The organism is Acinetobacter pullicarnis, assembly GCF_006352475.1.
Taxonomy (GTDB): Bacteria; Pseudomonadota; Gammaproteobacteria; order Pseudomonadales; family Moraxellaceae; genus Acinetobacter; species Acinetobacter pullicarnis.
This window is the reverse complement of the sequence record NZ_VCMZ01000001.1, coordinates 3,747,826-3,805,496: the sequence shown is the minus strand read 5'-3', so window position 1 is coordinate 3,805,496 and position 57,671 is coordinate 3,747,826. Positions and strand designations below refer to the sequence as shown.

Sequence of the window (57,671 nt, the reverse complement as noted above, 5' to 3'; positions counted from 1 at the left end):
TTTGAAAAGCGATTTATTAAGCTCTTAAAATAGGTATAAAAAATTATCTTTCTTTTCTGATTTTGGCAAGCGAATAAAATATCAATTTTCATGAAAAAAAATTATAACCATCAAAAGCATAACGACTTCAACTTGCGTTCAATTTTACCAATAGGATAATTAGTGTGCTTATCCATATTTATATAATAAAAATGTAAACTTAGTATTCTGTAATGGCTTTAAATTCTGAGCAGAGGAGTTGCCTTTTGAGACGGATAATTTCGCTTAATAAAAATTATATTTGATGTGTTTATTATTTTTGCTGCAATTAATGTCTTTGCTTTTATTGGAATAAAAATATGACCTGCTTCATTGCAGCGGGTTAAACAAGAAAAAGAAAAGTAAATGTAATGCTCTAAATGCTTGTTTGCGACTCTAAAATCTTTAGCGGCCTGAGTTTTCTAAATGAATGCAGTGAAAATCGGATTAAAGTGCATTCAAGCAATAGATTGGTGACGGCATCTGCTTTTTAAACATTATTTTATGCAAAATTGATGGATTGATTGTGATTGGCGTTATTGCAAACTTCATCATATTTCTTTTTTTAATTGAATGAATCATCTGGTTTTAATCTGACATTTGACTGAGATAAATATATTGCCTCACTGAAGTTAATGTGATGAATCTGCTGTTATTTCTGTAATTTGTGATGGCGCAAGGGCTGTAGTTGAGGGTAATTTTTTACGTCAAATTAATGATGATGCTTAAAAATGGAATAGATATTTTATGGTGCTTTTTTTTAGAGTAGAGCCCTATTATAAAACAGAGTTACTGCATTATGGATACGCTATTTAGATTGATCACGATGAAATGGCACATCAGTGTTATGAATATTAGCCATCGAAAGCCAACAACAATAAATCATAAGTTCATGAATAATAGTTATTTTTTATTTTGATAAATCATTTTCGAGTAAATGGCATAGCAATTGCTATCCAGAGTATGAGTTTCAATGATTGATCACAACCAACAAGCGGCTGTCTAAGGGGATTGACTTTAATGAAAAAGAATATTTGTATCAGTGCGGTTTTGGTGACCATATCGAGTATCTGTATGGCAGAAGACAATAAACAACTTCCTTTTCCAGGGACAGTAACGGGCAATGTCGGGGTACTTTCAAGCTATGATTTACGTGGGATGACCAATAGTCCTGAAAATGATAAAGCGACTGTTCAAGCGGGCTTAGAATATAGTCATCCAACGGGTTTTTATCTCGGTTATTGGGGTTCTACTTTAGGCTACTCGCTCAAAGACTATGATACTGCAACGAAGAAATATACGGGTAGTAATTCATTTGAAAATGATTTTAGTATTGGCTATCGCGGTAAAATCAACGAAGACCTAGGCTATACCGTGGGAGGAACTTATTATTACTATGCTCAGTCGGATGCAAAATCAGATTTCTTTGAAACGTTGCTTGGTGTCAATTATAAACGTCTGGCTTTGACTGCTCAGACGGCAACCAAAAATAGCAGTACCACCAATAAGGGGGATACTTATCTTTTAGCAGCATATAGCCATCCTTTACCGAGTGAATTTACAGCGAATGTTGCGGTAGGTGCTTATTATTATGACAAGGATAAAAATCTAACCACCACTGAAGATTTTACTTTCCGTCATTTAAACTTAGGCCTCAGCCACCCACTTGGTACAACGGGTGCCAATATGAGTCTAGACTTTATTGTGGGAGGCTATGACCGTGAAGATAAGAAGCAAAAGAATAAGGTCGTGGCTGGCTTAAAATATACTTTTTAAGCCTAAAGCTAGCTTTTAGGTTTAAGCCTCAGATGAGACTTAAGGATCACGATACAATAATAAAAACAGCCAAAACTAAAATAAAGATCAGCACTCAGCGACCAGAAAAATGGGTCGCTTTTTTATGTCATTTTAGTTCCTTCATTTTTCTCCTTTAAGCGGAAAATACAAGGGATTATCAAAGAAGTCTATTGTGAAGGGGGTCATCTCAAGTCATGCCGACGGTAAGACAAAGCCTCGGTGAGATGTTTGCTTTCAATTTGGATGGCTTGGGATAAATCGGCAATGCTACGAGCAACACGAATAATCCGGTGATAGGCGCGTGCAGAAAGGTTCAGGCGTTGTTGAGCATTCTCTAATATTTGAGTTGATTGAACATCGAGGTTGGCATGTTCTTCGAGTTGCTTCGGACTCAGCGCATGATTGAGATGGCCTTGCCGGTTGATTTGTATATGGTAGGCCTGAATCACACGTTGCCGCACCGTATTTGAATCTTCAACGGCAGTCTTGTCTTGGAGTTCTTGAGATTTAAGTGGTGGCACATCGATATGTAAATCGATGCGGTCTAACAGGGGGCCAGAGATACGATTTTGATAGCGTTTAATGGCTTCGGCCGAGCATTGGCAACGACTGTCTTGATCGAAAGCATAACCACAAGGACAGGGATTCATTGCCGCAATCAGTTGAAAATCAGAAGGGAAGGTGATCTGCCTTGAAGCGCGTGAAATGACAATGTGTTTAGACTCTAGGGGCTGTCTGAGGACTTCAAGTACTTTACGGTCAAATTCGGGAAGTTCATCTAAAAATAAAACCCCCAAATGCGCCAACGTGATTTCGCCCGGTTTGGGTTGCGAGCCACTGTCATTTACAGTAATAGATAAGAGTGGCATGATAAGAAAACAACAGGTTGCCACTCTAAAATTACATAAATAGATTAGAGTAATGACAGTAATAAGCAAGAGTGGCTTGCAAATTTACACAAATAGGCACGAGTGGCTGTAAGAGGCATTCTATGAAAAGAATCAGTGATGAATATTCCCCAGTTAGGAAATCTCAAACTGTATATGGGAGTATTTCAGTAAATTACGCTTTTAGAGGGGAAAAGACGATTTGGTGTGAATCTACTCTTGAGCGTGATTTTTTGATTAAGCAAGAGTTCAATAGCAATGTCATAGACATCGTAAGCCAGCCTATTACTATCCCATATATAACAGAGTTGGGTAATGAATCCACTTATACCCCTGATTTCCTCGTACAGTTTTCCAGTGCAAATTGTGGTGATTTTGAGGAAATCCCCTGTCCACTGCTAATAGAAATAAAACCTAAAAAGAAACTTATAGAGGATTGGGATAAATTAAAGCCCAAATTTAAGGCAGCTCATGCTTTTGCTAAAGAAAAAGGTTGGAAATTCAATATTATAAATGAATCAAGGTTATATGATCAGTATTGGGAAAATATTAATTTTTTGAAAAGATTTAGGCGTTCTCATGTGGATGTATGTGATGAACAAACTTTACTTGAGACTTTAGATGGTCTTGGTCAATCAACTATTAATCAGTTACCTGCACATATTTTTAAGGATAAAACCAATGTTCTTAGAGGTATTCATCAAGTATGGGCATTGGTCGCAAAACGAAAAATCATGTGTGATTTATATTGCCCCTTAACCGCAGAGACGGTGATTTGGGTAAATCAAGATGATGTGCTTACAAGGAGATTTTAAATGGTTCAGACTGATACCGTAAGTATTGACCGAAGTCGGATCATACTCAAACCAAATGTAATCGTTAAGTATGAAGGGCAACCGTATAAGATTGCTAATGTTCTGAATGCTAACGATATCGTGATTTCTAGTTTAGATTCTGTACGTTTTTTACAAGTAAGTGCAGATTCGCTACAAGTATTTGAAGCTGAAAATAACCAAACTAAAGATATAAATAAAGGTGATTGGGATATTACGCATGAAGCATGGAAAATTGCTTTACATCGTTATGAAATTATCAAGCCGTTAATTAAGTATTCAACAACTGAATTAGTCGAGCAACGAGCAAGTGAATATGAGATTAACCGTTCTACTTTATGGAAATGGTTAAAAGATTTTAGAGAAAATAACTCTATCTTAGTCTTAGTTCCTAAAAAGAGAGGTTGGACGACCAAGAAGTCTAGGTTGTCTCCCCAAATTATGAAGATTATTAACCAAGGTATTCAAGAGGAATATCTTAATGCCAGAAAGCCTAGTATTGCAAAGACTATAGATTTTATTAAAGCAGAATGTTCTCGTCTTAAACTAGAAGCACCCCATGACAACTCAATTCGTAGAAAAATAGAAGCCTTAAATGATTATATGGTGATTAAGGCTCGTCATGGTTCTAAAGCAGCACAAGATAAGTATGCATCTGCTGCTGGTGAGTTTCCTAATGCTGATTATCCCTTGGCATATGTACAGGTAGACCATACTCCACTAGACATTGAAATTGTTGATGATGAATTTCGAGAGGCAATTGGACGACCATTTCTAACATTAGCTATTGATGTAAATACTCGAATGGTGGTCGGTTATTACTTGTCTTTAGAAGCTCCCAGTGCAACATCTGTTGCCATGTGTATTGCTTCCAGTATTTTGTCAAAAAAACGGAAGCTTATTGAATTGGATATAGACGCTGATTGGCAAGTTGAAGGTCTTATGGATTCTGTACATACAGATAATGGTCCTGACTTTAGAACTAACCATATCAGTCGAGCTTGCTTGAAATATGGGATTCATTGGGAGTTTCGTCCGATTGGTGGGGCAAGGTTTGGTGGACATATCGAACGTTTAATTGGTGTGGTTAACCTTGAAATGCACATCTTGGATGGTACAACTTTCTCAAATATCCAAGAACGTGGAACCTATAATTCAGCAGGTCATGCCTGTATGACACTGAAAGAACTAGAATATTATATTGTTTATTGGATCACTAAAGTTTATCACCAAAAGAAACACTCCAAACTTGGTATGTCACCTTTACAGAAGTGGCAAGATGGTGTTTGGGGAACAAAAACTACTCTTGGAACGGGTTTAAAAGAACGAGTTTCGGATGAAGACACATTATTTATTGATTTCCTTCCCGAATTTGAATCAACAATTCAACGTGTAGGTGTACAGAAAGACAATCTATTTTATTTTGCTGATTGTTTACGACAGTGGGTTAATTGTGTTGATCCCGAAGATGTAAATAAAAAGAGAAAAAAGAAATTTTTGTTTAAACGTGATCCAAGGGATATTTCTCTTATTTGGTTTTATGAACCTCTGTCCAATACATATTTTAAAGTACCTACTGCTAAACGAGAAATGCCACCAATAAGCTTATTTGAATACAAACAAGTGCAGAAATATCTTCGTGGTGAACAACATGATAATCAAAATCAGGATGAAATTTATCAGGCAATTCTTCATTTACGTGAGCAATTGAAACAATCCCGTAGTTTGACTAGGAAGCAACGGAGAACAAATCAACGTAAAAAGGAAAATGCAAAAGCAACACATCATTTGTCTGTAAAAAATGAACCTGAAAACTCATGTGTTGTCGAAAACAGGGTTCAACCTACTAATGATTTATGGAGTATTCCATTGACTGCATTTGAGGATTTAAGGGGATAATAATGCAAAAATATGAACATCTTGCAGATGATGTACTTGAAGTCATGTCTCTAAGTGATAGTGATCGTATCAATACTTTATTTTCTGACCGTTGGATTGGTTATAAAAAAGCAGTCACTATTTTGGATACTTTAACTGATCTGTTGAATCGCCCTAGGAAGCTTCGCCCAGAATGTTTATTGATTGTGGGCGATTCTAATATGGGTAAAACGACCATTATCCACGAATTCACAAAGCAGCATTACACCAAAACAGTGAATGACATAGATATGGAGCTGCTGTCTGTAAAAAAACCTGTTTTAACCATATTAGCCCCTGCCAAAGCGAATGTAAAAGAACTCTATATCAATATATTGAATCATTTCTTTGTTCCATTTCGTCCTACTGATCCCGAAGCAAAATTACGGAATCAGGCTGTCCATCTAATGCGGAAGTATGAAACAAAAATGTTGATTATTGATGAAATTCATAATTGTTTAACAGGTTCGACCAAACTTCTTTCCGAAGTGATGAATACCTTAAAGAATCTCAGTAATGATCTAAGTCTGAATATCGTTGGCGTTGGTACTCGTGAAGCAGTTACGATCCTACATACCGATGCTCAATATGCAAGCCGTTTTGATGTAGCAATGTTGCCTAAATGGGAACTGAATCAGGATTTTCTAAGACTATTATTAAGTTATGTACGGTTGTTGCCTTTAAAGAAACGTTCTGATCTAGCATCTCAAAGACTTGCCACCCTTATATTTGAAATTTCAGGTGGGAATTTTGGTGACTTAAACAGATTGTTGGTTGAGTGTGCTAAAGAGGCAATTGTACAAGGTAATGAGGAAATTACCGAAGAAATTGTTCATAAATTTAAATGGCTTAAGCCAACCGAGGGTATGAGGAATATTAGAAATATAAATCTTAACGTGGTTTAGGTATTCTGCTTTTCATAGGAAAATAGCCATGCACCAAGTAGAACAACGTTGGTATATTCGTACCCCTATTCAAGAGGGTGAAGTATTTTCTTCTTGGCTCATACGTTCTGCTTTGGATTTAGGCTGCTCACCATTAACTTTGGTGAATCTTTTATGGGAAAAATGGAGAGGATTAACCATAGATATTGATCGTGGATTAAATGAAGAAAAATTAGATATATTGTTAAATCATTGTTTTGTAGAACAACATGAAGTTCAGAAGACTATGTTAAGCAGCTATTTCCCTGCTTTGATTCCAATAAACTATAACAAAAATCAGCGTATTCCTTGGATATTGGCTCTAGGTATTCGGAATCGTTCAAATGTGTCAGGTCGTCAAATTTGTACGCAATGTCTAAGTTCTACCCATACACCACCATATTTGCGTATCAAGTGGCGTATGGGGTGGCATAGTGGCTGTGATATTCATAAAACCATATTAATAGATCATTGCCTTCAATGTGGAATCACACTACAACCTACAAAAATTGATATAGAACATGGTTCATTAGCGATTTGTACTTCATGCTATGCTGATTTAAGTACATTCATTCAACGTCCAGTCGAAGCGGATGCATTAAGATTTCAGCATCAAGCTGATCAGGTCTTGGAATTACAGCTTGGGCAATATAACCAAAAGGAAATTTCTTCGATAGAGTGGTTCGAGATTGCTCGTACATGGTTGAGTTTTATTCGATCCCCTCTGAATATGAAAAGTCCTAACCTTTTGCAAATGTTTGAAAGTTTTAATATTGATTTAAATATAGATTATCCTATCACGCCTGTAGCCTTTGAATTTCTGTCTGTTCAGGAACGTGAAAAATTATTGTCAATTTTAAATAAAATCATGGCATTGCCTTGTGACCTGATTGTTGAGCGTTCTTTGGAGTATCATGTAAGTCGTTCTTATTTTTGGGATAAAAGAAAAAAACTGCCTAAGCAGCTTCAACTAATGAAAGATAAAATGTTGAAGCCAAGTAAGATTATTTTGCCTAAAAGTAATGCCATCATAATGAGTAAACCCAAATCCAAAAAAAGTGTACAACGGAAGTGGTTAAGGCTATTGAGAAAGCTACAGAAAGGGGGAACAAGTGACTTTAGCTCAATTGCCCCATGAACAATGCTGTAGTGGCTGTGACAGGGCTGATATAGATAAATTCAAAAAAAGATATAAGGGCGATAAGTATTGTTCAACTTGTTATGCCCGAATTTTTAAAAAAAGAGCTTGTCCAAAATGTGGTGAATATGCTCGATTGCCAAAAAATGATGATCAGGCAATTTGTAATGAGTGTATCAAAAAACAACCTTGTATTCGCTGTAATCAAACCAATAAGCCGATAGGGACACTCACCGAATATGGTGTAGTTTGTAATAGCTGTTCTGTTTATTTTCGCCCAATTGAGCGTTGTGAGAGGTGTGATACACCATCACAAAAATTGACGCATATTTCACGATTTGGTGATGATTTAAGGGTATGTCCAAAATGTTCTACTAGAGATTATGAAACATGCCCCTCTTGTCATAAATATCGCTTATTAGAGCAAGATGATACAGGGACTAAGATTTGTAAAAAATGTAGGAATAACGCCAAAAAGAAATGCAAACAGTGTGATGTCATGATACCAGCAGGCTGTCCTGATCTATGTGATAACTGTTACTGGCATAAGAATTTATGGGAGAAAGCTAGACGAAATATTAAAGTATTCCAATCCCCACGTTTAAAGGTTCAATATGAGCAATATTTACTTTGGTTAGAAGATAAAGTGGGTGCAAATAAAGCAGCCCTATATGTCAATAAACATACCCATTTTTTTATAAAAACCGAAGAATTATGGACTGACGCAATTCCTACAGCAGAACAGTTATTGGCTGTTTTAAGAACCAGTGGACTTAGAAAATTTGAGTTGGTTACATATTGGCTAGATGAAGTCCATCATATTAAGGCTGTATTAGCGGATAAAGATTTTTGCTCTCAACGGGATCAGATCGAAAAATTGATTTTAAGCCTTCCTCAGTCCTCTACAGCTTATGATGTTGTTATGTCCTATAAAAGTGAACTTGATATAAAAATGAAAAATGGAAAGACCAGTATCCGTTCAATAAAACTGGCAATAAAGCCTGCGGTTGCTCTTATGCACTATGTTTGTGCATCGGGAGCTACATTACCTAACTTAGACCATGTAAAAGCCTATCTTATCGACTTTTCTGGTCAGGCTGCTGCACTAACAGGGTTCATTAATTTTTTAAATAAAAAATTTGATACATCTATAGATTATGTGGCTTTTAAAAAATCAAAAAACTTTAATGAGAAACGAAAGCAAAAAGTAGAGAAAGAAATAATTGAGTTGATAGATAAGCCTTTGGATAAAAAAGAAGATGTATTGAGTTGGGTTAAAAATGGCTTAAGGTATTTTCATAATTTACCTTATGTGGAGTCTCTAAAGGTCAAATTTGAGATGATTACAGAAACTGATGATGGATATACTATTTCATTGCAGAATCATTCTTATTGGTTGCCAAAAACACACGAGATTTAAAAAGATAGCTTTTGATGTGTGCTGATAAAAGTGGAGACTTTAACTTGGTAAACTACACATACTCATCAGGAGTTTTCCATAAGTCTAGAAAAATAGCTATTGTGATATTCTTATCACATGTTTACTTTAAGCAAAGTACTTATCACACCACTTATTAAAAATTAGATGCCAATCTGAAATGACAAAATTGTCATTTCATGGTCAGTATTATGTCTAGATATCCAAATCATAATATGGCTTTAATAAGCATGGATATATAGTTATGGTTAAATTAATTCAAATAATCTCAATTAGTATTGGTATCGTATTTTCAGGATTTAGTTATGCCGATGGAGGATTAATATTTTTAGAAAAAAATATAAAAGAAAATCAGGAAATGATTAAAAATAAATCTACTAATTGCACATGTAAATGATTAAAACCCTACATCAGTAGGGTTTTTTATTAATTAAAGTTGCTAAATGCTCTCTATAATATTCAAGATGCATCAGTGAAAAATAATATAAATGTATTTTTAGCAATGGTAGGTCTTGATAAAGAAAAGCATTTATCAACTTCTTTATTGCATTTTTTGAATGTGAGGGCTTAAAAGCCATGCCTGTCAAAATTTTCATTCATAAACCATTGAAATATTAAAAAATTAATATTAAGCCAAAAAAAAGCAAAAGCCAGAATTTGAATCTTCCAGAATATCCTTTGAGTTTTTTAATTGGTATGAATGGAGCTGTATATAATAAAATTTATTTTTACTTTCTAGGGGGTTTAATGGCACTATGCTTTTGAAATTAATATAGGTAATTTGATACTGTTGTATTTGATTGAGAGAGAATTTATGTTGCATCTGTAGACCTATTTACTCTGAATTAGAATCATTACATTTTAAACGTCAGAGAAAGACATTTACTGTACATGAAAATGACAATTTAGTTCGATTGATTTATAGTGGGGAATATGATTTCAAAAATAATATATTGTTGTTCAATCCGAACAGAAATTGAGGCGTGGTGCATTTTAAAAATTGAGCGAGTGATAGCAAGCCCAAGACCTGTTCCATCTATTATTCTTTGTCTAGCAAAGTCAAGTCTATAAAATCTATCAAAAAAACGTTCAAGTTCATCCTGTGATAAATTTTGCATGTCTGGGGATATTTCATTTTTTATAAGAACATAGCACTCTTCGGTCTCTTGGATGAGTTCTATACATAAAGTTGAGTTTGGTTCTCCGTATTTAAGTGCATTTGAAATTAAGTTACTAAATGCTCTTCTGATAATTGTAGGATCTACTAGCGCTTTTCCATGACCTGTTTGTTTCATTTCAATTGTTTTTTCGGAAGCAAAAGCATCATAGAATTCCAAAAGCTTTGCTATTTCTTTTTCTAGAGAAATAACTTTAAGATTTTTGAGATTTATGCCATTTTCTGCCTTAGCTAAAAACAACATATCAGAAACCATTTTTGCTAATCGCTCATATTCCTCTAAATTAGAGAAAAGAACTTCACGATACTCATCACTATTACGTTGCTTAGTTAAACTTACCTGAGTTTGCATCATTAAATTATTGATAGGCGTACGTATCTCATGTGCCAGATCACTGGAAAAGCTAGACAATTTCTCTATAGAAATCTCAAGTCGTAATAACATGTCGTTAAAAGATTTTGCTAAAGGAATTAACTCATTGGGTATATTTACTAATTCTATTCGTTCGGATAGGTTTTTTGCGGAAATATTTTTGACAATAATTGCCATTTTTCGAAGAGGCTTCAATCCACTCCATGTTGCTAACCAGCCGAAAAGCAGTAAAGCAAATGTGCCAATCACTCCAATGAGCAGTAATTGTTGTTTAAAAAAATGTAAAAACCTAAAGTTTTCACTCACTTCCATTGCTAAAATAATATGAATATTTTGAGGTGTTCCATCAATGTTTAATATTCGTTTAACGATAATTCCTTGATATATTTTGTTGTTGTCATACCAATTTACTAGTGGTGAGTCAGATGTTTGAACAAAGTTTTGTATATCTAATTTATGATGCTGAGTTTGGTAGATGGTTTGCTTTGATTGAGATTGGATTTGAACAATAAGATTATCATGCCCAATTAATACACTATTAAGATCATTTTGAAAACTTTTTGGCTTGTTTGACAATAGCGAGTCAATCAGTTGGAGTTTTCCCTCAATTTGTTTCTTATTTTGTTCAGAGAAGTGAGAAATTACATGTTGGTGAATGACAACCCCCATGATGATGAGCACTAGAATTGTAAAAACAATTGAAAGAATACTAATTCTAAAACTGATTGAAGTAAAAAACTTAAGTGACATTTTTAACTCTAATACAAGACATAGCCCATTCCTCTAATGTTTTGAATGAGTTTTCTACTGAAATCTTGATCAATTTTACTTCGTAAACGACGAATTGCAACTTCAACAACATTAGTATCACTATCGAAATTCATGTCCCAAATTAAAGAGGCAATAAGTGATTTTGGTAAAACTTCGCCTTGGCGACGCATAAATAATTCTAAGAGAGCGAACTCTTTTGCTGTTAAGTCAATTCGTTTCCCTGAGCGTATTACTCTGCGTTTCATTAAATCTAAATGTAAGTCAGCGATAACCAAAAAAGTAGCTTCTTCTTTTAGTGTTCCTCTTCTAAGTAAAGTTTTAATACGGGCAAGAAGTTCAGCAAAGGCAAAAGGTTTAATGAGATAATCATCTGCACCCAATTCTAAACCCTTAACACGGTCTTCTATTTGATCTCGTGCTGTTAAAAAGAGTATTGGTAATGTGGCATTAGACTTACGTAACTCAACGAGAATTTTCCAACCATCTAGTTTCGGAAGCATGACATCTAATATAATAAGCTCATAATTTTCTGTCATGGCATGATGTAATCCTGACACACCATCTTCAACCCAATCAGTCATGTAGCCAGCTTCTGTTAATCCTTTTTGCAAATATCCACCTGTTTTTTTTTCATCTTCCACAAGAAGAATACGCATAATCTTAATACCTCGATTTGACGAATTCTCATTTTACCTTCAAATGAAATGAAGATGAGATAAATGACAAAATTGTAATTTTTAAGACCGTAATATGTTGACTTTACCGATTTAGAATTTTATTTATTTGAGTCGATACTTAGTCATGCCTTCAATAAACTTTGCTTTAAGATATATTTTTGTATTAGCTACACTATTAATTTCAGTACCTTCATTTTCCCAAGATATTGTACAGGAAGAAAATATAAGCAAAAATGATACATCTTCTTTCAATGTGCAAAATAAAGAAAATATAGAGCATGCGATGACATTAAAACAATCTGAAGAACAGATGATGCAAGAAAATGTAAAATTGAGTGATGCTAAAATTGATTATTATCATAGATTTATTGTTGAAATGATGGACGAGTTCGAAAGACAGGCGTTTTAAATAATCTTTTTTTATTTAAATTGTTGAATTATTTATTGATTATTTTTAAGTTGGTTGGATTGGGTAGAAGGAAATTTACATTCCAAGCTCAATCTATTATGCTTCTATTACTCTCAAGAGTGTTTTTGATTTATGGCAACCAATAAGTTCACACAACTTATGCTCGTATTTGTCCTGTTTTTGTTTACGATAACAACGACGGGGATTTATACGTGGACGCCAGTAATAGCAAAAAATATAGATCATCATCACGAAGTTAGTATCTCTGTTGAATCAGAAGACTCAAGCCAGTGGTCTTTAGTTCATCATGAAGATGATCAAAAAGCTTCAGTAAATGATAATAAAAACCATAATTGGAAAAGTTATGATGAAGCTCCATTTCATCATTCAGTTAAACCGATACAAGCTGATGATCATGTATCTATAGATCCGATATTTATTCTCAGTTTTGCCTTCCCTTTAATCCTATTATTTCTAAGTTTATTTGAAAGACCAATTCGATCTTTTGAGCTCAGGAAAAAAGTTCTCTATCTTTGTAACTCTTATACTTTTACGAAAGATCTTATTGTTCTAAGAAATTGATTTAACTATACAAAAAATATTTTTCATTTTTTTGTATAGGTATAGTCATGTCTAAAAAATATCAGGTATTACTCACCTGCGGATTGATAGCATCAACATCACATTTGTTTGCAGAAACAAAATATGCAGAGCTACAACAACAGGTAATTTCAAATGATTTACTTTTAAAGAGTTTGCAACAATCGCAGCAAGCTTATGAAGTGAATCAGAAATTTGCAGGACGATTGAACAATCCAGCTTTTAATGTTGAATTGGATAATCTCGGCAACTCAAAACTCAAAGATCTTGATGGACCAACAACCTTACTTGGTCTTTCTCAAGATATCCCTTTGAACAATAAACTTGCTTTACGCAAGCAGTTGGCTGTGTTCAAAGGTAATAACAATCAGTTTGAAATCATCAAAAGACAGGCAGAGCTTAAAGCAGATTTGCGTGTATGTATGGCAAATTGGTATGTTGCTTCACAGCGTTCTGAAATTTTTGACGCTGAAAGTAAACTAAGTTCAAGGCAAGCAAATGTCTTAAATGAAAGGCTCAAATATGGCCGAGTCATTCAATCTGAAGTGAAATTGAGTTCAGCACTTTCCTCTGAGTCTAAATTACGTTATCAAAATGAGCAGAAAAGGATTAATTTTCAAAAAAATCTATGTTCAAAATTTGCTTCTGTTCTTCCAAATAAGGCTATTGAAATTCCTTTGTCCTTTAATTTTTCTGACAGGATTAGTTTAATTGAGCAGGAAGCAACGCTTAAAAAACAACTTACACAAACTCAACTTGAACTGGCAAAAAAGGAAGCACTGCCAGACATTACTGTAGGTGTTGGTGTCAGAAATTATCAGGAAACCAACGACAAAGTATTTTTAGTTTCCACATCAATTCCGCTTTCAATCTTTAATCGGAATCAAGGCAATATTGCATTGGCACAAGCTGAGCAGTCCAATGCTGAGACACGTTCAGAACTGATCAATCGTAATTCAAAAATTGAACTGGAAAATAAAAACATTGAAGTTTCAAGTTTAATTGATGCGATTAAACAGTATGACCAAGTGCTATTACCAGCAACTAAAGAAAGTTTGCGAATTGCTGAAATGGGCTATCAGGCAGGGAAAATTTCTCTATTGGAATTTAATAGTATTAAGCAAATTTGGTTAGACAAACATCTTGCCCGTTTCGATCTTTGGTTGGCTTTGCAAAATCAGATTGCAGAAGTTGAACGCAACTATGTCACGCATTTGGATCAGGAATAAGGGCTAAGAATATGAATAAACCAACTAATACTTTAATCGCTACAGGCATTATTGCTTTACTTGTTGTTCTCTGTGCTTTGGCTTGGTACAAAACAGGGAATAAATCATCATCTTCCTCTGAAAATGCAGAACAAGTTGAAGATAACGTTGCTGTTGCTGGTGATGAAAAAGGACCTCATGGTGGACGCTTATACCGTGATGGTGATTTTGCAGCTGAAGTTAAAATTTTTGAAGAAGGTGTTGAGCCACATCTACGTGTTTATGGATATTTCAAGGATAAGCCACTTAAACCAAGTGAAATAAATGCCAATATTTATATTAAGCGATTAGATGCAGAACAGACGATTACTTTTAAGCCAGAAAGTGATTATCTGATTGGTAACGAAGTACTGTACGAACCTCACTCATTTTTGATGGTCATCAATGTTGATTATCAAGGTAAAAAGCATAGTTGGAAATGGGACACCAAAGAAGGTCGAGTCACCATGCCTGATAGCAGTATCAAAAGTAGTGGTTTAGAGCTTCTTAAAGTTGAACCCATGATGTTTGAAAATGCACTTGAGTTAAAAGGAGAACTCAAATTTCCTGATAATTTTGAAAGCTTTATCACACCAAAAGCAAATGGTACTTTAATTAGAACTTATCGGACAATTGGAGATAAAGTTAGTCAAGGTGATTTATTGGCAACAGTTCAAAGCCAAGACCTAATCCGTTTAAATGCTGAGCGTTCTATTGCGATGGATAATTTGCAATTTACACGTAAAAAGGTGGAACAAGAGCGTGCATTATTCCAAAAGCGTGTTTCACCAGAAGTGGATTATATCAACGCTAAGCGTGAATTTGATGATGCTCAGACCCGTGCCAATGAATTAAATAATTTAATTAGCTCTTATGGTGGTTCAGGCAATGGAACGATTGAGGTTAGAGCAGCAATGTCTGGTACAGTTTTACAGGTATTGGGTGCTGTTGGTTCCAATGTCACCCCATCTTCACCACTATTTAAAATCGCCAATACTTCACAGTTACTTGCAGTTGTTAATGTACCAGCGGATAAGCTGAATGCGATTAATTTAAATGGCAAAGTTACGGTTAAATCGCAAGCTCAATCTGAAACTGGAGAGGCTTTAGGAAAGATCAAATATGTGAGTGATGTGATAGATCCTAAAACACGTACAGCACAAGTTTTTATTGAAATTGCGAACCAATTTAAATGGCGTTCAGGTCAGTTAATTACAGCGAATATCTTTGAAAATCAAAGTATGAAAGCTATGGTCGTTCGTGAGGATGCTTTACAGAATTTCCGTGATTGGGATGTGGTATTTATTCGTGTTGGTAATGATTTTGAAGCGCGACCTTTAGAGTTAGGTGACAAATATAATGGCTTTGTTGAAGTTAAATCAGGCTTACAAGCAGGCCAGATTTATGCAGCAGGTAATTCTTATTTATTGAAAGCAGAGCTAGGTAAATCTGGCGCTACTCATGACCATTAAGGAGTAGCGACTATGTTTGACCAAATTGTAAAGCTTTCGATTAAGAATCGTTGGTTAGTGCTGATTATTTTCTTATTTGTTGGTGCTTTTGGAGCGTATAACTACTTTAAACTACCAATTGATGCTGTTCCTGACATCACCAATGTACAGGTTCAAATTAACAGTGAAGCACAGGGCTTATCTCCTATGGAGATGGAGTCACAAGTGACCTATCCAATTGAAACAGCTTTAGCAGGTATTCCTAATCTTGAATATACACGCTCAGTGTCAAGATACGGTTTATCTCAGGTTACTGCAATTTTCAAAGAAGGAACGGACATTTATTTTGCTCGTCAAATTGTAAATGAGAAGCTTCAAGGTGTTACGCCTACGCTACCAAGTGGCATATCGACTTCAATGGGACCTGTATCTACGGGTCTTGGAGAAATCTTTATGTATACCGTTGAAAATGCAAAAAACAATCCTAATCCATTGTCTCCAACAGAACTTCGAACCTTACAGGACTGGGTCATTAAGCCACAGCTTCGTAATGTAGAAGGTGTCAATGAAATTAATACGATTGGAGGCTATTTAAAGCAATTTGTTGTTCAGCCTGATTATGCTTATTTGCGTAGTATTGGATTAGATCAGAAAGATATTCTAAATGCTATTTCAAAAAACAGTATGAATAAAGGCTCTGGCTATATTGAGAAAAATGGTGAGCAGTATTTGATTCGCTCAGACTCTCAGATCAGTTCAATTGAGCAAATTCAAAATATTCCGATTACAACCAGCAGTGGCTATATTCTCAGACTGAAAGATGTTGCCAAAATCTCTATTGGTCATGAACTTCGTACAGGTGCTGCTACCAAAGACGGTAAGGAAATCGTATTAGGTACGGCATTCATGCTGATTGGTGAAAACTCACGAAATGTTGCACACGCAGTTGATCAGAAACTTCAACAGGTACAGAAGTCTTTACCTGAAGGTGTGGAAGCAAAAGCAGTCTATAACCGTACTACATTGGTTGATGCAACTATTCAGACGGTGAAGAAGAATTTACTTGAAGGTGCAATACTGGTCATTGTTGTACTTTTCCTGTTCCTTGGTCATTTTCGTGCTGCGCTCATTACAGCAATGGTTATTCCATTGTCGATGTTAATGACGATTACAGGCATGGTAAATCAGCGAATCAGTGCCAACCTGATGAGTCTGGGTGCTCTCGACTTCGGTATTATTGTTGATGGCGCTGTAGTTATTGTGGAAGCATCACTTGCTAAACTGGCAATCAAGCAAAAAGAGTTTGGTCGGATTCTAACCCGACAGGAACGCTTTACTACCGTATTTGAGGCAACCAAAGAATCCCGTAAAGCCATTCTCTATGGTCAATTAATCATTATTCTGGTGTATCTGCCTGTAATGACACTGACGGGGGTTGAAGGGAAAATGTTTACACCAATGGCAGCGACTGTCGTTATGGCTTTGGTTGCTGCGATGATTCTTTCTATTACCTTCGTCCCTGCGATGGTTGCATTAGTGACTACAGGTGAAGTTAAGGAAGAAGAATCTAAAATTGTACATTTTATCAAAAAAATCTACAGCCCCGTTTTGGACTGGTCTTTGAGTCATCGCTATAAGCTGATTGCTTTTGTCGCAGTTTTCTTCGTATTCAGTGCAAGTCTTTCTACACGTTTGGGTTCAGAATTTATCCCTTCATTAGATGAAGGTGATGTTGCATTACATGCACTTCGAATTCCTGGAACTTCATTGACTCAGGCAATTGAAATGCAATACACACTTGAAAAAGAGATTGTAAAAATCCCTGAAGTTCAGACGATGTTTGCCAAAGTTGGTACAGCAGAAATCGCAACTGACCCTGTACCACCAAACGTGGCAGATAACTTTGTCATGCTTAAACCACGTAGCCAATGGCCGAATCCTGATAAGGAAAAATCTGCTGTTGTTGCAGAAATTGAACGTGTAGCTAAAGGCGTTTATGGCAATAACTATGAATTTACTCAGCCAATTCAAATGCGATTTAACGAGCTGATTTCAGGTGTCCGTACAGATGTTGCCGTGAAGATCTATGGTGATGATTTAGAACAGTTGCTTAAATCTGCCAATGAAGCATCCAAAATTCTTGAAAGTATTAATGGAACTGCGGATTTAAAGGTGGAACAAATTTCAGGTCTACCGATGGTCTCAGTAGAACTAAAGAAAGACATGATCGCCAATTATGGTCTGGACGCAGAGGATGTTCAGGAACAGGTTTCAAGTTTGATTACAGGTCAAACTGCGGGCAAAGTTTTTGAAGGTGATCGTAAGTTTGACATAGTGGTACGGATGGATCAGAACTCAGTAACGAATCTTGAAAAGCTTTATCAAGTTCCTGTAAATCTGCCAAATGGCTCCAGTGTTTTACTCTCTGAATTGATTGAATTGAAAAATGTTCAGGGGCCGAATCAGATTTCCCGTGAAAATGGCAAGCGAAGAATTGTGATTACAGCCAATGTCCGTGGTACAGATATTGGTAGTTATATTGCTGAAGCACAATCAAAACTCAATGCTGACTTTAAATTACCCGATGGCTATTGGTTAACATGGGGCGGTACTTTCGAGCAAATGGAATCTGCTGCCAATCGTTTAATGGTTGTTGTTCCTATCGCTTTAATACTTATTTTTGCCATGATTTATATGGCATTAGGAAATATCAGAAACAGCGTTCTGGTCTTCACAGGTGTTCCGTTTGCATTAACTGGTGGTGTGATTGCTTTAGCTTTACGTGATATTCCATTTTCAATCTCTGCTGCGGTTGGATTTATTGCTCTGTCTGGCGTTGCTGTCCTGAATGGTCTTGTGCTTGTTTCAGCAATTCAACGGTTAAGGGAACAAGGTGAAGGATTACTTGAAGCTGTTAAACATGGTGCAATGGAACGACTCAGACCTGTATTAATTACAGCTTTGGTCGCATCGCTAGGCTTTATTCCAATGGCACTGAATGTCGGAATTGGTTCTGAAGTTCAACGACCTATTGCGACAGTGGTCATTGGTGGGATTATCTCCTCAACCTTACTGACCTTGATTATTCTTCCGACACTTTACGTCTGGTTTAACCAGCGTCAGAGAAAACAGATCAATCCTGTGTCTTCTACTCAGATTGAAAGTCAGGGTTGAAAAAATAATATGTTCAGTATAGTGCAACTGAAAAAAATGAACATCTTAATGCTTTGTTTTATGAGTATTTTGAGTGTTGCACTATGCCTGCATTTTAACGAACACGCATCAGCAGTAAATCAAACTGAGCAGCACATTGTTATTGATGCTGCCCATACGCATCATCATGAAGTCAGTCAGTCCCATACACATCAGGAAAACCTGTATGAGCATGTCGTTGGCTATGTGTCTTTAAAATATCAGGCTTTAGCATTCTTCAGTTTGTTTAGATTTTTCCTTGATCGAATCAATCTATACGCATTGTTAATGGCAAGCAGAATATTCAAACCTCCAAAAAAACAGGCAATTCCCCGCTGTTTATTTAATTTTGGAGTTTGATATATATGCAATTTATAGGTTCACAATATGTGAAATTTAAAGCGTACTTACTGCTATTACTGGCATTAGGTATGACTTTAATCAGTCCTGCACTTTTTGCACATGGCGTTGCTGAAGGTGACAAGGGCTATATACAGGAAATTTATGGTGTTCACGTTATCCCCTTTATTTATTTAGGGGCTAAACACATGATCACAGGTTATGACCATCTGCTGTTTCTGGTCGGTATCATTTTCTTTCTGTATCGCCTAAAAGATATTGGATTGTATGTCAGTCTGTTTGCAATTGGACATTCAGTCACGATGTTGATTGGAGTGTATTACAACATTTCCATGAATGCGTACATCATTGACGCAATTATTGGTTTTTCAATCGTTTATAAAGCTCTTGATAATCTTGGTGCATTCCAGCGCTGGTTTGGAGTGCAACCGAATACAAAAGTGGCAACTTTGATATTTGGCTTAATACATGGTTTTGGTCTGGCAGTAAAAATCCAAGAATATGAGGTTCCCAAAGATGGGCTTCTGGCAAATTTGATTTCATTCAATATTGGTGTGGAGCTTGGTCAGTTTATGGCGTTATGCATCATCTTATTGTTGATGACATATTGGAGAAAAACTTCATTTTTCTTCAAAACTGCATATCAGAGCAATGTCTTTCTAATGTTCCTTGGCTTTTTACTTGTTGGCTTTCAACTGACAGGTTTCATCATCAATCAATAAGGGCTTAAACCATGTATAACGAAAAAATTCCACAAGATGTTGAATTACCATCAACAAAGAAACTTGTTCAATCGACCATCATCGCAGCGGTAAGTGCTGTCGTGGTTCTGGTTACAGTTGTTATGCCAGCTGAATATGCCATAGATCCAACAGGTATTGGAAAAGCTATTGGATTGGTGGAAATGGGCGAAATCAAGAAGTCTTTGGCTGAGGAATCGGAACAAGGATTAGGCGAAAATACGGGTGGTTTTGCTGAAGATTTTGATCTTTCCAATGAGGATGAAAGTGTATCAAAAGCAACTCAAAGCCTTAGTCAGAACAATGAAAGTACAGCAGTTGTAAATAATGAACCCACTAACATGATGCCTGGTATTACAAAAGAATCCATTTCAATTGAGTTAAAGCCTGGACAATCCACTGAGGTGAAACTGGCAATGCCTAAAGATGCCAGTGTGAATTTTGAATGGAGAAGTTCGGCTGGTGGTCTGAATTATGACACGCATGGAGATAAGGTTGGAGCACCTAAAGATTTTTATCATGGCTATGGTAAAGGTCGTAATGAAACTGAGCAATCAGGAACTTTAAAGGCAGCATTTGATGGTAAGCATGGATGGTTCTGGCGGAACCGTAACAAAGAAACGGTCACAGTAACGCTGAATGTCGAAGGGCAGTTCAGTGAAATGAAACGAGTATTTTAAGCCATATCAAGCTTCTTAAGGGGGCATTACCCCTTAAGAAGCTTAAATATCATTATTAAAGTTATTGAGAGTCCTAAAATGTCAAATATATTCAAAGTTACATCATATAAAAAAGCTGTATTTGTACCTGTTATTGCACTGTTAGCTTTAGGTGCAACAGTTACTGCTGAAGCCGAGACAAATACATCTGCTGCGCAACCTGCTAAAGCATCTGTCGTGAAAAAAACAGTTTCTATCAGCTTAAAGCCAGGTCAGGCAACTGAAATAAAGCTTAAAATGAACAAAGGAGCAGCTGTCAAATATGAATGGAAAGCTACCCAAGGTTTAATTTTTGATACGCATGGTGATCCCGTGAATGCTCCAAAAGATTTTTATCATGGCTATGGTAAAGGTCGAAATGAAACTCAGCAATCAGGTACTTTAACGGCAGCATTTGATGGTAAACACGGATGGTTCTGGCGAAACCGTAACAAAGAATCTGTCACTGTGACTTTAACTGTTGAAGGACAATTCAGTGAAATGAAGCGGGTTTTTTAAGTTTTAATCAATCTCCCTGGATTAACCTCTAGGGAGATTTGGATTGGCATAAATGTTAGGTTCTGAATAAGGAGTTCCTAAAATGCTTGAAGTTTTAAAAAATACAACATATAGGCATTTGTTCTTAGCCCAAGTGATTGCACTTATTGGTACAGGACTGATTACGATTGCATTGGCTTTACAGGCGTACGATATTGCTAGAGATCAAGCAGCCCAGGTTTTGGGCATTGCCTTAGCCATTAAGATGATTGCCTATATTGGCGTTGCACCAATTGCATCTGCTTTTGCAGAACGTTTACCACGTAAAAAAGTACTAGTTACCCTGGATATTATTCGGGCTTGTACAGCATTGTGTCTACCTTTCGTGACACAAATTTGGCAAATTTATGTGCTTATATTTATTTTGCAATCAGCTTCAGCGGCATTTACGCCAACTTTTCAAGCGATGATTCCTGATGTACTGCCAGATGAAAAAGAATATACCAATGCTTTGTCATTATCTCGCTTAGCTTATGATTTAGAAAATATTATTAGCCCAATGCTGGCTGCATTTTTACTGACCTACATCAGTTATCACAATTTATTCTTGGGGACAGTTTTAGGATTTATAGGTTCGGCACTATTTGTCGTGAGTGCCAAACTCCCAATGGCTAAAGCTCCTGAATTTAAAGGTGTGTATTATCGTATAAAACAAGGGGCAAAGATTTATTTTAATACACCCCGTCTTAAAGCATTACTGGCTTTAAACCTAGCAATTGCTTCTGCGAGTGCAGTGGTTATTGTGAATACAGTGGTATTAGTACAGTACACATTTAAATTAACAGAGCATTCTACAACAATAGCTTTTGGTTTGTTTGGCTTGGGTTCAATGCTTTCAGCCTTCATATTGCCCAAAATTTTAGATCAATTTGCAGACCGAAAAGTCATGTTGTCAGGTACGGCTGTTTTGGTGGTTGGCTTATTTATGGGCTATTTCATTGGCAGCTTTAATAACTTATTGGTACTATGGTTTATTTTGGGAATTGGTTATTCAGTATCTCAAACACCTACTGGGCGTTTAATTCGCAAATCCGCATCAAGCGAGAATAGAACCTCATTATTTGCTGCACAATTTGCTTTTTCACATGCTTGTTGGTTAATCACTTATCCATTGGTAGGCTGGTTGAGTACTAACTTTGGAACTTTGTTCACATTTGTGCCTATGGCAGTAATTGCTTTAGTAGCAATGGCTTTTGCTTATGCCATTTGGCCGAAACAAGATGATTCAGTATTGGCACATTCACATGATGATTTACCTGCTGATCATGAGCATTTGGTCAATCATCACCATAATGGCAAACATGCACATGAATATGTGATTGATGAATATCATCAGGATTGGCCGAAATAACAAGTATTCTTGAGTAAAGATGGCTGCTCAAATTTAACCTGACAATACTTGGAGTGATTTCATCCTATCTTCATAGTTATCAATTTTTCAATGATTTATTTGAAAAATATGAGCCAAAGTTAAGTTTGGCTCATATTTAAGTTCTAGTTTATATTGCAAGAATCATTTTAATAATTAATAAGTTAAATTATTTGTTTAATGCCTTAAAAAGATTCTTGAATTTATTCTTCCATTCATCGGGAGTTGCCCATGAATGTTTGAGCGAAATAATCTGTTTAGTAAAATGTTCACAATGGGCAGTCCATTTTTTAATCCCTTTTGCACTTTCAAGTTCTATACATATTTTCTTTATCTGTTCCCCTGTTAATCTGTAAGGAGTAATGATAAGGAAAGCACAGAAAGCTTCATGGTTTTTATTTTTATGTATATCAATTAAATAGCAGTGATCAACTCTATCTCTGAGTTCTAGTTTTAGAAATAATAGTTGTCTTCCCAGCTTCTCATCAATCCAAGAGGGGTGATTGGGATCAGGAACAAGTTCCTTGATTTGCAACAGGTTGAAGCCTTCTATTCCATCACCAAACTCATTAATAGCATAGACTTTTTGCAATGGAGAATCATTCTCTAACGCCAATGCTTGAAGTGATTCAATAATATACTGAATATCAAAACGTTCATCTCTTGTAGGTGGTTTATCTGTAGTTTCTGACTTTTTGATATTTGATTTTTCATTTCCATGCGGTTCATCAGATGATGTCTCAACATCTTCTGATTTATCTGTATAGGGTTGAATATAGGAATCAACTTCCACTGGATCGGTAGTAGGTTCATTAAATGAATATTTCAAGATACCATTAGTGTTTCCTGATTCTACATCAGACCTTTTACGATATTCACCATTTACTCTTGATGGCGGTTTTTGGGTATTGATATGTTCGTTCTTATTTTTGCTCTTTTCCCGAGGAATTGGATTCTTTTCATTGTCTTTGGGAACAGTGTTAATGTGGTCTTGATTTACATCAATGGTATGGTCATCAATTGGATCAACTCTTTTGAATCGAGTGATAAAGAACCGTGTTTTATTATCATCTAGCCAAAGCCCTTCTACCTCAACTGATAGTCTGGTTGGATGGGGAGGAAATGCGATTGGGTATCTTGTACCATTTTTACCATACTGAAGAGGATCAAAATCAGTAATTTCCATGCTGTGTTGAAGTCGCTCAACTATATTTTGAACATGTTCATTTAAAGCAAGATTTGCAAGGAAGATGATGGCGATTTCACCTAAGTCTTCATACGGTTTTCTAATCCTAATTCTGTATTCAGTTTGATCTTCTACAGTTTCAGTTGTATAGGATTCAAGATAACGATTAATAATATTTTGAATTGATGAGGATAATACCATTCCTCTAATATCTTTACGGTTCACAAATAAACTATGTAGAATATGAACTGCGGAAGTAATTACCTGAATATTATTATTAGATACCATTAAGCAGTGATTAACTTGTCGATAAGTTTCAGAGGAATAATGAGTAAAAGGGTATCCTTGAAGAATAAAGTCATTCCCTTTAGGTAACATAAGATGCTTTAAAGGCATGTAATATTCGTCAGTATTTGGCACTTTATATGTGGGTTTGATATTTTTGGGTTTATGGCTTGTAAAATCAAATGTAAAATTTTTGGTAATTAACTTTCCATAAAATTTATAAACATTATCTTGTAAAATATTACCTTCCCAAATACTACCAATTTGAACAGTATCAATTTCTAGAAAAGGTACGAGAAATGTTGAGCATCTTTGTACGTTTATCCACTTATCATTATCTTGAAGTTCAATTAATAGAACTTCTATAAGAGGATTGGTTGAGTCACTGCTTTCATTTCTAAGAAATCCACCATATCTATAGACAGTTCTGCGAATGCCATCATTTGGGAAACAATCAATAGTTGTGACTTTAACATTTTTATTTGAAGACATATTTCTTAGTGGATTTAATGAAATTCATATATAAATAGTATAGTTTTTACTCTCACTCTAGTTTATTTGTGTAAACTCTGATTTATTTGTGGAACTGACAGCCACCCCCAACCAAGGCAATCGCCGATGCCGTATGGTGTGGTGCTCGAAAGGGCCGTTGCCCAAATGCATGTTGGGTATTGCTAATTGAATAAATGCTTGCAACCTCAAGATGTTCTTGTGCAGTTAAGGGCGGCAGTATACTGGGAAGCCGCGAGGCCAACAGGGTTTTTCCTGTACCAGGAGGGCCTCTAAACAAAATGGAGTGTCCGCCTGCAGCTGCAATTTCTAAGGCGCGACGTGGGCGCAATTGTCCTTTTACATCGGCTAAATCAAGTTTGTATTGATCATCTTGATTGAATTGGGTACGTGGTGTGACATCAATGCATTGTGATTTTAAGAAGTGCTCACAGACCTGTTTTAAATGTTGAGCAGCATAGATCTCAATGTTAGCGAGTTGCGCGGCTTCTGCTGCATTTTGATGCGAAAGCATCAGCTTATGTTTGGCCGTCTGGCAGGCCATCGCGATGCTGAGGGTACCAGTGACGGGTCTTAACTGCCCATCTAATGCAAGTTCTCCAATGAATTCATAATCATCGGTGATATTTTCAGGAATCTGTCCTGAGGCAATTAAAATACCCAGCGCAATTGGAAGATCTAAACGTGAACCATCTTTGGGCAAATCGGCAGGTGCAAGATTAATGGTCAGGCGTTTTGACGGAAACTGAAAACCACTATTGATGATCGCAGAACGAACACGATCCTTACTTTCGCGGACGGCAGCTTCTGCCAAACCAACAATGGTGAGAGAGGGGAGGCCTTGACTGACGTGGACCTCAACCTCAATCAAAGAAGCATGCAGCCCCAAGAGACCACGCGTATAGATCTTGGCAAAAGACATTTATTATTTTCCATTTTGATTTGTTTTCTGATTTGTCTTTTCGGTATTTTTGTCTATTGATGCACTTATAGCGTGCAAAAATAATTACGACTGCTGTGTCAATGTGTTTTCAAGTGCGGCCAATTGTGCTTGAAGTTGGCTTAAACGCAGATTGGCATTGTCTAAGGCAACTTTTTGTCTTTGCATTTCTTCTTGGGAGACGAGGTCCATTTTGCTGACCGCTTCATTGAGTAATGCACGTAGATTGTGCTCTAAGTCTTTTTGAGGTTGCTCAACTTGCTCTAGAATGGCGTGTATTAGGGTTTCAATCATCGTAGATCCGTTCCAGTGTCATCAGATTTGAGAAGTGTAGCATCGCATTTCGCTAGACCCTAGTGTTAACTGACCAAGATAGAATGATCCGATTGCAAAATAAATAAATTCCTGTCCGTTCAACGGTATTTTTTTCCAGCTTAGACTATAAGTGGGAGGGTAAAATAGGTTATAAAAGGCAACACATACTGGAACTGCTTAACACCCCCAACCGTTAAGAAAGTTTTGGCATGAAATTTGAACATAAAACCTTACTGGTGAGAAAAGCCGAAGGAATACAACATGAAACTTGTTACTGCAATTGTTAAACCATTTAAATTAGATGACGTCCGTGAAGCACTTTCTGAAATTGGTGTTCAAGGGATTACTGTGACTGAGGTTAAAGGTTTTGGTCGTCAAAAAGGCCATACTGAACTGTATCGTGGTGCAGAGTATGTCGTTGATTTCTTACCTAAAGTTAAAATTGAAATCGCTATTAGTGACGATCTGGTTGATTCAGTCATTGAATCAATTACACGTGTGGCGAGCACAGGGAAAATTGGAGATGGCAAGATTTTTGTCACCAACCTTGAGCAAGTGATTCGTATCCGTACCGGTGAAACAGGTCCAGATGCTGTGTAATTTGGCATAAGTTTTGCTCGTTATGCGCATTAAGGCATAACTGAAAAAAATTAGGTTGGGGAAATACACATGAGAAAAATGCTGCTCGCGTTTGGTTTATCTAGCGTTATTTTAGGAAGTTCAGCCGCTTGGGCTGAAGATAAGATCGTCGAACCCGCTACAATAACAAATCCCGCTCCTGCAGAGACCGTAGATTCAGAGAAGGCGCAAGCACCTCAAGTGAATGCCAATGCTGAAACAGTACCGTCCGCGCAAATCGCAACAGTGGCTACGCCAGAAGCCATTACAACATCGCCTGCTCCGGTTGAGGCTGTCAAAGAAGTGACCTTAAATAGTGGTGATACGGCTTGGGTATTGGTTTCTACCGCCTTGGTTTTATTGATGACTATTCCGGGGCTTGCCTTATTTTATGGCGGCATGGTGCGTAAAAAAAATGTACTGAGCACCATGACACATAGCTTGGTTGCTGCAGGCATCGTCAGTATTGTTTGGGTGGTATTAGGCTACTCTCTAGCCTTTAGTTCAACAGGCAATGCCTTTATTGGTGGACTCGACAAAGTCATGCTCAATGGAATTGGGCTTGATGGACTGAGTGGCACTATTCCAGAAATTTTATTTGTTATTTTTCAAATGACCTTTGCCATTATTACCGTTGCGATCATCAGCGGCTCCATTGCTGAGCGTATGAAATTTAGTGCATTTGTGGTCTTTATCAGCCTATGGGTCGTCATTGTTTATGCGCCAATTGCCCATTGGGTCTGGGGCGGTGGTTGGTTAATGAGTGATGGTGCGCTTGATTTTGCTGGTGGCACGGTCGTTCACATCAACTCAGGTGTCGCAGGTTTGGTTGCTGCTTATATGCTGGGCAAGCGTATGGGGCTTGGCAAAGAGTCCATGGCACCGCACAATTTAACCTTGACTGTTTTAGGCGCAAGTTTAGTCTGGGTCGGTTGGTTTGGTTTTAATGGTGGATCTGCGCTCGGTGCAAATGGTGCAGCGGCTTATGCATTGGTCACAACACAAGTCGCAGCGGCAGTGGCAAGTATTGCTTGGCTGATTGCTGAAAAAATTGTCCGTGGTAAAGCCTCAGTACTTGGCGGTGCTTCTGGTGCAATTGCTGGTCTGGTGGTGATTACGCCAGCAGCTGGATATGTCACTGTAAGCGGTGCTTTGGTGATGGGTGTACTCGGAGGTCTGGTCTGTTTCTGGGGAACAACCGTATTAAAACGCTTCCTTAAGGTCGATGACTCTTTGGATGCATTTGGTCTACATGCGGTGGGTGGTATTTTAGGTGCGATTTTAACTGCGGTATTTGCCAGTGAATTCATTATGGGCGACAAAGTCCCAGCCAATGTATTACATCAATTGTGGGTACAACTCGAAGGTGTACTTGCGACCATTGCTTATTCTGCAATAACGACTTTCATCCTATTAAAAATAATTGATCTTACCATTGGTCTTCGTGTCAGTGCTGATGATGAACGAATTGGACTCGATCTTAGTCAACATGGTGAGCGTATTGAGTAATTCCAAGATGCTGATCAAATCAAACACGATTAAGATGTCGATAACGGATCAGCAATAATTCTCTCAATGTACTATATATGGTATAAAACAGCTCAAAAGAGCTGTTTTTTTGCTATATATTGCGTTAAAGCTAAACATGATTCTGTTTTTTTGCTAAACTACGCGCCTTATTCTATAGATTCTGTCTCGCTGATATGCATTGTCCATTTTGTAATGTTGCTGATAGTAAAGTGATCGATTCACGGCTGGCCGCTGCAGGCAGTCAGATTCGTCGACGTCGTGAATGTTTAAGCTGTGGTGAGCGCTTTACCACGTTTGAAAGCTATGAAATGGTCATGCCGCGTGTCATAAAATCGAATGGTAAAAACGAACCTTTTGATGAAGAAAAATTACGTCGTTCATTACGACATGCGTTACAGAAACGACCGATCACGCAAGAACAAATTGAGAGTGTTCTGAGCGATATCCAATTACAAATTAGACGATTGGGTGAGCGTGATGTGAAATCACGCTTGATTGGTGAGATCGTTATGAAATCGTTGTTTGCCATGGATCATGTGGCTTATGTTCGATTTGCCTCCGTTTATCAAGATTTTCAAGATGTTGAAGCATTTCGACGTCAAATTGAACAAATGCCACCCCGTGATTAAGTTGCAGTAAATCATCAGCTCGTATTGTATGAACACAAATGTTAGTCACAAGAACGCGTTATCAGTGCTTGTCATCAGAGGAAACTATGTCTGAGTTACGTCAAGACCCCGAAAGCCAAACCCCTCAACAACAGCAGCATGATCAAGATCAAAAGTGGATGCAAGTCGCGATTGACTTAGCGCGACGTGGACAATATTCAACTAAACCCAATCCCAATGTGGGTTGTGTCATCGTAAAAGATGATGTGCTGCTGGGTGAAGGATTTCATCCGCAAGCAGGACAACCGCATGCAGAAGTATTTGCATTACGTCAAGCAGCAGCACAAGCCAAAGGGGCAACCGCCTATGTGACCTTGGAACCCTGCGCACATTTTGGGCGTACACCGCCATGTGCTTTGGGCTTGGTGGATGCAGGCGTTGCACGTGTTGTGGTTGCATGTCGTGATCCCAACCCACTGGTGGCGGGTAAAGGCATTCAGATTTTAGGTGAGGCCGGTATTCAGGTTGAGCAAGGTCTGTATGAACAACAAGCTGAACAATTAAATTTAGGTTTTCTAAAGGCAATGGCCACAGGCCAGCCTTATGTCCGCCTTAAGATTGCGTCTAGCTTAGATGGCCGCACAGCGATGGCATCAGGAGAATCAAAATGGATTACTGGTGCAACGGCTCGACTTGATGTGCAACATTGGCGGGCGATTTCTGCGGCTGTGATTACTGGTATTGATACGATACTCACCGATGATTGTTTGTTGAATGTACGTGAACTCGCGCAAGGTGAACTCGCCAATGTTGTACAACCCAAAAGAATTATTTTAGATCGGCAAGGGCGTTTACCCTTGAGCGCAAAAATCTTACAACAGCCTGAAACCATTATGGTGATGGGGCCTTTTCGCCAAGATCTGGCCGATTTAGGTGTGATACAATTGGCCGTTTGTTCATTGGCTGCATTGCTCGAAGATTTATGTCAAAGATTCCAGTTTTATGACATATTGGTCGAGGCGGGAGCCACGCTCTCCACTGCTTTTTTGCAACAAAAGTTGGTCGATGAAATGATTAGTTATGTTGCACCAACTTTTTTAGGTCAATCTGCACGCGCGATGTTTGCTGCAGACTTCAATCAAATGGCAGAACAATTTCGTTTTAAGCTTGAGGATGTCACCCAATTGGGTGATGACCTGCGTTTACGCCTAATCCCTTCGCAAGAGTCAGTATGAGTTCAGAGTCTCAGGTTTATCATAAGCGTCGTCACGCTGCACGGACGACAGATGAATATCTTTTTCATCAGTTGGTGCCCTATTTAGGCAATAAGCGTCGGCTATTGCATCTGATTTTAGAAGCATTGGAGCATACCGGAACCTTGGCGACCACAGCTAAGCGTGCGCCAATCTTTGCCGATTTTTTTGCGGGAAGTGGTGTGGTATCACGCTTGGCACGACAACATGGCTATCGTGTGATTGCCAATGATTGGGAACCTTATAGCCATGCCTTAAACCATGCGATTTTGGCATCGACCACTGCACCCGCCTTTAAGGAACTTGGCGGTTATCAAAAAGCCATCGATTATTTAAATCGCTTACCTGAAGTTAAAGGCTGGGTCACCCATAACTTGTGCCCACGCAATGATGATGTTTATGATCCAAGTCGTGACCGATTGTTCTTTAAACGTCGTAACGGTATGCGTATTGATGCGATTCGCCAGCAAATTGCGACGTGGCAAGCACAAGGGGCAATTGATGATGTCGAGATGAGTGCATTATTGGCTCCGTTGTTGTATTCCGCCAGTTTTGTCAGTAATACCAGTGGTGTATTTAAAAGCTTTCATCAGGGATGGGGCGGTAAAACCCAAACGGCATTGGAACGCATTGAATCACAATTGCTGCTTACGCCAAGTCTTTTTTGTGATGTAGCAGATCCAAAACAAAAACAACCGATGGCAGAAATGTGGTGTGTAGATGCACAGCATTTGGCCAATCAAATGAGTGGTTTTGAAGTCGATGTCGCCTATTTAGACCCGCCTTATAATCAACACGCATATAGCAGTAATTATCACGTACTTAATTCGTTGACTCTGTGGGATCAAGCAGACTTACCAACACCAGATACCAAAGGTTTTAAAAGCGGGATTGATCGTGCATGGCGCAAAGAGCGTCCGAGTTCATATAACTCATCCAAGCATGCGCAGGAAGCCTATGAGACCTTACTTTCAACGATTAATGCGCGTTATATCTTGACCAGCTATTCGACTGATGGAAATATTGAAGCTAAAGATATTCTGAAAGCCAATTTACAGCGCGGCAAAGTCACCTTGGTCACCCAAGATGTGCCCCGTTATCGTGTCAGTAAACAACGGCAGTCTGAGCGCGCACGTGTATTGGAGTTTATTGTGATTACCGATACACATGCCAAAGCTGGACCGCCATTAAGACAGTTATTGGGCCAGCTCTATCATTTTGCTGAATTGGGTGGGGTGGATACCTCAGGTGTGAGTACCCAATTGGCGTTGTGGTAAAACAACATACAATTCGAGATTGAGTATATGTTCACAGGTATTATTGAAAGCACGGGTCAAGTGGAAAGTCTACAAAGTATTGGCGGAGATCTACGTATCCGAGTACAGACCGCACTTGATTTGTCTGATGTCCATTTAGGCGATTCAATTGCAACCAATGGTATTTGCTTAACGGTCGTGGATTGGGGCAGCAATTGGTATGCTGCGGATGTCTCGAAAGAAAGTTTAAACCGGTCGACTTTGGCCAGTTGGCGTGTTGGGCAGACCGTTAACGTTGAGAAAGCCATGCTGCCAACTACCCGCTTTGGTGGGCATATTGTAAGTGGTCATGTCGATACCGTTGGTGAAATTACTTTGCTGCGCCAGGATGCGCGTTCAGTGTATTTTGAAGTGACCGCCCCTGCACATGTTGCCAAGTATTTGGCTGAAAAAGGTTCAGTCACAATTGATGGAATTAGTCTAACAATTAACTATTTAAGTGGTAGTATACTCAGTCTTAATGTCATTCCGCACACTGCTGAACGGACCAATATTGTCACATGGAAAGTGGGCACTAAAGTCAACATTGAGGTCGATGTATTGGCACGTTATATTGAACGTTTATTGCTCGGTGATCGTGCTGCTGAGCCAGAAGTCAAATCAGGACTAAGTATGGAATTTTTAGCTGAAAATGGCTTCTTAAAGTAAAAAAACGTAGAATAGAAACAGCCTCACCTAAAATGAGGCTGTTTTTATTATGGCTTGAGACTAGAAAGCGATGAAACAATTTGAAATAAGGTTGTGGCAATGATGGACTTTTTGCTGCACATTGAACAAATGTTACCGACTCTTCTCGAAAATTATGGGCTATGGATTTATGCCATTTTATTTTTGATTATTTTCGCTGAAACTGGTTCCGTATTTATGTTTTTTTTGCCAGGTGACAGTTTACTGATTGCCGTCGGCGCTTTATGTTCAACTGCTGATAATGTGCATTTACACTATATGGGCATTTTACTGATTATTGCATCTACGCTTGGCTATATTGTGAATTATCAGACAGGCAAGGCCTTAGGCATTAAATATTTTAATAATCGCTCCAAGTGGTTTAAACCCGAATATATAGAAAAGACTTATTGTTATTTTGCAAAACATGGTGGAAAAACCATTTTAGTTGCGCGTTTTATTCCTTTTGTACGTTCTTTTGCACCGTTTGCTGCAGGATCAAGCCACATGAAATATAGCAGTTTTATGCTGTATAACATCGTGGGTGGCTGGATTTGGATTAGCCTACTGTTGGGCGTGGGATTTGGTCTTGGTAATTTAATTGCTGTTGTGTTTAAAGCATTTTAAGATCCGCCATATTTTATGGCAGAAACAGAGCGTCGTAGAGCAGGTGGCATAGTTCTGGTCTAGACTTTTGCTGTACAAAATAAAAAAGCCCAATAGATTAGGCTTTTAGGCGAGATACGATGTCTGTTAGTGCTTGGTAATAGTCAAGCTAGTACGTTCAAACCAGCTGCTGAGCGGATTTGGGCTGTCGACAGAAAAAAGTCCTTTTTCTGACTCGCGGTGAAGGAAAACGGAAATTGATTGAAAATCTGAACGACTTAATAGCAGGTCTTGAACAGAGATAGTCCATCTTTCACCAGAATCAAGGGTCGAAATCCGGTTTGAGATTTGATTCAAAGCAGTCATTTTAAGTTCCTGATTATTAATTTTTAACTTGATCCATCGACGTCATCTGATGCAACAATCAAGTCAGCAACTATAATGTGACATTTTGATTTCAGTTTCGTGACAATCGCAAGTCTACATAAAAATAAGTTATTCATTTTTAGGTAAGCTTTCAATTTTTGTCATGATGAACTGGATTTCTTCTTGCATCGCTGTGAGCAGTTTCTCTTTAAAGGCTTGTGCACTTTGTTCGATTAAACTTTCTGCTTCTAATTCGAGTCTGAGTCGAATGTTTTCAAATTCAGTTGATGTGCTTTGCGTCATAGTGGTCGTGACAGTGGCGATTGGATTCGGCTGATAACGGGCACTATAAGCAATTGATTCTTGGTCAATAGTTTGGCGTAATGCATGCAGTGCAAGGGTTTGGTTTTCGAATTGCTGCCGTTCATCTTGCTGAAGTTGTTCCGCATAGGCATGTTGGGCTGCGCGCTTTTCTAGCAATGCTTGCTCTAAAGCAAGTTGCTTACGTAATCGTGCGGCTTCAATCAGTTCTGTTTTGAGATCTGCATAGGCTTGCTCAACACTGAGTTGTGCAACTTGCATGGCACGTTGATCATGATTGAGCCATTGTTGAATGTCAGTGGCTGGTTTGAGTAAATCACAAATACGGCCTAAGTCATCCAATAACGTTTCGCGCACAGCTTCAGGTGCATTGAGCCAACGCTTTTTAAAATCTTGACCGACATTTAATGTCACAATGCATCTCCCGTAAATGCGCGTATCGATGATGGGCTTAGAGCTTAAAGGTTTGAGGCTTTAGTCCTTGTTGACGATATTTTTTAAACTTTTCTCGTCCAATAACTTTGGCAGCTTCGTGATTCTCAATAATTTCAATAATGTGGCTAAACTGATTATTCAATTCAAGCGCTTGATTGTTAAAATTAAAAACAATCCATTCTAGACGATTTGGCAACTGCGCGGAAATACAAATTGGCGCATTATGTTGATCAATGCCATGTGGCAAAAAACTACTGGGATCAAAGCGCCATAATTGTTCATCGAGTTGCTGCTGTAATGCTGGATCTGGACAATGTAGCCAGATCTTTGCATGTTGACGCAATATCTTACGACATAAGCGGCAAGTACTTTCTACTTGCCGCTCATCGCTTTTTTCAAAAAGATAAAAGCTGACTTTAGTCATTGGTTTGGGCGCGATTCGCAATAAACTGCATCAATAATGGCACTGGGCGACCGGTAGAGCCTTTGGTTGCACCAGAAAGCCATGCTGTGCCTGCCACATCAAGATGTGCCCAACGATAGTCGCGGGTGAAGCGTTCAAGGAAGCAAGCTGCTGTGATTGCACCTGCCTGTGGCCCACCATTACCAATATTGCCAATGTCAGCAAAGTTAGAGTTTAACAACTCTTGATAATCTTCGATGACAGGTAAACGCCAAACACGGTCAAAACTTTGTTCGCCTGCAAGGGTGATTTCTGCTGCCAAAGCATCGTCTGGTGAGAATAAACCGCTGAGGACTTTACCAAGGGCAACCACACATGCACCGGTTAAGGTAGCAATATCAATCACCAATTCTGGGTTGAAGCGTTTAACGTAAGTCAAGGTGTCACAGAGGACCAAACGGCCTTCTGCATCGGTATTGAGAATCTCAACAGTTTGCCCACTCATCGTCGTCACCACATCACCCGGACGGGTTGCGTGCCCAGATGGCATGTTCTCTGCAGCTGCAATCGCACCGACAATATGAATCGGTAATTCCGCTTCACACAATGCGCGCAGCGTACCTAATACAGAAGCTGCACCACACATATCGAACTTCATCTCATCCATGCCTGCGCCTGGTTTTAATGAAATGCCGCCTGTATCGAAGGTTACGCCTTTGCCAACCAATACAATTGGTGCTTGGCTTAAATCAGCGCGATATTCAAGCGTGATTACACGGCCTGGACGATCTGAACCTTTGCTCACGGCTAAAAATGAATGCATCCCTAAGTCAGCCAGTTGCTGTTCTTCGAGTACGGTGACTTTGAGTAAATGCGGATATTGCTCAGCAAGGGCTTTGGCTTGATCTGCTAAATATTCAGGGAAGCAGATATTACCTGGACAGTTACCAAGGTCACGTGCAAAGTTTTGACCTTGTGCAATGGCTTCAATCAGGTTGAGTTGAGCCGTGCTTAGACTAGGCTGTGTTGAAATTAAATGAATCTGTTCTAATACAAATTCATTTTTTTTCGACTTAAATGCATCGTAGCTATAAGCAGCTTGGGTCAGATTTAAGGCAAATAAATAGTGTAGGGCTGGAGGTAGAGCCGAAATATCAATACTGATCTGTTTGAATTTTTTTTGTGCATTTTTGATCACAATGTCTGCAATTTTTGCTAACTTAGCAGGCTTGATCAGATTGCGGTCTTCGATACCGACTAAAGCACTGTTGGGTTGTGCTGCAATTTTTCCGACAAGGGGTAATAATTCAGCCAAGCCCATTTTAAATTGGGAAAGTTGTATATGTTGTTCTAAGTCACTGATCTGATAAATAGACTGTGCGGTTTGGAGCTGATCTTGGTCAACTAAAATTAACAGATATTCACTCGCGCCATTTTCTGGCAGTGACACATTCATGGTGAGTTTCATAAGCGCTTTGGGGACCTGCATTAACGTTGTGAATCATTAAACCATTGAAACACTACCAATGATAGAATTTCAATGTGGTTTTCTATTTTAACATTCGGGTAAACTATGCTCGGTTCATTCACCCATTTGGAAGATTAACTTTGATTATACGGCGTTATCTCGTCAAACAAGTGATCTCAACCTCTATTGTCGTCGTTAGTTTATTAACGATGATCATTTTAGGTGCGCGATTAATCAAATTCTTTGGTATGGCGGCACAAGGTAATTTAGATACCAGTGTCTTGCTCAGTATCGTGGGCTATCGATTGCCTGAGTTTTTGATTTTAATTCTCCCGCTTGGCTTTTTTATTGGTCTGATGTTGGTCTTTGGTCGTTTGTATGTCGACCAAGAAATGGCAGTACTTAATGGGAGTGGGGTGAGTAAGCATCGCTTGGCTCGACTGTTAATCCCAATGACCACTGGTTTTTTAGTTGTGCATATGCTGCTTACGGTGTGGATTTCACCGTGGGGGTTACGCCAATACTATGAATTGTATGCAACGCAATCGGTACGTGCAGGCTTTGACTTGGTTCGTCCACAGGAATTTATTTCTGCCGGTGCCTATACTATTTATGCGGGTTCTTTATCTGAAGACCGTAAAAATTTAAAAGATATCTTTCTATATCAACGTGCAGAGAAGCCTGGTCGGCCTGATGCCATGATTTTGGCCAAAGAAGCAACGCGAATTGAAGTCGGCGATGATGCGGCCAGCGTAGTCGATCTGATTCAAGGTCGTCGCTATGAAATTTATCCAAATACCGCCAAATATACTCATACTGAATTTCAAACCTATCGTATTCGGATCGAGAGCAATAAAGAATCCAAATATGATGCCAGCCAAGTGGATGGAATTTCTTTTGGCAAACTGTGGGAAACACGAGATAATCCAATCGTTTCTAGCGAATTGGGCTGGCGTATTTTTACGCCGTTTTCGATGTTTGTCGCTTTGATTTTAACTGTTGCACTGTCTGAAGTTACCCCACGCCAAGGCCGTTATTTAAAACTCTTTCCTGCGATTTTGGTTTTTGCCAGCATGATTGTTCTATTAATTGCAGTTAAAACGCGCATGAGTAAAGGTGAAATCGGGATGTGGGCCTATCCTACGATTTTATTATTTTATGCAGTAGCTGGGATATTATTCTCACGGAAACAAAAGCTTGCGCCGAAGTTTAAAAAACAAATTCAGCGTGTGAGGTCATAATGCAAAAAATCTTAGCAAGACATGTGACCAATAGCACCGCCTTAACCATGCTGGGTACGGTGGTCGTGCTCGCGTTGTTATTTATCTTATTTGCGTATATCGGTGAGTTGAGCAGCTTAAAACCTGGCTATGGTGCTTGGGAAGCCTTTCAATATGTGATGTGGGAGGCACCTCGTAACTTTAATCGTATCCTACCCATCTCGGCATTGATTGGTGCTGTTCTGGGCTTGGGGAGCCTTGCATCCAATAGTGAACTGATTGTGATGCGGGCTGCAGGTGTGAGCCTGTGGCGAATTGTTGGCTGGGTTATGCGCCCTGCATTGCTGTTGGTGGTGTTATCCCTTGCGATTTCACAATGGGTGATTCCAGTGACCAATGAAAAAGCCAATCGGGTGAAAAGCCAGACCAGTGTTGCGGCATTGGGTGAAGTCAAAGGCTATTGGAGCCGCGAAGGCCAGCGTTTTATTTATATTGATTATGCCAATTCAGCAGGTCAGTTGGATCGTGTACAAATCCTTGACTTTAATGATGATTACCGTTTGCAATCGGTGCTTAAAGCACAGCAAGGCCATTTTATTCAAAATGGTGAATGGCGCTTAAATGACACCACCAATTTAGCCATTGCTGCTGCAGGTACGGCTCAATTCAAACAAACCCCCGAGCAAGCTCTAAGCTTGGCCTTGCAGCCAAGATTTGTGCACATGGTTACGGTCGATCCAGAAGATTTGGCACCAAGCGAACTGATTACGTTTATGAACTATTTGAATAAAAATAGTCAAGTTCCGAAAACCTATACGTTGGCATTTTGGAAAAAAGTGGGTGCACCCTTTTCACTTCTGGCACTGACTTTAATTGCCTGCTCATTTATTTTCGGGCCTTTACGTCAACAGTCGATGGGCTTCCGCTTAGTCATCGCCTTGTTTATTGGCTTGGGTATCTATTATTTGCAGGATTTCCTTGGTTATGCCAGTTTGGTTTATGCGCCATCACCAGCATGGTTTGTATTTACTCCAATCGTGTTGATGTACGCCTTTGGAAGCTATTTAATTTACCGAGCAAAATAAGCTGTAACACCACGGTGTTATTTGCCTAATTTGAAGTGTTAAAAGTGCAAAGATGTCTGCCCGCATAGGGCAAAGCAGCATCTTTGCATGGATTTGAGTAAAATCTAATTTATTGTTGAAACAAATAAGAGTACCAATTATGACGGATGCAAACGCTGGCAAAACGCCTCACCTACTTGTGATTATGGATGGGGTAGGTCATCGCGAGGCAGTTGAAGACAACGCCTTTCTTGCGGCAAAAACGCCAAACTTAGATGCCATGCAGCAAAAGCATCCGCATAGTTTTATTTCTGGTTCTGGGGAAGATGTTGGTTTGCCTGATGGGCAGATGGGCAACTCTGAAGTCGGTCACATGAATTTAGGTGCTGGCCGTGTGCTGTACCAAGATTTCACGCGCATTACCAAAGATATTCGGACCGGTGATTTCTTTGAGCATGCAGTTTTGGTTGATGCGGTTGAAAGTGCTCAAGCCGCCAATGCTGCGGTGCATATTATGGGGCTACTTTCTCAAGGTGGCGTACATGCACATGAAGATCATATTGTGGCGATGTGCGAGTTGGCATTAAAACGTGGTGCAAAAGTTTATTTACATGCCTTCCTTGATGGTCGAGATACGCCACCGAAAAGCGCTCAGCCTTCTTTAGAAAAATTAGATGCATTGTTTGCTCAGTACCCAGGTCAAGGGCGTATCGCAACGATGATTGGTCGTTACTTTGCAATGGACCGTGACAATCGTTGGGATCGCGTTGAACAAGCCTATCGCTTGTTGACGGAAAGTGAAGCTGAGCGTACCGCGGCCACGGCAGTAGAGGGGTTGGAACTGGCCTATGCTGCAGGTGAAAGTGACGAATTTGTTAAAGCCACACGTATTGGTGAAATAGCCAAAATTCAAGATGGCGACAGTGTGGTGTTCATGAATTTCCGTGCCGACCGCGCGCGTGAAATCAGCCGTGCCTTTATCGAAGCCGATTTTTCAGGTTTTGAACGTCGTACGCTACCGAAGCTATCGCGTTATGTGATGTTGACCCGTTACCAAGCCAGCCTTGAAGGTGCTGTGGCATATATGCCGCAACCACTGAAAAATTCATTGGGTGAATACTTATCGGATTTAGGTAAAACGCAATTGCGGATTGCTGAAACTGAAAAATATGCACATGTGACTTTTTTCTTTAGTGGTGGCCGTGAGGATGAATATCCGGGTGAAAAACGGATCTTAATTCCATCACCGAATGTAGCGACTTATGACCTGAAACCAGAAATGAGTGCTTATGAAGTGACCGACGCTTTGGTCGAGGCGATCAACTCGGGCGAATATGACCTACTGGTTGTTAACTATGCGAATGGTGATATGGTAGGGCACACTGGCGTGTTTGATGCTGCGGTCAAAGCGGTGGAAGCGGTCGATTTAAGCTTGGGGCGTCTCTATGCTGCGATTCAAGCCAATCACGGACATATGTTGATTACTGCCGATCATGGTAATGTGGAGCAAATGCAAGATTATGTGAGTGGACAAGTCCACACTCAACATACCACTGAATTGGTGCCATTTATTTATGTTGGCCCAACTGATGCCATTATTGCAGATGGTGGGGTGCTGGCAGATGTGGCACCAACGCTGCTGAACCTGATGCAGCTCGAAGTCCCTAAAGAAATGCAAGGTCGCAATTTAATTAAATTAAAATCTTAATACTGCACAACTGGATCTGATTATGGCTCAAGCTTGGAAATATATTGCTGTTTTAACAGGATTGCTTGCAAGTGGCAGCCAAAATGTTTGGGCGCTGGAAACCCCACGCTCAAACAATTCAGACTGGGACGATACACGACAAAATTCTGCTGAGATTCCGATTGAGTCAATTGAGCAGTTTGTACAAATTTATGGCATCGTCAAAGAAAATTATGTCGCGGAAAAATCGGATGAAGAGCTATTTTTACAAGCGACTAAGGGGATGGTCTCGGGGCTTGATCGTTATTCCCGTTATTTAAGCGCTGAAGACTATAAGCAGTTACTACAATATACCGAAGCAGATATTGCCACAGTTGATTTTCAATTGAGCTTTGATCAGCATAATCATCAATGGCAAATTAAAAATTTAAAAGAAAATTCAGATGCTGCCAAGTTGGGTTTAAACAACGGCTTTACCATTTTTAAAATTGATAATATTGAACTGAAAAATTTAAACATCGAACAGGTCAATAATTTACTACATGGTTCGATTGGTTCAACCTTACAGTTACAACTCAATGCCAAAAATCCTGCGATTACCGTGGTCCGAAACAAAAAACTTGAAGTTGCCGATATCGAACCTGTGTTGTTGCACAATCAAGTCTTGGTATTGAAAGTCAAAGTTTTTCAGCAAGATACTGCAAATGAAATCAAACGTTTAATCGAAGAAAATAATCCACAGCGCTTAAAAGCCGTGCTCATCGATTTAAGGAATAATCCAGGTGGTTTATTGTCTGCTGCGGTAGAAAGTGCGGATTTGTTTTTAAATCAAGGTGTGATTGTTTCGACCAAAAGTCGATCTGAAGGCAATCAAGAGTTTCAAGCTTTGCCGGGCAATGAATTTCCAGAGATTAAATTGGGGATTCTGATTAATGACCGTTCAGCCTCAGCAGCAGAAGTTTTTACCGCAGCGCTTAAAGAACATCGCCGTGCATGGGTGATTGGTGAGAAGAGTTACGGCAAAGGCGTGGTGCAAAAACTCTTTCCGCTGCCAGATGGGGCTGCCTTACAAATGACGGTATCGCATTATTTCACTCCCAATGGCAGCATGATTGACGGAAAAGGTATTCAGCCAAATCAAAATTATCCTTGGCCATTGGAAATGAAAGAAGATGCTTATTTGTTAAATGCATCAGAACTACTCCTCAAACAGCGCTAAACGTTAATTTGATTTGTTCGAGCGTTATTCGTGGTCTAGGCCAAGCTTTTTTAAACGATAGCGCAATGAGCGAAAACTCATACGTAGCTTTTTGGCTGCCAAGGTTCTATTCCAACGCGTGATAGACAGCGTATTGAGTAGAATCTCGCGTTCCACCCTCAGTAAAAATAGCTGTAAACCTTCTTCTGGAATCGCGCTGCTGCTTGCAGGTTCTAATCGATTGGGGTGGATTAAGCTGACTGCATCGTGGTTGATGGTCGGGTGATCACGGTGAATTTTGTCAGGATTCGTTGTCTGCAAATGAATAAGATCAATCTGTTCTGCATCACAGCGGGTCAGTGCGCATTCAATCATGTTACGCAGTTCTCGGACATTGCCGGTGTAGTGATAACCCAATAAAAATTTTTGCGCATGTTCCGTCAATGACTTTTGAGCAATGCCCCATTCCAGGCAGAGTTGCTCAATAAAATAAGTCGCTAACATTAAAATATCGTGTCCACGCTGCCTGAGTGGTGGCAGAAAAAGATCAAACACATGTAGCCGATAAAACAAGTCATGGCGGAATTTACCTTGTTGTACCAAGGTTTCTAGGTTTTGATGGCTGGCACTCAAAATACGAAAATCTAAAGCAATTTCCTGATCGCTGCCCAAAGGCCTAATTTTTTGCTCAGGCAGGGCACGCAGTAATTTGGCTTGTAAACCTAATGGCAGTTCAGCGATTTCATCCAGAAATAAGGTGCCCCCATGTGCCGAAGCAAATAAGCCTTGTTTGTTCTGATTTGCGCCATAAAAACTGCCTTTCTGATGGCCAAACAATACGCTCTCAATACGCTCTTCTGCCATGGCTGCGCAGTTAATGACAACAAAAGGCCCATTACGACGATGGCTGAGTTGATGAATCAATTGGGCCACCACTTCCTTACCTGTACCAGATTCTCCGCCAATGAAAACAGGTGTTGTGGTGTGTGCGATTCTTTTGACCGCGTGACGCAATGCCTCAATCTCAGCGGATTGACCAATGAGGGGTTGTTCCTCTGGAAGCCTCGGTTGATGCAATGCTGGCATCATTGGTCGAATGCTCCGCTGAATCATCTGTTGCAGCTGTTGTTGCTGAATGGGTTTGGCGACAAAATCAAAAGCGCCAGCTTTGAGTGCTGTAATGGCAATTTCCATATTGCCAAAACCTGTCAGTACCGCAATAGGGGTATTAGGGAAATGTTGTACGGTATATTTCACCAACTCTAGACCAGAACCATCGGGGAGGTTGAGGTCTGTAAGACAAGCCTGATACTGGTATTCATTAAAAAAGTGTTTTGCTTGTGCCAAATTATGCGCAATGTGGGTTTTGATCCCAATGCGCGAGAGTGCCATTTGCATGACTAAGCATAAATCGTATTCATCATCAACGAGTAAAACTAAACTAGCTTGCGTTGACATAGGACATGGAACCCAAATTTAAATAATGCGAGGGCACTCTATTTTGAAACATGCCCCTTGTTGTTTTTGCTCGAAATAAGTCAGTTTTGCTTGGTTCTGTTCACAATATTGTTGTGAGATAAATAAGCCGAGACCGATGCCATTTTTTTCTGTACTAAAGAACGCTGTAAATAATTGTGCGAGATCTGCTCGTTTGACTCCACGGCCAAAATCAATCACTTCAATGATCACTGATGGTGTTGTGGCATAGAGCTTGAGCTGAATAAAACCGATATCGCGTGAATTGTGGCGTATTGCATTGCGAATGAGATTAATAAGGACTTGTCTGAGTTGCAATGCATCAAACATGATCTGTAGATCAGGCTCAATTTCATAATGTACGGCATATTGTATATCAGGCAAATCCTGCTGTAGCAGCGTTGGAATAAATTTATTTAGGTTTATCTGCGAGCGGAAACACCTTTTATTTTGAATTGTTTCGAGTGTATCGCGGATGGTCTGATCGATACGTTGCGCCTGCTGCGCAATCATGTCATGTAGCAAGGTACTTTGAGCATCACCATGCTGTTTTGCCAAGTCAGTGGCCTGCACAATAATTGCTAAAGGGTTGCGAATTTCATGCGCAATGATGGCGGTACGTTGGCCTAAACTGGCCAACATGTTTTGATGCTGATGTTGGGCAAGGAGCAGCATAAAGCGTTGTTTGAACAATTGACTGAACACATAACTGCTCAACAATAACAGTACGGTGAGTGCATGATTCACCAAAAGTTCCAATTCAACTGATTGTGATAAAAACAGATAAATTGAAGGTGTACCGATCGTAATCACGAGGGTGAGCGTAATCAACAGTGCCTGTAAACGATTTAACAGCGCGCTGGCGGCAATAATTGTGCTCAGCGAGAGAATCCCAAGTAACAGTGCGTATTGTGCCAAACTGAGCGCGCACAGGCTTAAAGCGATCACATCGAGATAGAGCGTGGCTTGAGCAGATTGCCCCGGTTTGGTGATGTGATATTTGTATTTGAGGAATTGAAACAGGTTTAACCCGGCATAGACGATCAAAAAAACCAACAGAAGTTCAGCGTAGCGCGGGGAATGTGGCCATTGTCCGAATATGCTCAGCAGCAAAATCGTGATTGAAAATGTGATGAGCGCACGATAATAGACATAACACCTGCCGAGGTCATCCGGTGTTTCAATCCTTGAAAGCGAGACCGTTGGCAGCATGGCTTTACTCAAACATGAGAAAAAAAGTTTAAGGTTTAATTAATCCGTAGCGGATGGCCAAGTGAGTGAGTTTGACATCGCTGTCGAGATTGAGTTTTTCAAAGATACGGTAGCGATAGGTGTTGACGGTTTTTACGCTGACAAATAACTTATCTGAAATTTCTTGTGCGCTAATACAGTTCACCACCATCATGGCAACTTGCATTTCACGTTCAGAGAGGGCGTCAAAAGGAGAACTTTGGGTGTCCGATAAATAGGAACTGGCCAGTTGCTCGGCAATGTCTGCGCTAAAATATTTGCCACCTTGCATGACTTTTTTAATCGCTCTCACCATTTCAGTAATGGGTGCACCTTTGGTGATATAACCTTTGGCACCTGCTTTGAGCAAGAGAGAAGGGTAGGGCTCTTCGGCTAAACCACTGACGGCAAGGACTTTGGTTTCTGGAGCCGTTTGTAACAGGCGTCTGGTTGTTTCAACCCCACCGATGCCCGGCATATTGACATCAAGTAGTACAACATGAGGGTGCTCTTGACGGACCAAGGCAATGGCTTCTTCACCGGATTCGGCTTGGCCAATGACTTGAATATCAAGCTGATCTTCCAACATACGACAGATACCAGTACGGACTAATTCATGATCATCAACCACTAAAACTGTAATCACATTGACCCTCCTTAGTATACTTAATTTGATGTTTTTTGTTACATAACGCAAAATTCGCTTGCAATTACATTACGAAATTAGCAATCCTACCCCCTATATACAGAATAGTTATGCACAATCTCGTGAGTTCATATTATCCGCGTCATCGTGTAAATGTAAGTCATATTTGAGGTAAGAAGCAAGATTGCTCAAAACCTCGCTGAGATGAGTAGGTTACAGTGAAAAAATCTAAAAATTTCTTAAAGCATGTATTGAGTGTATCAGTACTACTCAGTTTAAGCTCAATGAGTTTTGCCGATCTTGTGATCAATTCAGCAGGATCGAAAGCATCTGCGCCTCAAACGGTGTCAAATTGGTCGTCAGCTGAAGTGAATCAGTTGCTCAATGATGACAGTGTGGTTTCACCAAAAGGCTCAACCACTATTACCACCACAGTTCGTCAAAGCAACGGCGTTTCTGTGAGCAATGCGATTCCAAGTACGACGCCACAAATCTATGATACCAATAGCTATAATAGCCAGCCATCAGTGAGTGCTCGTGCTGCTTTGGTGATGGATGCACAAACAGGTGAAGTGCTTTACAGTAAAAATACCAATTCTGCACTACCAATCGCTTCAATTACCAAGTTGATGACAGGTGTTGTTACCGCAGATGCACGTTTAAATATGTCAGAAGAGATTCGACTCGAAGCCATTGACTTTGCTGGGGCAGGCGGTAAGAACTCAAGCTCAACTTTAAAAGTTGGCGATACCATGAATCGAGCGGAAATGTTGTTGCTCGCATTGATGAAATCTGAGAATCCAGCTGCAGCAGCTTTAGCGAGAACTTATCCGGGTGGTCGCCCTGCATTTGTGGCCGCGATGAATAGCAAAGCACGTCAGTTAGGCATGAATTCAACACATTATACCGAGTCTACTGGTTTAGACCCGCGTAATATCTCTTCAGCACGCGATCTTGGCATTTTAGTCAGTGCTTCTTATGATTACGGCATGATTCGCCAATTTTCAACCACAGCGCATTATGACTTCAATTTAGGCTATCGTGTTTTAAAATCAAATAATACCAATGCGATGGTACGTAACGGTGGTTGGAATATCAATATTTCAAAAACTGGTTATATCAATGAGGCGGGACGTTGTGTAGTGATGCATACGACAGTCAATTCACGCCCTGCTGTTGTGGTTCTATTGGGTGCGAGTACATCCCAATCTCGTACCAATGATGCGACTAATTTGCTTAATTGGGTGAGTAACTTACCAAAACGTATCTAATTTCGATTCACTCAAGCTCATCCCGACTATTCTGGGTTTAAGTTGAATGAATCAAGCATAAAAAAACCTGCAATGTGCAGGTTTTTTATGCTTTAGTGAATGAGTCGCGCTCTTTCATAAATCCTTTTTATTTCTCCCTATGGGAGAAATAAAAAGGGTTTGAATATTGATGAAAGAGCGCTATTCAGTCTTACATGTTGCTGAGAATCGAATCTCGGACTTGATCCATGGTGGCATCAATGTTGAGCATCACAGCATCTTCACATTGTTTCATTGCAGTATCAGGATCTTTTAAGCCATTTCCAGTCACAGTACATACAATCACAGAACCTTCAGCAATTTTACCTGCTTTGATATCACGGATTGCACCACCAACGCTGGCAGCAGAAGCAGGTTCACAGAAAATACCTTCATACATTGAAAGTAAACGCTGTGCTTCCAAGATTTCCGCATCAGTCAGTTCATCGAACCAACCTTCAGATTCTCTGACCACTGCTTTGGCGTGGTTCCAGCTTTGTGGATTACCAATACGAATCGCCGTTGCAACCGTTTCTGGGTTTTCTACTGGTGCGCCACGTAGGAACGGTGCAGCGCCAGATGCTTGATAACCGACCATCACTGGACGGCCTTCAGGTTTTGGACCCGTGAAGGCATCGGTTGCAGCATCATAGATGACTTGTTCAAATTTCTCTGAATTTGCAACAGCTTCGGTATAACCCATCCAATGTGCGGTGATATTGCCTGCATTCCCAACAGGTAGGCAGTGATAATCTGGTGCACGACCGAGCGCATCAACGATTTCATAAGCAATGGTTTTTTGACCTTGCAAACGATATGGGTTGATTGAGTTCACAATGGTGACAGGCGCTTGATCTGCGACTTCTTTAACGAGGCGCATACCATCGTCGAAGTTACCGCGAATTTGCATAGTAATTGCACCGTACATCATGGCCTGAGCCATTTTACCCATGGCAATTTTGCCTTCTGGGATAAGTACAAATGCTTTAATGCCAGCACGAGCAGCATAAGCCGCAGCAGATGCTGAGGTATTACCGGTAGAAGCACAAATAATCGCTTTAGAGCCTTCTTCTACGGCTTTAGTGACGGCCATGGTCATACCACGGTCTTTAAATGAACCAGTCGGGTTTAAGCCCTCATACTTCACATAAATTTCAACGTTTTTACCAATAAGGCGCGGAATATTGTCTAGTTTGATGAGTGGGGTGTTCCCCTCATTTAAAGAGATTGCGCGTGTAGTGGCAGTAACTGGTAAACGGTCGCGATAACGATCAACTAAACCAGTATAACGATTGGCATTCGACATGATGGTGTTCCAATGATGTGTAGAGCTGGCGAGGGCTGAGCCCTCAACCCGATTAGTTTTCAAGCAATTCTAAACGAATTCGGATGATTTCGCCATGAATCTCAGCAAGTGCTTGAATTTGTGATAATGCCTCGTTCATTTTAGACTCAACCACTGGATCGGTTAAAATCACGATTGGAATCAGGTCTTTTAAACGTGGCTGTTGCATGATGGCGTCAATACCAATTCCCGCACGACTCAAAATCGTGGTGACATTGGCCAGAACGCCAGTTTGGTCTTCGGCATTGATACGAATGTAATAACCAGTGGTCATTTCATCGCTACTCAGAATCGGAGTATCCGTCAGTGCTTCGAAAGCTAACTGTGGAATAGTCCCTGCACCATCTTCGGTGTAGATAATATCACGTACAATATCAATGACATCAGCAACAACTGCAGAGGCGGTAGGGTCTGCGCCAGCACCGGCACCATAGTAGAGTGTTGGGCCAACCGCATGCGCTTGCACCAAGACCGCATTTTTAACGCCATTCACATTGGCAAGCAGTTCCTCTGCAGGAATGAGGGTTGGGTGAACACGCAGTTCAATGCCTTTTTCACTGCGACGTGCAATGCCTAAGTGTTTGATGCGATAGCCAAGTGCTTCGGCATAACCCACGTCTTGCGCGGTAATTTTGCTGATGCCTTCGGTGTAGACTTTGTCGAACTGTAATGGAATACCAAATGCACATGAGGCCAAGATGGTGAGCTTGTGTGCAGCATCAATGCCTTCAACATCGAAGGTCGGATCTGCTTCGGCATAACCTAAGGCTTGTGCTTCTTTCAGCACGTCTGGGAAAGCACGGCCTTTTTCACGCATTTCAGTCAGGATGAAGTTGCCTGTACCGTTGATGATGCCCGCAAGCCATTCAATTTTATTGGCAGCCAAACCTTCACGAATCACTTTAATGATCGGAATACCGCCAGCAACCGCAGCTTCATAAGCGATTTGCACACTATGATCTTCTGCTGCTTTAAACAATTCGTTGCCATGCTCCGCAAGCAGGGCTTTGTTGGCCGTAACCACTTGTTTACCATGTTTTAACGCTTCCATGATGACTTCATACGCAGGATGAATGCCACCCATGACTTCGACCACAACGTCGACATCTGGTTGCTTAACAATATCAAGTAGATCAGAACTTTGTTTGATACTCGGGTCCAAATTTAAATCTGGACGTGGACGGCGCGTCCCGACATGGGTAATTTGAATATCACGGCCGGTGCGACGTCGAATTTCAGCAGCGTTCTCTTGTAATAGTTTTAGGGCTCCACCACCGACGGTCCCAAGACCGAGTATTGCCAGACGAACTGGTTTCACGTCACACTCCATAGATATATATAAAAACGAGATCGAATGATCATAGCTAAAAAAAGCGTCAGACTCTAGGGTGCAAAAGATCTTTTCTCTGCACCCTATGCTGTTATTTTTCTAATTTTTTTAGTAATTCATCTGCAGTCATATAGGCACCGATGTGTTGCCCATTACTGCTATAGACTGCTGGTGTACCATTCACACCAATTTTAAGGCCCAATTGGTATTGGTCTTGCACTGGGTTTTTACAGGTTGCTGGTGGTAGAGCGACATTGGCAATGGCTTGATCAAATGCTGCCTGACGATCTTGACTACACCAAATACTTTCCATGGTTGGAACAAATTGCTCACCACGCGGCCATGCAATATAACGAGCCTCAATGCCTTTGGCATTCATCTCTGGAATTTGAGCATGCAGTTTATGGCAATATGGGCAGCTCGAATCGGTAAAGATATAGACCACATGTTTGGTTTTGCCTTGAGCAGGATAGACCAATAAATCTTCAACTTTTAACGCTGAAAAGAGTTTTTTATTTTCAGATGCTTGCAGTTGATCGCTGATATTGCTGAGGGTTTTATCACCCAAGCGAATCACATCACCCTGAATTAGATATTTACCATCACTGGTGACATAGATTGAGCTTTTATCTTCTAGGCTCACCCAATAAAGATTGGGAACTTCAGTGGCTTTGACATCGCTGATTTTGGCATCAATGTTGGCAGTTTTAAAATGCGTTTGTAGGGTTTTAATCAATTGTTGTTTGGCATTACGTTCAGTAATATTTGATGCTTGACCTGTTGCAGGTGCAGTCGCCGTTAAGGTGTTATCTTTTTTGGCTTCATCTGCATTGGAACATGCGCTGAGTGTCAGACTTGTTGCGAGGGCGCAGGCAAGAACTACTTTTGAACGGTTTAATTGCATAAACGGCCTATATGATTGCTGAGCATGACTCTAAAGGGGCTTAGCATAACAAAAAAACCGATCTTTTTTGTTAATTATTATACAACGAGCGCGAAAACCCCCATGCGTTATAGCGGGGAAGATTGAGTATTAAGCCCGTGGGTGATGTTCTGCATGGAGTTTTTGCATCCGTACTTGTGCGACATGGGTGTAAATCTGAGTCGTGGATAAATCACTGTGCCCGAGTAGCATTTGTACCACACGTAAATCTGCACCGTGGTTTAAAAGATGGGTTGCAAAGGCGTGCCTTAAGGTATGTGGAGAGAGGTCAGACTGAATACCTGCTTGTAGGGCATAACGTTTGATGGCATACCAAAAATTTTGTCGACTCATGATGCCACCATGCTGAGTGAGAAATAGATAGTCAGTGGCCGACTTATACAGTTGTGGACGTGCCTCCTGCATATATTTTTCGACCCATTCAGTTGCAACCTCGCCAATCGGTACCAAACGTTCTTTATTGCCTTTGCCTAAAATTCTTAAATAACCCTGTTTTAAATTCATGAGTTCTAAACGTAGCAGCAAAAGTTCGGACACACGTAAGCCACAAGCGTATAAGACTTCAAGCATGGCACGATCGCGAAGGCCCAGTGCGGTATTTAAATCAGGTGCGAGAATTAATGCTTCAATATCGGCTTCAGAAAGGTCTTGCGGCAGTGCTCGACCAATTTTTGGGGTTTTGTGTTGAGCAATGGGATTGTCGAGTCGGATTTTTTGTTCACGCAAGAATTTATAAAAAGAACGCAATGCAGATAAACAACGTGCAATCGAACGTGGGCTTTTGCCCTGTTGCGTAAGTTTAATCAGTACATCTGAAATATCGTCGTGAGTCCAGTCAGGTAGATAAGCTGTAATGCATTCACTGCATTGGATCAGGTCAGACAAATAGGCATTGCGGGTATGTGGGCTCACTGTTTGTGCAACCAAATAATCCCGAAATCCATGCAGGAAGCTGAGTTGTTCTGGAATAGCCACAGCGACAGGGATTCGGGGTTTTTTATTGAGTGCCATAACTGAGAGATGTTTACATAAACGGATGTAGGCAATGTAGAGCAAAACATCATGAAAGTCGAACGCTCTGAGACGTTGATATTATAAACAAAGCTTATTTGGTAATAATTCTCATTTATCTGTATAATCAACTCTATTTTGATCAATTTAGGGGCTCACGGTGCGTTTGTCAGAGTTAAGCGTCAAGCAGACAGCCATTGTCACAAAGGTTAATCGCGACGTGGAAGAGAATGGTCATGTCGACCTAATCGCAAGCCGGTTAGAAACATTAGGTTTTGTGCAAGGCACACGTGTACGCGTGATTACGAAAGGTTTTTTTGGTGGAGACCCCATTTTAATTCAGGTGGGTTTTACCCGTTTTGCCTTACGTAAAGTGGAAGCTGAAAAAATTGAAATAAGCCAAGAAAATGTGGGAGCTTCATCATGAGTCAGGCATTACGCATTGCCTTGGTTGGAAATCCGAACTGCGGTAAGACCTCTTTATTTAATCACTTAACCGGTACACATCAAAAAGTAGCCAACTATGCTGGCGTCACTGTCGAGCGTAAAGTCGGGACCTTTAATTTAGTATCGGGTCGTCCGGTACGGGTGTTGGACTTGCCCGGCACCTACAGTCTTGATGCAACAAGTCCAGATGAAGAAATTACCCGTGATGTGATTATGGGTAAAATTGCGGGTGAAGCGGATCAAGATGCCTATTTATGTGTGGTTGATGCGACCAACTTAAAACTACATCTCGGTTTGGTGCTTGAAATTATTGCATTGGGCAAGCCAATTTTGTTGGTGCTCAATATGATGGATGAAGCCCGTCGTCGTGGTATGCAGATCAATGTTCAAAAGCTCTCAGAACGTTTGGGGGTGCCTGTTGTTGAAACCGTTGCGGTGCGTAACGCGGGTATCGAAGGCTTATTGGCCGTATTAGAACAAGAAAAATATCATGCACCCCAGCAGGAACTGAGCGATATTATTTTGAGTGGGACAACGCATCAAAAAGTTGCTCAAATTTTAAATGATGTGGTTCACTCACTGGTTGAAGAAGATAAACGTACCGACTTTTTAGACCGTATTTTTTTGCATCCCGTCTTGGGCTTATTGACCCTTGCGGTGATGATGTTTGTGATTTTCCAAGCGGTTTTTGCTTGGGCTGAACCCTTTAAAGAACTGATTGTTGCCGGCTTTGACTGGTTGGGTGAAACGCTCGGTCAGTATATTTCACATCCAATGCTGCAAAGCCTCGTTGTAGATGGGGTGATCGCAGGTGTGGGTGGGGTGCTTGAGTTCTTGCCACAAATTTTAATCTTGTTCTTCTTTATTTTGGTACTGGAAGAATCGGGTTATTTACCCCGTGCAGCTTTCTTGCTCGATAAGCTAATGTTTAAAGCAGGCCTTAGTGGTCGTGCCTTTATTCCACTGCTCTCAAGCTTTGCCTGTGCCATTCCAGGAATTATGGCCACACGTAGTATTAGCGATCCGCGAGACCGCTTTACCACCATCATGGTGGCGCCATTGATGACCTGTTCCGCACGACTTCCAGTGTATGCACTACTCATTGCTGCGTTTATTCCCTCGCAAACGGTGTTTGGCATTTTCAATCTACAAGGTTTGGTACTGTTTGGTTTATATATGGCAGGCATTGTCAGTGCCTTGCTGGTTGCCTTGGTGATGAAAATCTTCCGCAAAGATAAATCACAACATGCTTTGCTCATGGAGCTGCCGAGCTATCAAATTCCAAGCATTAAAAGTGTAATGATTGGCTTACTAGACCGCGGTAAAATTTTCTTAAAGCGTGTCGGTGGCATTATTCTCGCCTTAACCATTATTTTATGGTTCCTGTGTACCTTCCCACAACCGCCAGAAGGCGCGACCTTACCCGATATTGATTACAGTATTGCCGGTATGCTTGGGCATTTATTACAACCGATTTTTGCACCGCTTGGCTTTAACTGGCAAATTGTGGTGGCCCTGATTCCAGCGATGGCTGCACGTGAAGTGGTGGTGGCTGCACTGGGTACAGTCTATGCACTGTCTGGTTCAAATGAAGATGAAATTGCTGATAGTTTAACGCACTTCATTACCGCAGATGGCTCAGGCTGGTCATTGGCGACCGCGCTGTCATTATTGGTGTGGTTTATTTATGCACCGCATTGTCTCGCGACTTTGGCGACAGTGCGCCGTGAAACTGGCTCGTGGACAACCGTTGCTGTGATGACGGGTTATTTATTTGGTTTGGCATATCTGATGTCATTTTTCACTTATCAAATTGCATCGCATTATTTCGGGTAATGCTGCATTTTGAGTAATTTTGGATTGTTCTGAAGGAGATTGAGATGGTTGAAGTATTCATCGTAGGCTTGATCGTCACGTGGAGTGCGATCGTGGTCTTCAAGAAAGTCTTTCCAGCGACAGCCACAACGGTATTTATGGCGCTATCAACACGTTGTGCGCAAGCAGGTTGGCCAACTTTGGCAAAATGGCTTAAACCGGCTGCTGCTTCTGGCTGTGGCGGCAATTGTGCTTGTCCGAGTGACACAACGGAGACTGAGGGCAAGAAGACCGAAGTACAGATGGTGAAGTGGAAGTAATAAAATTTAGTTTTTTTCAGGAAGCCGCTCTTTTAGAGCGGCTTTTTTACGGACTGACACAAAAAAATCAGAGAAAGCGCAAACAGAAAAAGCTTTAAAAATGCCGAAGTGATAACATTTTGCAATGTTTTAAATTTAACGATGAGTACAGCAAGATGTTAATACAGCGTGGTGGCTTAAAAGTTGTTGCAGGGTTGGGTATTTCAGGCGTTGCAGCAGTTAATTTTTTATATGAACAAGGCTACCGTGTTGCAGTCACCGACTCACGTGAACTACCGCCTGGTCACGACCAAATCCCAGCAGAGGTAGCGTCGTATTTTGGTGAGCTCAATCAAGAGCTGTTGCTCCAAGCAGATGAAATTGTGATTAGTCCCGGATTAGACCCGCGACTGCCTGAGATTCAAGCTGCTGTAGCGCAAGGTATTCCAGTGGTGAGTGAAATTCAAATTTTACGCCGTGCAACAGATGCTCCGATTGTGGCGATTACTGGTTCGAATGCCAAAAGTACGGTAACCACCTTACTGGGCTTAATGGCAGTCAATGCAGGCAAAAACGTCGCTATGGGTGGGAATTTGGGCCGCCCTGCGCTCGACCTGCTTAAAGACCAAGCGGAGCTCTATATTCTAGAGTTATCCAGTTTTCAACTTGAAACCACCTCCAATTTAAATGCTGAAGTCGCTGTGATACTCAACATGAGTGAAGATCACTTAGATCGTCACGGTGACATGTTTGGTTATCACACAGCTAAACATCGTATTTTTCAAGGGGTGAAGCAGGTGGTCTATAACCGAGATGATTCATTAACTCGACCGTTGGTTCCCGATCAAACCCCGATGCAGAGTTTTGGGCTGAATGCACCTGACCTCAATCAATATGGCATTTTAAGAGATGACCAAAACAATATGTGGTTGGCGCGTGGCCGTGAGCGTTTGATCAATAGTCGTGATTTATATATTCAGGGCACACATAACTTAGCCAATGCGTTGGCTTGTCTGGCGTTGGGTGAGGCGATCGGTCTGCCCTTAGACGCGATGTTAGCCAGCTTAAAGACCTTTAAAGGCTTAGAGCACCGCTGTGAGTTTGTCCAAGAGATTGATCAGGTTCGTTATTATAATGATTCCAAAGGCACCAACATTGGGGCAAGCTTGGCAGCCATCGAAGGCTTAGGTCAAGCGATTGAGATGCATCAAGGCAAATTGGTGATGATTTTAGGCGGTCAAGCCAAGGGGCAAGACTTTAAGGCACTCCGTGAAGCAATTACTCAGTATGTCAAAACGGTGGTGCTGATTGGTGAGGATGCCGAACTGATTCGTAATGCTATTGAGGGGTGTGCCGAACTCTTGTTTGCCGAGAGTTTGCAGCAAGCCGTTTCGATCTGCCAACAGCAGGCGCAGCGCAATGACGTGGTGTTATTATCACCCGCTTGTGCGAGTTTTGACATGTTCAAAGGTTATGAACAGCGCGGTCATCAATTTGTTGCCTTGGTTAATGCACTTTAGTCGGTCATTCATTTTAAAAATAAGCATAAGGAAAGTTCTATGGCTGGGTTAGCTCAGACGACCATAACAAAAATGAATCAGCTGTATAGTCGCTGGATGCCTCGGCTTCCCGCTGAATTAACAGCGCGTAATGTGCTGATTTTTTGTGTCATGACATTGCTATGTATTGGTACCGTGATGGTTGCATCCGCCTCTATGCCATATGCAGAGCGTCTACATGAAAATCCATTTCACTATGTGGTACGACATGGGATTTCAATTACAGCGGCGGCTGTTGCTGCGGTATTGACCTATAAAGTTTCTTTAGGCATGTGGTTTAAGAACACATTCCTGTTGTGGATTTTGACAATTTTATTACTGGCGGTGGTTTTGCTGGTGGGTACCGAAGTTAACGGTTCTACCCGGTGGATTCGTGTGGCAGGCTTTACCTTCCAAGCCTCTGAGATCGCTAAAGTGGTGATGGCGATCTTCACGGCTGACTATGTGGTGCGCCGTTCAGAAGAAGTGCGTAATAGCCTTGTGGCACTGTTTCGTCTTGGACTGGTGATGTTGCTGACGGTTGGTCTGATCATTGCAGAGCCTGATCTAGGCGCGACGGTGGTGATCGTACTGATGATGCTCGGTGTATTCTTCTTGGCAGGTGCACCTCTCATTCAATTCGGCTGCGCCTTTGGTGCTATTCTGGTTTCGTTTATTGGCTTGATTGTGATTTCACCGTACCGCTTTGAACGCTTGATGTCTTTTGCCAACCCTTGGGCTGATCCATTGGGCGCAGGGTATCAATTGTCGAATGCTTTGATGGCCTTTGGTCGCGGCGAGTGGTTGGGGGTTGGGCTGGGTCACAGTATACAAAAAATGTCGTATTTACCTGAAGCACATACGGATTTTATGCTGGCTATTCTTGGTGAAGAATTTGGTTTCTTTGGTATTAGCATGGTCATGACTCTGTCCTTTGTAATGCTGATCTGCTGTATTCGGATTGGACACCGTGCCTTAATGAATCAATATTTACGCGCAGGCTATTTGGCCTATGGAATTAGCATTATTTTCTTGCTGCAAATTCTGGTGAATGCGGGTATGAATATGGGCATGTTGCCAACCAAAGGTTTGACTTTACCTTTTATTAGTTATGGTGGTTCTTCATTGATTATGTGTGCGGTGATGATCAGTCTGATTCTGAAGATTGACGCCTCAACTCAACAAGTCAATCCAGCCAAAGAGGAATCGAGCTTTTAGCTTGGGTTTAGATTGATTGGGTTATAAAAAGCCTGCTGTTGCAACTTAAAGCAACCGCAGGCTTTTTTGTATCTGGGCAAATTCGATTGTGTTTGGCCCCGGCTTATTGGAAGATCCCTTTAATTTGGGTGCCTGTCGGAATGCGAGTACGATCCCATTGTGCAATGGCTTGCGCCAACATGCTCCGTGGTCGATCTTGTTCAACAGCAGCTTGTCCAAGCGCGTTTAAGGCTTGTTGGAGGAGTAATGGAGCGTATTGAATTTCTAAAGCATGGGCGAGATTCTGTTTAGATAATTTCTGCCCCTGATCATTCATAGCGAGGGGCAAGTGCATGTAATCTAAGCGTGGATAACCCAATTGTTGGCCAAGATAGATTTGACGTGCCGTATTGTCGAGTAGGTCAGCACCACGGACCACATGGGTGATGCCTTGAAGAAAATCATCGACCACCACTGCCAATTGATAGTTGATAATGCCATCGCGGCGTTTTAATACAAAATCACCGAGCTCAACGGCCAGATTGGAACACTGTTGTCCTTGCAGCGCATCTTCAAAGCCAATAACTTGATCGTTGACCTTGAAACGGATGGCCTGATCATCAAAGGGCAGTGCCAAGTTCTGACAGGTACCTGCATAAATGTGGTTGGAACCGAGCATTTTACGGGTGCATTGACAAGCATAAATCAGCTGCAGTTCAGCCAATTGATCCAACACCTGCTGATACAGATCAAGTCGTTGCTGTTGAAAAATAATAGGTGCATCCCATTCAAACTCAAAAGCGTCAAGGCAAGTAAGTATGTGTTCGATGCTATTGGGATAAATGCGAGGAATATCCGTATCTTCAATTCGGACCAGCCAACGACCATGCTGTGCCTTGGCTTCGCAGTAACTGGCTACGGCAGTCATTAAAGAACCGAAATGCAACGGGCCGGTTGGCGATGGCGCGAACCGACCCGTATAGGCTGCAACGATTTCACTCATACTGAGATCATCAAGATTAGCCGTTGTTTTGCTTTTCTTTGATTTCAGCCAATGTTTTACAATCGATACATAGGGTTGCTGTTGGGCGTGCCTCTAAACGACGTAAACCAATTTCGATACCACACGTTTCGCAAAAACCGTAGTCATCATTTTTGATGGCAACGATTGATTGTTCAATTTTACGAATCAACTTACGCTCGCGGTCACGTGTACGTAATTCAATTGCAAACTCTTCTTCTTGTGTTGCGCGGTCATTCACATCCGGCAATGCAGAAGATTCATCTTGCATGGTATTTAAAGTGCGATCAACTTCCGTCATTAACTCTGCTTTCCACGCCAATAGAATTTGGCGGAAATGCTCGAGTTGAGCTTCGGACATGTATTCTTCATTTTTTTTAGGCTGATAAGGCGCTATACCAAATAAACTGGCCGTCGAGCTGCTTTCTGAAGTCTTTGGTTTGGCTTTGCGAATACGTTTCGCTTTATCGCCATCAACGACTTCGATGTTGTCTTCAAACACTTGATTTTGATTGTCATTCGCCATGTAGGGCATTCCTCATCATATACGTACATCTATACGTAAAAAATATGGTGATATGCAAGTATTCTTATTGCTACCAATAGAAAATGTCTCTATTGGGGGCGTCATCATATAGAGTTTTAAGAAAAGATGAAAGCCATCAATGTTGGCATTTGACTTTGCAAGTTTTCTTTACGAGCCATAACTTAATCTAAAACGCAGCAATTGAAAAGCTAATAACCTGAAATATCTTCATTTAGTATAGATGGGCAATGTTCAATACGATGAACCTTGGTTGAAAAAGAACCATCTTGATGTAAATGTAAGCAACGGTAACCTGGCGCCTGTTGATCAAGCGCGAAGTCATCTTGTTGCGGTTTAAACTGTACACACGTCGATGGCGTTGAAAGAAACTGAATATTATTCCATGTATTGAAGGAATCTTGATGCACATGCCCAAACAATACAGCCTTTATATTTGAATATGGTTCAATGACTTGCATTAGATCTGGGCTGTTTTTTAACTTGTGCTGGTCAATCCATTGCGACTGCATTGCGATAGGATGGTGATGACAAGCAAGAATAACAAACTGATCTTGCTGCTGTTCTAAGACCTCAGCCAAGGCATGTAAGTGCTCAGGCGTGATATAGCCATCAACCTGCCCCATGACTGCGCTGTTCAATAAAATAATTGACCAAGCACCTAATTCAATAACCGTCGGTTTGGGTAGGGGCTGCTGAAAGGGGAAACAGTCAATATCATCATGATTGCCCGGAATTTGAAAAAAATTAATGTTTAAACTTTGCATATACTGCAAATAGCGTTGATAGGTGGCGCTATCCGCTTCTTGTGCAACATCACCGGTATGAATCAAAGCATCGAGATGAGGATAATGGTGTTGGATATCATCCATCACCGCATGGAAACTATGTTCAGGGTTGAGATAAAGAAAAGGTGAGCCTGCATTCGCCATCAAATGTGTGTCGGTAATTTGAATTAGAATTTGGCTGTTT

At 40.4% G+C, this 57,671-nt stretch carries 51 protein-coding genes and 3 pseudogenes (1 of these 54 running past the window's edge); 34 read left to right on the top strand and 20 right to left on the bottom strand.

The features are described 5' to 3' along the window. Window positions 1–1,038 precede the first annotated feature (1,038 nt). Window positions 1,039–1,794: a TorF family putative porin gene (locus FD716_RS17095; protein WP_139853427.1), complete on the top strand. Its 756-nt coding sequence runs from the start codon at window positions 1,039–1,041 to the stop codon at window positions 1,792–1,794. Between the two features lie 203 nt (window positions 1,795–1,997). Here the strand turns inward: FD716_RS17095 and FD716_RS17090 are convergent. After that, window positions 1,998–2,651 (bottom strand): annotated as a pseudogene (locus FD716_RS17090) (ATP-binding protein); the annotation flags it as partial. Window positions 2,652–2,806: 155 nt separating this feature from the next. Here FD716_RS17090 and FD716_RS17085 point away from each other — a divergent pair. From FD716_RS17085 to FD716_RS18945, 6 genes are all read left to right on the top strand, one after another. Next, a complete protein-coding gene (locus tag FD716_RS17085) occupies window positions 2,807–3,517 on the top strand; it encodes a TnsA endonuclease N-terminal domain-containing protein (RefSeq protein WP_139853425.1) in 711 nt (236 codons plus the stop codon). Then, the gene (locus FD716_RS17080) at window positions 3,518–5,434 is read left to right on the top strand and encodes a Mu transposase C-terminal domain-containing protein (protein WP_139853424.1); all 1,917 of its coding nucleotides are present in this window, start codon (window positions 3,518–3,520) and stop codon (window positions 5,432–5,434) included. 2 nt (window positions 5,435–5,436) lie between these two features. Continuing rightward, window positions 5,437–6,357 carry a TniB family NTP-binding protein gene (locus tag FD716_RS17075; protein ID WP_139853423.1) on the top strand — a complete coding sequence of 307 codons (921 nt, stop codon included), beginning with the start codon at window positions 5,437–5,439 and terminating at the stop codon, window positions 6,355–6,357. A gap of 28 nt (window positions 6,358–6,385) precedes the next feature. Further along, window positions 6,386–7,513, top strand: coding sequence for a TniQ family protein (locus FD716_RS17070; protein WP_139853422.1), 1,128 nt, complete (start codon window positions 6,386–6,388; stop codon window positions 7,511–7,513). Further along, window positions 7,488–8,933, top strand: coding sequence for a transposase (locus FD716_RS17065; protein ID WP_139853421.1), 1,446 nt, complete (start codon window positions 7,488–7,490; stop codon window positions 8,931–8,933). The genes FD716_RS17070 and FD716_RS17065 overlap by 26 nt, the downstream gene beginning before the upstream one ends. A 262-nt stretch (window positions 8,934–9,195) precedes the next feature. After that, entirely contained in the window at window positions 9,196–9,348 is a 153-nt protein-coding gene (locus FD716_RS18945) for a hypothetical protein (RefSeq protein ID WP_171477065.1), read from the top strand. A gap of 508 nt (window positions 9,349–9,856) precedes the next feature. Here FD716_RS18945 and FD716_RS17060 read toward each other — a convergent pair. Both FD716_RS17060 and FD716_RS17055 read right to left on the bottom strand, forming a co-directional pair. After that, window positions 9,857–11,251, bottom strand: coding sequence for a heavy metal sensor histidine kinase (locus tag FD716_RS17060; RefSeq protein ID WP_139853420.1), 1,395 nt, complete (start codon window positions 11,249–11,251; stop codon window positions 9,857–9,859). 8 nt (window positions 11,252–11,259) lie between these two features. Beyond that, window positions 11,260–11,928, bottom strand: coding sequence for a heavy metal response regulator transcription factor (locus FD716_RS17055; RefSeq protein WP_139853419.1), 669 nt, complete (start codon window positions 11,926–11,928; stop codon window positions 11,260–11,262). 145 nt (window positions 11,929–12,073) lie between these two features. Between FD716_RS17055 and FD716_RS17050 the strand changes: the two genes are divergently transcribed. The 10 genes and pseudogenes from FD716_RS17050 (at window position 12,074) to FD716_RS17005 (ending at window position 22,555) form a co-directional block, all read left to right on the top strand. Further along, the gene (locus FD716_RS17050) at window positions 12,074–12,358 is read left to right on the top strand and encodes a hypothetical protein (protein WP_139853418.1); all 285 of its coding nucleotides are present in this window, start codon (window positions 12,074–12,076) and stop codon (window positions 12,356–12,358) included. 132 nt (window positions 12,359–12,490) lie between these two features. Beyond that, complete coding sequence (locus FD716_RS17045) at window positions 12,491–12,940, top strand: hypothetical protein (protein ID WP_139853417.1); 450 nt, start codon at window positions 12,491–12,493, stop codon at window positions 12,938–12,940. Window positions 12,941–12,987: 47 nt separating this feature from the next. Next, window positions 12,988–14,187: a TolC family protein gene (locus FD716_RS17040; protein ID WP_139853416.1), complete on the top strand. Its 1,200-nt coding sequence runs from the start codon at window positions 12,988–12,990 to the stop codon at window positions 14,185–14,187. An 11-nt stretch (window positions 14,188–14,198) separates the two neighbouring features. After that, on the top strand, window positions 14,199–15,677 hold the full coding sequence (locus FD716_RS17035) for an efflux RND transporter periplasmic adaptor subunit (protein ID WP_139853415.1): 1,479 nt from the start codon (window positions 14,199–14,201) through the stop codon (window positions 15,675–15,677). 12 nt (window positions 15,678–15,689) lie between these two features. Further along, window positions 15,690–18,830 (top strand): efflux RND transporter permease subunit, encoded by a 3,141-nt coding sequence (locus FD716_RS17030; protein WP_139853414.1) that lies wholly within the window; start codon window positions 15,690–15,692, stop codon window positions 18,828–18,830. Between the two features lie 9 nt (window positions 18,831–18,839). Beyond that, window positions 18,840–19,208 carry a hypothetical protein gene (locus tag FD716_RS17025; RefSeq protein ID WP_139853413.1) on the top strand — a complete coding sequence of 123 codons (369 nt, stop codon included), beginning with the start codon at window positions 18,840–18,842 and terminating at the stop codon, window positions 19,206–19,208. Window positions 19,209–19,213: 5 nt separating this feature from the next. Continuing rightward, window positions 19,214–19,930 carry a HupE/UreJ family protein gene (locus tag FD716_RS17020; protein ID WP_139853412.1) on the top strand — a complete coding sequence of 239 codons (717 nt, stop codon included), beginning with the start codon at window positions 19,214–19,216 and terminating at the stop codon, window positions 19,928–19,930. An 11-nt stretch (window positions 19,931–19,941) separates the two neighbouring features. After that, window positions 19,942–20,628 carry a transmembrane anchor protein gene (locus FD716_RS17015; RefSeq protein ID WP_139853411.1) on the top strand — a complete coding sequence of 229 codons (687 nt, stop codon included), beginning with the start codon at window positions 19,942–19,944 and terminating at the stop codon, window positions 20,626–20,628. A 156-nt stretch (window positions 20,629–20,784) separates the two neighbouring features. Beyond that, a pseudogene (locus tag FD716_RS17010) lies at window positions 20,785–21,165 on the top strand (transmembrane anchor protein); the annotation flags it as partial. An 82-nt stretch (window positions 21,166–21,247) separates the two neighbouring features. After that, window positions 21,248–22,555 (top strand): MFS transporter, encoded by a 1,308-nt coding sequence (locus FD716_RS17005; RefSeq protein ID WP_139853410.1) that lies wholly within the window; start codon window positions 21,248–21,250, stop codon window positions 22,553–22,555. A 187-nt stretch (window positions 22,556–22,742) separates the two neighbouring features. Here FD716_RS17005 and FD716_RS17000 read toward each other — a convergent pair whose 3' ends face one another. The 3 genes and pseudogenes from FD716_RS17000 to FD716_RS16990 form a co-directional block, all read right to left on the bottom strand. Further along, complete coding sequence (locus tag FD716_RS17000; protein WP_139853409.1) at window positions 22,743–24,536, bottom strand: hypothetical protein; 1,794 nt, start codon at window positions 24,534–24,536, stop codon at window positions 22,743–22,745. A 100-nt stretch (window positions 24,537–24,636) separates the two neighbouring features. Further along, window positions 24,637–25,476: pseudogene (locus FD716_RS16995) on the bottom strand (YifB family Mg chelatase-like AAA ATPase); the annotation flags it as partial. An 84-nt stretch (window positions 25,477–25,560) separates the two neighbouring features. After that, window positions 25,561–25,788 carry an accessory factor UbiK family protein gene (locus FD716_RS16990; protein WP_139853407.1) on the bottom strand — a complete coding sequence of 76 codons (228 nt, stop codon included), beginning with the start codon at window positions 25,786–25,788 and terminating at the stop codon, window positions 25,561–25,563. Window positions 25,789–26,070: 282 nt separating this feature from the next. On the opposite strand from FD716_RS16990, the gene glnK reads away from it, so the two are divergent. From glnK to FD716_RS16955, 7 genes are all read left to right on the top strand, one after another. Further along, window positions 26,071–26,409: a P-II family nitrogen regulator gene (gene glnK, locus FD716_RS16985; RefSeq protein WP_139853406.1), complete on the top strand. Its 339-nt coding sequence runs from the start codon at window positions 26,071–26,073 to the stop codon at window positions 26,407–26,409. Window positions 26,410–26,478: 69 nt separating this feature from the next. Next, on the top strand, window positions 26,479–27,936 hold the full coding sequence (locus FD716_RS16980) for an ammonium transporter (RefSeq protein WP_139853405.1): 1,458 nt from the start codon (window positions 26,479–26,481) through the stop codon (window positions 27,934–27,936). 194 nt (window positions 27,937–28,130) lie between these two features. Beyond that, window positions 28,131–28,586 carry a transcriptional regulator NrdR gene (nrdR, locus tag FD716_RS16975; RefSeq protein WP_139853404.1) on the top strand — a complete coding sequence of 152 codons (456 nt, stop codon included), beginning with the start codon at window positions 28,131–28,133 and terminating at the stop codon, window positions 28,584–28,586. 86 nt (window positions 28,587–28,672) lie between these two features. Beyond that, the gene (gene ribD / locus FD716_RS16970; protein ID WP_139853403.1) at window positions 28,673–29,800 is read left to right on the top strand and encodes a bifunctional diaminohydroxyphosphoribosylaminopyrimidine deaminase/5-amino-6-(5-phosphoribosylamino)uracil reductase RibD; all 1,128 of its coding nucleotides are present in this window, start codon (window positions 28,673–28,675) and stop codon (window positions 29,798–29,800) included. Beyond that, entirely contained in the window at window positions 29,797–31,095 is a 1,299-nt protein-coding gene (locus FD716_RS16965; protein WP_139853402.1) for a DNA adenine methylase, read from the top strand. The genes ribD and FD716_RS16965 overlap by 4 nt, the downstream gene beginning before the upstream one ends. Before the next feature lie 27 nt (window positions 31,096–31,122). Next, window positions 31,123–31,782 (top strand): riboflavin synthase, encoded by a 660-nt coding sequence (locus FD716_RS16960; RefSeq protein WP_139853401.1) that lies wholly within the window; start codon window positions 31,123–31,125, stop codon window positions 31,780–31,782. Window positions 31,783–31,881: 99 nt separating this feature from the next. Beyond that, a complete protein-coding gene (locus tag FD716_RS16955) occupies window positions 31,882–32,427 on the top strand; it encodes a VTT domain-containing protein (protein ID WP_139853400.1) in 546 nt (181 codons plus the stop codon). 126 nt (window positions 32,428–32,553) lie between these two features. Here FD716_RS16955 and FD716_RS16950 read toward each other — a convergent pair whose 3' ends face one another. From FD716_RS16950 to FD716_RS16935, 4 genes are all read right to left on the bottom strand, one after another. Beyond that, complete coding sequence (locus FD716_RS16950; protein ID WP_139853399.1) at window positions 32,554–32,772, bottom strand: hypothetical protein; 219 nt, start codon at window positions 32,770–32,772, stop codon at window positions 32,554–32,556. A gap of 129 nt (window positions 32,773–32,901) precedes the next feature. Next, a complete protein-coding gene (gene blhA, locus FD716_RS16945) occupies window positions 32,902–33,510 on the bottom strand; it encodes a cell division protein BlhA (RefSeq protein ID WP_171477117.1) in 609 nt (202 codons plus the stop codon). Between the two features lie 34 nt (window positions 33,511–33,544). After that, window positions 33,545–33,952: a DNA polymerase III subunit chi gene (locus FD716_RS16940; protein WP_139853397.1), complete on the bottom strand. Its 408-nt coding sequence runs from the start codon at window positions 33,950–33,952 to the stop codon at window positions 33,545–33,547. Further along, complete coding sequence (locus tag FD716_RS16935) at window positions 33,945–35,399, bottom strand: leucyl aminopeptidase (protein ID WP_139853396.1); 1,455 nt, start codon at window positions 35,397–35,399, stop codon at window positions 33,945–33,947. The genes FD716_RS16940 and FD716_RS16935 overlap by 8 nt, the downstream gene beginning before the upstream one ends. 140 nt (window positions 35,400–35,539) lie before the next feature. On the opposite strand from FD716_RS16935, the gene lptF reads away from it, so the two are divergent. The 4 genes from lptF (at window position 35,540) to FD716_RS16915 (ending at window position 40,589) form a co-directional block, all read left to right on the top strand. Beyond that, the gene (gene lptF, locus FD716_RS16930; RefSeq protein ID WP_139853395.1) at window positions 35,540–36,640 is read left to right on the top strand and encodes an LPS export ABC transporter permease LptF; all 1,101 of its coding nucleotides are present in this window, start codon (window positions 35,540–35,542) and stop codon (window positions 36,638–36,640) included. Further along, window positions 36,640–37,704 carry an LPS export ABC transporter permease LptG gene (lptG, locus tag FD716_RS16925; protein ID WP_139853394.1) on the top strand — a complete coding sequence of 355 codons (1,065 nt, stop codon included), beginning with the start codon at window positions 36,640–36,642 and terminating at the stop codon, window positions 37,702–37,704. The genes lptF and lptG overlap by 1 nt, the downstream gene beginning before the upstream one ends. 139 nt (window positions 37,705–37,843) lie before the next feature. Beyond that, the gene (gene gpmI, locus FD716_RS16920; RefSeq protein ID WP_139853393.1) at window positions 37,844–39,391 is read left to right on the top strand and encodes a 2,3-bisphosphoglycerate-independent phosphoglycerate mutase; all 1,548 of its coding nucleotides are present in this window, start codon (window positions 37,844–37,846) and stop codon (window positions 39,389–39,391) included. Between the two features lie 22 nt (window positions 39,392–39,413). Then, entirely contained in the window at window positions 39,414–40,589 is a 1,176-nt protein-coding gene (locus FD716_RS16915; RefSeq protein WP_139853392.1) for a S41 family peptidase, read from the top strand. A 24-nt stretch (window positions 40,590–40,613) separates the two neighbouring features. Here FD716_RS16915 and FD716_RS16910 read toward each other — a convergent pair whose 3' ends face one another. From FD716_RS16910 to gacA, 3 genes are read right to left on the bottom strand one after another with little or no spacing between them, the layout of a single operon-like run. Further along, complete coding sequence (locus FD716_RS16910) at window positions 40,614–42,026, bottom strand: sigma-54-dependent transcriptional regulator (protein WP_139853391.1); 1,413 nt, start codon at window positions 42,024–42,026, stop codon at window positions 40,614–40,616. An 18-nt stretch (window positions 42,027–42,044) separates the two neighbouring features. Further along, a complete protein-coding gene (locus FD716_RS16905) occupies window positions 42,045–43,256 on the bottom strand; it encodes a sensor histidine kinase (RefSeq protein ID WP_139853390.1) in 1,212 nt (403 codons plus the stop codon). 28 nt (window positions 43,257–43,284) lie between these two features. Next, window positions 43,285–43,920 carry a response regulator transcription factor GacA gene (gene gacA / locus FD716_RS16900; RefSeq protein ID WP_139853389.1) on the bottom strand — a complete coding sequence of 212 codons (636 nt, stop codon included), beginning with the start codon at window positions 43,918–43,920 and terminating at the stop codon, window positions 43,285–43,287. 218 nt (window positions 43,921–44,138) lie between these two features. Between gacA and pbpG the strand changes: the two genes are divergently transcribed. After that, window positions 44,139–45,191 carry a D-alanyl-D-alanine endopeptidase PBP7/8 gene (gene pbpG, locus FD716_RS16895; RefSeq protein WP_139853388.1) on the top strand — a complete coding sequence of 351 codons (1,053 nt, stop codon included), beginning with the start codon at window positions 44,139–44,141 and terminating at the stop codon, window positions 45,189–45,191. Between the two features lie 190 nt (window positions 45,192–45,381). Here pbpG and thrC read toward each other — a convergent pair whose 3' ends face one another. The 4 genes from thrC to xerD form a co-directional block, all read right to left on the bottom strand. After that, complete coding sequence (gene thrC, locus FD716_RS16890) at window positions 45,382–46,515, bottom strand: threonine synthase (RefSeq protein WP_139853387.1); 1,134 nt, start codon at window positions 46,513–46,515, stop codon at window positions 45,382–45,384. Between the two features lie 52 nt (window positions 46,516–46,567). After that, entirely contained in the window at window positions 46,568–47,872 is a 1,305-nt protein-coding gene (locus FD716_RS16885; RefSeq protein WP_139853386.1) for a homoserine dehydrogenase, read from the bottom strand. A 103-nt stretch (window positions 47,873–47,975) separates the two neighbouring features. Continuing rightward, on the bottom strand, window positions 47,976–48,788 hold the full coding sequence (locus FD716_RS16880; protein WP_139853385.1) for a DsbC family protein: 813 nt from the start codon (window positions 48,786–48,788) through the stop codon (window positions 47,976–47,978). A gap of 129 nt (window positions 48,789–48,917) precedes the next feature. Then, complete coding sequence (gene xerD, locus FD716_RS16875) at window positions 48,918–49,838, bottom strand: site-specific tyrosine recombinase XerD (RefSeq protein ID WP_139853384.1); 921 nt, start codon at window positions 49,836–49,838, stop codon at window positions 48,918–48,920. A 160-nt stretch (window positions 49,839–49,998) separates the two neighbouring features. On the opposite strand from xerD, the gene FD716_RS16870 reads away from it, so the two are divergent. The 5 genes from FD716_RS16870 (at window position 49,999) to ftsW (ending at window position 55,155) form a co-directional block, all read left to right on the top strand. After that, window positions 49,999–50,265, top strand: coding sequence for a FeoA family protein (locus tag FD716_RS16870; RefSeq protein ID WP_139853383.1), 267 nt, complete (start codon window positions 49,999–50,001; stop codon window positions 50,263–50,265). Beyond that, window positions 50,262–52,121, top strand: coding sequence for a ferrous iron transporter B (gene feoB, locus FD716_RS16865; protein ID WP_139853382.1), 1,860 nt, complete (start codon window positions 50,262–50,264; stop codon window positions 52,119–52,121). The genes FD716_RS16870 and feoB overlap by 4 nt, the downstream gene beginning before the upstream one ends. A 44-nt stretch (window positions 52,122–52,165) precedes the next feature. Further along, a complete protein-coding gene (locus FD716_RS16860) occupies window positions 52,166–52,420 on the top strand; it encodes a DUF6587 family protein (RefSeq protein ID WP_139853381.1) in 255 nt (84 codons plus the stop codon). 155 nt (window positions 52,421–52,575) lie between these two features. Beyond that, a complete protein-coding gene (gene murD, locus FD716_RS16855; RefSeq protein ID WP_139853380.1) occupies window positions 52,576–53,919 on the top strand; it encodes a UDP-N-acetylmuramoyl-L-alanine--D-glutamate ligase in 1,344 nt (447 codons plus the stop codon). A 39-nt stretch (window positions 53,920–53,958) separates the two neighbouring features. After that, entirely contained in the window at window positions 53,959–55,155 is a 1,197-nt protein-coding gene (gene ftsW / locus FD716_RS16850; RefSeq protein WP_139853379.1) for a putative lipid II flippase FtsW, read from the top strand. 103 nt (window positions 55,156–55,258) lie between these two features. On the opposite strand, the gene gluQRS is transcribed toward ftsW, so the two are convergent. From gluQRS to cpdA, 3 genes are all read right to left on the bottom strand, one after another. Continuing rightward, window positions 55,259–56,137 (bottom strand): tRNA glutamyl-Q(34) synthetase GluQRS, encoded by an 879-nt coding sequence (gene gluQRS / locus FD716_RS16845; RefSeq protein ID WP_139853378.1) that lies wholly within the window; start codon window positions 56,135–56,137, stop codon window positions 55,259–55,261. 16 nt (window positions 56,138–56,153) lie between these two features. Further along, window positions 56,154–56,681: an RNA polymerase-binding protein DksA gene (gene dksA, locus FD716_RS16840; RefSeq protein WP_139853377.1), complete on the bottom strand. Its 528-nt coding sequence runs from the start codon at window positions 56,679–56,681 to the stop codon at window positions 56,154–56,156. A gap of 209 nt (window positions 56,682–56,890) precedes the next feature. Further along, window positions 56,891–57,671 carry the 3' portion of a 3',5'-cyclic-AMP phosphodiesterase gene (gene cpdA, locus FD716_RS16835; RefSeq protein ID WP_228714969.1) on the bottom strand. 26 nt of this gene lie beyond the right edge of the window, so only the last 781 of its 807 coding nucleotides appear in the window; its start codon lies off the right edge, out of view; its stop codon occupies window positions 56,891–56,893.

Coding starts and splice junctions, on each gene's coding strand:
- FD716_RS17040 (WP_139853416.1), top strand. CDS start 12,988: ATGTCTAAAAAATATCAGGTATTACTCACCTGCGGATTGATAGCATCA.
- FD716_RS16955 (WP_139853400.1), top strand. CDS start 31,882: ATGATGGACTTTTTGCTGCACATTGAACAAATGTTACCGACTCTTCTC.
- nrdR (WP_139853404.1), top strand. CDS start 28,131: ATGCATTGTCCATTTTGTAATGTTGCTGATAGTAAAGTGATCGATTCA.
- FD716_RS17045 (WP_139853417.1), top strand. CDS start 12,491: ATGGCAACCAATAAGTTCACACAACTTATGCTCGTATTTGTCCTGTTT.
- FD716_RS16910 (WP_139853391.1), bottom strand. CDS start 42,026: ATGTCAACGCAAGCTAGTTTAGTTTTACTCGTTGATGATGAATACGAT.
- lptG (WP_139853394.1), top strand. CDS start 36,640: ATGCAAAAAATCTTAGCAAGACATGTGACCAATAGCACCGCCTTAACC.
- gluQRS (WP_139853378.1), bottom strand. CDS start 56,137: ATGAGTGAAATCGTTGCAGCCTATACGGGTCGGTTCGCGCCATCGCCA.
- FD716_RS17080 (WP_139853424.1), top strand. CDS start 3,518: ATGGTTCAGACTGATACCGTAAGTATTGACCGAAGTCGGATCATACTC.
- thrC (WP_139853387.1), bottom strand. CDS start 46,515: ATGTCGAATGCCAATCGTTATACTGGTTTAGTTGATCGTTATCGCGAC.
- FD716_RS16990 (WP_139853407.1), bottom strand. CDS start 25,788: ATGATTGAAACCCTAATACACGCCATTCTAGAGCAAGTTGAGCAACCT.
- glnK (WP_139853406.1), top strand. CDS start 26,071: ATGAAACTTGTTACTGCAATTGTTAAACCATTTAAATTAGATGACGTC.
- FD716_RS16940 (WP_139853397.1), bottom strand. CDS start 33,952: ATGACTAAAGTCAGCTTTTATCTTTTTGAAAAAAGCGATGAGCGGCAA.
- ftsW (WP_139853379.1), top strand. CDS start 53,959: ATGGCTGGGTTAGCTCAGACGACCATAACAAAAATGAATCAGCTGTAT.
- FD716_RS17050 (WP_139853418.1), top strand. CDS start 12,074: ATGCCTTCAATAAACTTTGCTTTAAGATATATTTTTGTATTAGCTACA.
- FD716_RS17085 (WP_139853425.1), top strand. CDS start 2,807: ATGAAAAGAATCAGTGATGAATATTCCCCAGTTAGGAAATCTCAAACT.
- dksA (WP_139853377.1), bottom strand. CDS start 56,681: ATGGCGAATGACAATCAAAATCAAGTGTTTGAAGACAACATCGAAGTC.
- gpmI (WP_139853393.1), top strand. CDS start 37,844: ATGACGGATGCAAACGCTGGCAAAACGCCTCACCTACTTGTGATTATG.
- FD716_RS17015 (WP_139853411.1), top strand. CDS start 19,942: ATGTATAACGAAAAAATTCCACAAGATGTTGAATTACCATCAACAAAG.
- FD716_RS18945 (WP_171477065.1), top strand. CDS start 9,196: ATGGTTAAATTAATTCAAATAATCTCAATTAGTATTGGTATCGTATTT.
- FD716_RS16950 (WP_139853399.1), bottom strand. CDS start 32,772: ATGACTGCTTTGAATCAAATCTCAAACCGGATTTCGACCCTTGATTCT.
- FD716_RS16905 (WP_139853390.1), bottom strand. CDS start 43,256: ATGCTGCCAACGGTCTCGCTTTCAAGGATTGAAACACCGGATGACCTC.
- FD716_RS17025 (WP_139853413.1), top strand. CDS start 18,840: ATGTTCAGTATAGTGCAACTGAAAAAAATGAACATCTTAATGCTTTGT.
- murD (WP_139853380.1), top strand. CDS start 52,576: ATGTTAATACAGCGTGGTGGCTTAAAAGTTGTTGCAGGGTTGGGTATT.
- feoB (WP_139853382.1), top strand. CDS start 50,262: ATGAGTCAGGCATTACGCATTGCCTTGGTTGGAAATCCGAACTGCGGT.
- FD716_RS17000 (WP_139853409.1), bottom strand. CDS start 24,536: ATGTCTTCAAATAAAAATGTTAAAGTCACAACTATTGATTGTTTCCCA.
- FD716_RS17030 (WP_139853414.1), top strand. CDS start 15,690: ATGTTTGACCAAATTGTAAAGCTTTCGATTAAGAATCGTTGGTTAGTG.
- FD716_RS17005 (WP_139853410.1), top strand. CDS start 21,248: ATGCTTGAAGTTTTAAAAAATACAACATATAGGCATTTGTTCTTAGCC.
- xerD (WP_139853384.1), bottom strand. CDS start 49,838: ATGGCACTCAATAAAAAACCCCGAATCCCTGTCGCTGTGGCTATTCCA.
- FD716_RS17095 (WP_139853427.1), top strand. CDS start 1,039: ATGAAAAAGAATATTTGTATCAGTGCGGTTTTGGTGACCATATCGAGT.
- FD716_RS17020 (WP_139853412.1), top strand. CDS start 19,214: ATGCAATTTATAGGTTCACAATATGTGAAATTTAAAGCGTACTTACTG.
- FD716_RS16960 (WP_139853401.1), top strand. CDS start 31,123: ATGTTCACAGGTATTATTGAAAGCACGGGTCAAGTGGAAAGTCTACAA.
- ribD (WP_139853403.1), top strand. CDS start 28,673: ATGTCTGAGTTACGTCAAGACCCCGAAAGCCAAACCCCTCAACAACAG.
- FD716_RS16980 (WP_139853405.1), top strand. CDS start 26,479: ATGAGAAAAATGCTGCTCGCGTTTGGTTTATCTAGCGTTATTTTAGGA.
- FD716_RS16935 (WP_139853396.1), bottom strand. CDS start 35,399: ATGAAACTCACCATGAATGTGTCACTGCCAGAAAATGGCGCGAGTGAA.
- FD716_RS16965 (WP_139853402.1), top strand. CDS start 29,797: ATGAGTTCAGAGTCTCAGGTTTATCATAAGCGTCGTCACGCTGCACGG.
- FD716_RS16915 (WP_139853392.1), top strand. CDS start 39,414: ATGGCTCAAGCTTGGAAATATATTGCTGTTTTAACAGGATTGCTTGCA.
- FD716_RS17070 (WP_139853422.1), top strand. CDS start 6,386: ATGCACCAAGTAGAACAACGTTGGTATATTCGTACCCCTATTCAAGAG.
- FD716_RS17075 (WP_139853423.1), top strand. CDS start 5,437: ATGCAAAAATATGAACATCTTGCAGATGATGTACTTGAAGTCATGTCT.
- FD716_RS16860 (WP_139853381.1), top strand. CDS start 52,166: ATGGTTGAAGTATTCATCGTAGGCTTGATCGTCACGTGGAGTGCGATC.
- FD716_RS17035 (WP_139853415.1), top strand. CDS start 14,199: ATGAATAAACCAACTAATACTTTAATCGCTACAGGCATTATTGCTTTA.
- FD716_RS17055 (WP_139853419.1), bottom strand. CDS start 11,928: ATGCGTATTCTTCTTGTGGAAGATGAAAAAAAAACAGGTGGATATTTG.
- FD716_RS16880 (WP_139853385.1), bottom strand. CDS start 48,788: ATGCAATTAAACCGTTCAAAAGTAGTTCTTGCCTGCGCCCTCGCAACA.
- FD716_RS17060 (WP_139853420.1), bottom strand. CDS start 11,251: ATGTCACTTAAGTTTTTTACTTCAATCAGTTTTAGAATTAGTATTCTT.